General features: G+C 36.1%; 45 protein-coding genes and 2 pseudogenes (2 of these 47 cut by a window edge). 19 read left to right on the top strand and 28 right to left on the bottom strand.

Translation table 11 applies throughout. The annotated features are described in order from the left end of the window. Window positions 1-543 carry the 5' portion of an OmpA family protein gene (locus IPM92_09640; GenBank protein MBK9108609.1) on the bottom strand. 99 nt of this gene lie to the left of the window's left edge, so the window shows 543 of its 642 coding nt (coding positions 1-543); it begins with the start codon at window positions 541-543; the stop codon falls past the left edge of the window. A 618-nt stretch (window positions 544-1161) separates the two neighbouring features. Between IPM92_09640 and IPM92_09635 the strand changes: the two genes are divergently transcribed. The 4 genes from IPM92_09635 to IPM92_09620 all read left to right on the top strand — a co-directional run bounded on the left by IPM92_09635 (window position 1162) and on the right by IPM92_09620 (window position 8044). After that, entirely contained in the window at window positions 1162-3354 is a 2193-nt protein-coding gene (locus IPM92_09635; protein ID MBK9108608.1) for a T9SS type A sorting domain-containing protein, read from the top strand. 136 nt (window positions 3355-3490) lie between these two features. Further along, a complete protein-coding gene (locus tag IPM92_09630; protein ID MBK9108607.1) occupies window positions 3491-4318 on the top strand; it encodes a VCBS repeat-containing protein in 828 nt (275 codons plus the stop codon). Window positions 4319-4338: 20 nt separating this feature from the next. Continuing rightward, window positions 4339-7506, top strand: a complete 3168-nt coding sequence (locus IPM92_09625; GenBank protein MBK9108606.1) for a gliding motility-associated C-terminal domain-containing protein — start codon at window positions 4339-4341, stop codon at window positions 7504-7506. Between the two features lie 40 nt (window positions 7507-7546). Continuing rightward, window positions 7547-8044 (top strand): hypothetical protein, encoded by a 498-nt coding sequence (locus IPM92_09620; protein ID MBK9108605.1) that lies wholly within the window; start codon window positions 7547-7549, stop codon window positions 8042-8044. A gap of 108 nt (window positions 8045-8152) precedes the next feature. On the opposite strand, the pseudogene katG reads toward IPM92_09620, so the two are convergent. After that, a pseudogene (gene katG, locus IPM92_09615) lies at window positions 8153-10385 on the bottom strand (catalase/peroxidase HPI). Between the two features lie 328 nt (window positions 10386-10713). Between katG and IPM92_09610 the strand changes: the two are divergent. Genes IPM92_09610 through IPM92_09600 form a run of 3 tightly spaced genes read left to right on the top strand, consistent with a single transcriptional unit; the run spans window position 10714 to window position 12101 of the window. Further along, entirely contained in the window at window positions 10714-11142 is a 429-nt protein-coding gene (locus IPM92_09610; protein ID MBK9108604.1) for a transposase, read from the top strand. Between the two features lie 13 nt (window positions 11143-11155). Then, complete coding sequence (locus IPM92_09605; protein ID MBK9108603.1) at window positions 11156-11527, top strand: hypothetical protein; 372 nt, start codon at window positions 11156-11158, stop codon at window positions 11525-11527. Window positions 11528-11558: 31 nt separating this feature from the next. After that, window positions 11559-12101, top strand: a complete 543-nt coding sequence (locus IPM92_09600) for a transposase (protein ID MBK9108602.1) — start codon at window positions 11559-11561, stop codon at window positions 12099-12101. Window positions 12102-12257: 156 nt separating this feature from the next. Here the strand turns inward: IPM92_09600 and IPM92_09595 are convergent, their stop codons facing one another. The 20 genes from IPM92_09595 to IPM92_09500 all read right to left on the bottom strand — a co-directional run bounded on the left by IPM92_09595 (window position 12258) and on the right by IPM92_09500 (window position 34751). Continuing rightward, on the bottom strand, window positions 12258-12677 hold the full coding sequence (locus IPM92_09595) for a hypothetical protein (protein MBK9108601.1): 420 nt from the start codon (window positions 12675-12677) through the stop codon (window positions 12258-12260). Between the two features lie 43 nt (window positions 12678-12720). Next, window positions 12721-13971, bottom strand: a complete 1251-nt coding sequence (locus IPM92_09590; protein ID MBK9108600.1) for an ABC transporter permease — start codon at window positions 13969-13971, stop codon at window positions 12721-12723. Further along, on the bottom strand, window positions 13968-14600 hold the full coding sequence (locus tag IPM92_09585) for an ATP-binding cassette domain-containing protein (protein ID MBK9108599.1): 633 nt from the start codon (window positions 14598-14600) through the stop codon (window positions 13968-13970). The genes IPM92_09590 and IPM92_09585 overlap by 4 nt, the downstream gene beginning before the upstream one ends. A 104-nt stretch (window positions 14601-14704) precedes the next feature. Next, entirely contained in the window at window positions 14705-15694 is a 990-nt protein-coding gene (locus IPM92_09580; protein ID MBK9108598.1) for an Omp28-related outer membrane protein, read from the bottom strand. A gap of 83 nt (window positions 15695-15777) precedes the next feature. After that, entirely contained in the window at window positions 15778-16566 is a 789-nt protein-coding gene (locus IPM92_09575; GenBank protein MBK9108597.1) for a hypothetical protein, read from the bottom strand. Continuing rightward, window positions 16541-17305, bottom strand: coding sequence for a UDP-2,3-diacylglucosamine diphosphatase (locus IPM92_09570; GenBank protein MBK9108596.1), 765 nt, complete (start codon window positions 17303-17305; stop codon window positions 16541-16543). The genes IPM92_09575 and IPM92_09570 overlap by 26 nt, the downstream gene beginning before the upstream one ends. 5 nt (window positions 17306-17310) lie before the next feature. Next, entirely contained in the window at window positions 17311-17847 is a 537-nt protein-coding gene (locus IPM92_09565) for a 3-hydroxyanthranilate 3,4-dioxygenase (protein MBK9108595.1), read from the bottom strand. A 180-nt stretch (window positions 17848-18027) separates the two neighbouring features. Further along, a complete protein-coding gene (locus IPM92_09560; protein MBK9108594.1) occupies window positions 18028-18630 on the bottom strand; it encodes a hypothetical protein in 603 nt (200 codons plus the stop codon). Beyond that, on the bottom strand, window positions 18623-20080 hold the full coding sequence (locus tag IPM92_09555) for an ankyrin repeat domain-containing protein (GenBank protein MBK9108593.1): 1458 nt from the start codon (window positions 20078-20080) through the stop codon (window positions 18623-18625). Before IPM92_09555 ends, IPM92_09560 begins: the two co-directional genes overlap by 8 nt. 195 nt (window positions 20081-20275) lie before the next feature. After that, on the bottom strand, window positions 20276-20608 hold the full coding sequence (locus IPM92_09550) for a hypothetical protein (protein ID MBK9108592.1): 333 nt from the start codon (window positions 20606-20608) through the stop codon (window positions 20276-20278). Window positions 20609-20925: 317 nt separating this feature from the next. After that, the gene (locus IPM92_09545; protein MBK9108591.1) at window positions 20926-21789 is read right to left on the bottom strand and encodes a hypothetical protein; all 864 of its coding nucleotides are present in this window, start codon (window positions 21787-21789) and stop codon (window positions 20926-20928) included. A 14-nt stretch (window positions 21790-21803) separates the two neighbouring features. Further along, the gene (locus tag IPM92_09540; protein ID MBK9108590.1) at window positions 21804-22295 is read right to left on the bottom strand and encodes a hypothetical protein; all 492 of its coding nucleotides are present in this window, start codon (window positions 22293-22295) and stop codon (window positions 21804-21806) included. A gap of 72 nt (window positions 22296-22367) precedes the next feature. Beyond that, window positions 22368-24800, bottom strand: a complete 2433-nt coding sequence (locus IPM92_09535; protein ID MBK9108589.1) for a tetratricopeptide repeat protein — start codon at window positions 24798-24800, stop codon at window positions 22368-22370. A 110-nt stretch (window positions 24801-24910) separates the two neighbouring features. After that, window positions 24911-25675: a response regulator gene (locus IPM92_09530; GenBank protein MBK9108588.1), complete on the bottom strand. Its 765-nt coding sequence runs from the start codon at window positions 25673-25675 to the stop codon at window positions 24911-24913. Next, on the bottom strand, window positions 25672-26460 hold the full coding sequence (locus tag IPM92_09525) for a histidine kinase (GenBank protein MBK9108587.1): 789 nt from the start codon (window positions 26458-26460) through the stop codon (window positions 25672-25674). Before IPM92_09525 ends, IPM92_09530 begins: the two co-directional genes overlap by 4 nt. A 230-nt stretch (window positions 26461-26690) precedes the next feature. Then, entirely contained in the window at window positions 26691-27725 is a 1035-nt protein-coding gene (locus IPM92_09520; GenBank protein MBK9108586.1) for a hypothetical protein, read from the bottom strand. Next, window positions 27722-28543, bottom strand: coding sequence for a hypothetical protein (locus IPM92_09515; GenBank protein ID MBK9108585.1), 822 nt, complete (start codon window positions 28541-28543; stop codon window positions 27722-27724). The genes IPM92_09520 and IPM92_09515 overlap by 4 nt, the downstream gene beginning before the upstream one ends. Window positions 28544-28588: 45 nt before the next feature. Then, window positions 28589-30589: a gliding motility-associated C-terminal domain-containing protein gene (locus IPM92_09510; GenBank protein ID MBK9108584.1), complete on the bottom strand. Its 2001-nt coding sequence runs from the start codon at window positions 30587-30589 to the stop codon at window positions 28589-28591. A gap of 237 nt (window positions 30590-30826) precedes the next feature. Continuing rightward, the gene (locus tag IPM92_09505; protein ID MBK9108583.1) at window positions 30827-31273 is read right to left on the bottom strand and encodes a GxxExxY protein; all 447 of its coding nucleotides are present in this window, start codon (window positions 31271-31273) and stop codon (window positions 30827-30829) included. Between the two features lie 376 nt (window positions 31274-31649). Beyond that, window positions 31650-34751, bottom strand: coding sequence for a VCBS repeat-containing protein (locus tag IPM92_09500; protein MBK9108582.1), 3102 nt, complete (start codon window positions 34749-34751; stop codon window positions 31650-31652). 319 nt (window positions 34752-35070) lie between these two features. Between IPM92_09500 and IPM92_09495 the strand changes: the two genes are divergently transcribed. From IPM92_09495 to IPM92_09460, 8 genes are all read left to right on the top strand, one after another. Then, complete coding sequence (locus IPM92_09495; protein ID MBK9108581.1) at window positions 35071-36807, top strand: hypothetical protein; 1737 nt, start codon at window positions 35071-35073, stop codon at window positions 36805-36807. Window positions 36808-37181: 374 nt separating this feature from the next. Beyond that, window positions 37182-37892: a YebC/PmpR family DNA-binding transcriptional regulator gene (locus IPM92_09490; GenBank protein ID MBK9108580.1), complete on the top strand. Its 711-nt coding sequence runs from the start codon at window positions 37182-37184 to the stop codon at window positions 37890-37892. Between the two features lie 29 nt (window positions 37893-37921). After that, window positions 37922-39847 (top strand): glycosyltransferase family 39 protein, encoded by a 1926-nt coding sequence (locus IPM92_09485; protein ID MBK9108579.1) that lies wholly within the window; start codon window positions 37922-37924, stop codon window positions 39845-39847. 86 nt (window positions 39848-39933) lie between these two features. Further along, complete coding sequence (locus IPM92_09480) at window positions 39934-42795, top strand: serine hydrolase (protein ID MBK9108578.1); 2862 nt, start codon at window positions 39934-39936, stop codon at window positions 42793-42795. A gap of 24 nt (window positions 42796-42819) precedes the next feature. Then, window positions 42820-44037 carry an ABC transporter permease gene (locus tag IPM92_09475; protein ID MBK9108577.1) on the top strand — a complete coding sequence of 406 codons (1218 nt, stop codon included), beginning with the start codon at window positions 42820-42822 and terminating at the stop codon, window positions 44035-44037. 18 nt (window positions 44038-44055) lie between these two features. Beyond that, the gene (locus IPM92_09470; GenBank protein ID MBK9108576.1) at window positions 44056-44433 is read left to right on the top strand and encodes a hypothetical protein; all 378 of its coding nucleotides are present in this window, start codon (window positions 44056-44058) and stop codon (window positions 44431-44433) included. A gap of 24 nt (window positions 44434-44457) precedes the next feature. Next, window positions 44458-45117 carry a peptidylprolyl isomerase gene (locus IPM92_09465; GenBank protein MBK9108575.1) on the top strand — a complete coding sequence of 220 codons (660 nt, stop codon included), beginning with the start codon at window positions 44458-44460 and terminating at the stop codon, window positions 45115-45117. Window positions 45118-45140: 23 nt separating this feature from the next. Further along, on the top strand, window positions 45141-46037 hold the full coding sequence (locus IPM92_09460) for a peptidylprolyl isomerase (protein ID MBK9108574.1): 897 nt from the start codon (window positions 45141-45143) through the stop codon (window positions 46035-46037). A 358-nt stretch (window positions 46038-46395) separates the two neighbouring features. Here IPM92_09460 and IPM92_09455 read toward each other — a convergent pair whose 3' ends face one another. Together IPM92_09455 and IPM92_09450 are read right to left on the bottom strand one after the other, a co-directional pair. Further along, complete coding sequence (locus IPM92_09455; protein ID MBK9108573.1) at window positions 46396-47898, bottom strand: tetratricopeptide repeat protein; 1503 nt, start codon at window positions 47896-47898, stop codon at window positions 46396-46398. Between the two features lie 100 nt (window positions 47899-47998). Beyond that, window positions 47999-48904 (bottom strand): DMT family transporter, encoded by a 906-nt coding sequence (locus IPM92_09450; protein MBK9108572.1) that lies wholly within the window; start codon window positions 48902-48904, stop codon window positions 47999-48001. 264 nt (window positions 48905-49168) lie between these two features. Here IPM92_09450 and IPM92_09445 point away from each other — a divergent pair. After that, window positions 49169-51416: pseudogene (locus IPM92_09445) on the top strand (UvrD-helicase domain-containing protein). A 105-nt stretch (window positions 51417-51521) separates the two neighbouring features. Continuing rightward, window positions 51522-52094, top strand: coding sequence for a hypothetical protein (locus IPM92_09440; GenBank protein ID MBK9108571.1), 573 nt, complete (start codon window positions 51522-51524; stop codon window positions 52092-52094). 436 nt (window positions 52095-52530) lie between these two features. Here the strand turns inward: IPM92_09440 and IPM92_09435 are convergent, their stop codons facing one another. The 4 genes from IPM92_09435 to IPM92_09420 all read right to left on the bottom strand — a co-directional run bounded on the left by IPM92_09435 (window position 52531) and on the right by IPM92_09420 (window position 54607). Further along, window positions 52531-53430 carry a DUF1624 domain-containing protein gene (locus IPM92_09435; protein MBK9108570.1) on the bottom strand — a complete coding sequence of 300 codons (900 nt, stop codon included), beginning with the start codon at window positions 53428-53430 and terminating at the stop codon, window positions 52531-52533. Between the two features lies 1 nt (window position 53431). Continuing rightward, the gene (locus tag IPM92_09430) at window positions 53432-53740 is read right to left on the bottom strand and encodes an acyltransferase family protein (protein MBK9108569.1); all 309 of its coding nucleotides are present in this window, start codon (window positions 53738-53740) and stop codon (window positions 53432-53434) included. A 326-nt stretch (window positions 53741-54066) separates the two neighbouring features. After that, on the bottom strand, window positions 54067-54411 hold the full coding sequence (locus IPM92_09425; GenBank protein ID MBK9108568.1) for a type II toxin-antitoxin system PemK/MazF family toxin: 345 nt from the start codon (window positions 54409-54411) through the stop codon (window positions 54067-54069). Then, entirely contained in the window at window positions 54383-54607 is a 225-nt protein-coding gene (locus IPM92_09420; protein MBK9108567.1) for a hypothetical protein, read from the bottom strand. The genes IPM92_09425 and IPM92_09420 overlap by 29 nt, the downstream gene beginning before the upstream one ends. Before the next feature lie 504 nt (window positions 54608-55111). Between IPM92_09420 and IPM92_09415 the strand changes: the two genes are divergently transcribed. Both IPM92_09415 and pckA read left to right on the top strand, forming a co-directional pair. Further along, entirely contained in the window at window positions 55112-56257 is a 1146-nt protein-coding gene (locus IPM92_09415; protein ID MBK9108566.1) for a HAMP domain-containing histidine kinase, read from the top strand. An 86-nt stretch (window positions 56258-56343) separates the two neighbouring features. Then, a protein-coding gene (gene pckA / locus IPM92_09410) for a phosphoenolpyruvate carboxykinase (ATP) (protein MBK9108565.1) crosses the window boundary here: on the top strand, window positions 56344-57671 show its 5' portion. 289 nt of this gene lie beyond the right edge of the window; only the first 1328 of its 1617 coding nucleotides appear in the window; its start codon is at window positions 56344-56346; the stop codon falls past the right edge of the window.

Genomic DNA, 57671 nt, shown 5'->3' with positions numbered 1-57671 from the left:
AATGACGCTTAATCGACGACTGGTTACATTTTTGGTTATTAAATAGCTGGAAACGGCGCTCGCCCTTTGCACAGAAAGATTTTGGTTGTAGGATTTGCTCCCTTTGCTATCGGTGTGCCCCTGTATTTCGATATCCGTATCGGGATAGGTATTTAAAACGGTCACTAATTTATCCAGGTTGGATTTTGCATCATTTGATAAATTCGATTTGTCGAAAGCAAACAATACACTGCTTGAAAATTCTACAACGATGCCCTCACCAACGCGGATAACTTTTGCATCCGGAACGGCATCTTTGATTTGTTCAGCTTGTTTGTCCATTTTATTGCCAATAAGGGCTCCGGCAGTTCCGCCAACAGCCGCACCAATAATGGCACCTAGAGCAGTGTTTCCTGTTACCTTTCCAATCACGGCACCCATTCCAGCGCCTGCAGCGGTTCCTATGATGGCGCCTTTCTTGGTTTTATTTAAAGAGGCGCAACCTGCAAAAACCAGGATGCCACTTAATGCTATTAATAATAATTTCTTTTTTAATTGATACATATACGCTTTGATTTTAATGAAAAAACTTTTTCATTTCAATTGGAAAGGTAGTATATACGAAATGTTATAAGTTATACAATTATTTTTATTAATTGCATAAATCCTACATCTGATGGACTCTTGAAAATGGGCCTGTTGACGCGTATTCTCTTTTGGATCTGAATATTATTCCTTGCGCTTTGCGAAATAGAATATTCATTTTATACAGTTTAGGAGACCATACTTTGGTTTAAGCTTTTGGATATTGTGATTATGGATGAGATGCACCATCTTTGGTGAATTCAGAAGAAGAAGGAATGTTAAGGATGAAAAACTTGTCTGTTTAACGATTTATAATAAAAATTTTTATAAGGGTAAACCCTGATTTTTGACTTAAAATTATTAATTTAACACAAAAAATGATGCAGGTTATGTACAAATCCATATATTAGTGTCGGGATAAAAGTTAGCCCTGATTTAATTATCCGTTTTTGAGTATTCGAATCAAGCCAAAATGTCTTTATTTATTTACCAAAAACTCAATATCATGAGAAAGTTTTTTTTAAAGGGTAACACAATTACCCCCCCCATTCTACGAAATGCTTCGTAGGTATTATTAAACAAGCTGTATTCCTGCTTATGATTCTGTTGCCTGGAATATCGAAAGGTCAAGACACACTTATCTGCGATAATGGTGGATTTGAAAGTAATTTTACATATTACTTTGGTAAGACAGCCACCTATACAAGTGGAAGTGATGATTGCACGCCACTCTCTAGTGGTACTCCGGTTACTTGGAGCAATTCATCCTTGCCAACTTTTCGTAGATTTGAGATAGTAACGAGCGGAGTAGACACCTTGGTTGGTATAAATAGAACTAAATTTGGTTCCAAAGCTGCACTAATTAACAATCGGTATGGACATACAGATTCAATTTGTAATGGACATTTTGACGCTAACAAATTAATAAAGAGATTTAAAGTTACGAATGAAAACAGAGAATTTACAGTATGGTTTGCAGCCATATTGGAAAATCCTTCGTTGCACACAAACTCACAACCTTTTTTTAGTATTAAATGTGATCGGGCGCCAGTTAATGATTTATGTTTTGATGCTTCGATTTTGAGTTGTGAGGACAATTATGCAGATACTTTATGTGAGTATTCAGAAATTGATGCCATAGATTGGACCTGTCATAGAATTAAAATACCTAAAAACATGATTGACAGCATTGCGACATTGGAAATCATAGCTGCTGATTGTGGATGTGGCCTTCATTTTGGTTATGCATATGTAGATGGTATATGTGAGGAGTGTGATGGTAGTGCATTTGGTTCGGCGAAATTATATGATAATCATCCTCCTGACGGAAATGGTTTAGGAATCAGCTATAATGGTTGCTTGGATACGATCAGCTTTTGTGGCAGTTACGAATTGCCAACAGTATGTGGCACATGGGATTTGGACTCTATTAAAATTTTAAATTATTCGATCTATAATCTTGTAATAGATGATGTCAATCAACAATTTTGTTTTGATATTCCATTATCAGTTTTTGGAGATACATGTGTTGAGTTGTTTGCTGCTTTATACTTTAGCTCTGTTTATAATATTCTCGATCCTGTATTCACTAACGCTATTGAAATTTGCCCGGGGGAATACGAAAAATATGAGGTGGATGTGATTTCGGGTTCATGTCAGGATAATAATACAAGTACATTAATCTCCGATGATTATTATTATGTTCAGGTCGATCTGTCTAATTTACATGGTGATACCTTTACTATTGAAAGATGGCTGGATGATCCGTATCCAAATGAATCTGGGCATTATGTCATCAAGGCAGATACAGGAGATGGTACTTTCAATTTGGGTCCGTTTTTTATTCAAGAAGGGAGCTGGATGCTTACGATCAAATTCGCAAATTGTATTGACACGTTTATTATAACACCTCCTAACTTCTGTTCCGGTTGCAACAAATTCTATAGGACAACTATAAGTAATATTACTTGCGACGATAATGGATCATACAGCATTGCAGATGATACGTGGACATTTGATATTAAAGTTTTAGGTATGTCTGGAACATTTGACATTACTGGTATAGGTACTGGTTATAGTTATAATACTATTTATACAATTGATGTACCGGGATATATTGGACCTGAATGTGTGGAATTTACCCTTGTTGGTGGGGTTGGTTGCATTTCAACAATTCGGGTCTGCCCTCCTAAACCTTGTTCAAATAATGAAGACTGTGAACTTGAGGTATACCTAAAAGAAATATCTTGTGCCGAAGAAGGGACTGTATTTTATATTGAACTTGATTCAACATCTGGAAGCGGGCCGGGATATTTATGTTATGAATGTTTTGCATTTGGAGATCCAGGAAATACGGGAAATGATAATTATTTTCAGGGTAGCTTTGCCAATCCTTTCGGGCCATTTAATGACGATATATATATTACAGTTTATAAATGTAGTACTTCTGCTTGTGACTGTGATCCAAGCTGTTTCAAGGTTCTTTATTTTTCAGCGCCTGATTGTGATAACCTTGATTATCGAATTGAGAAAAAAAACAATTCATCGATTAAGCAATTAACAGAGCTTATTATTATTCCTAATCCTTTATCAGGACGAGAATTTCTAATTCGATCAAAATTAAAGGAGACAATTTTTGAACTGTATAATTTTTCATCGAAACTTATTTATTCTGGAAACTTTTCTGGTCCAGATTATACGGTTTCCATTGATTTGGCAGCAGGCTTGTATTTGATAAGGTACACGAACAGTGAAGGACTAAATAGTTATGTCCCATTAATTAAGTTATAGGATTTATTTATATAATACTCCATAAGAATCTAAATTTAGATTCTTATGGAGTATTATTAATTATTATTAAATATTTTTCAATCTTGATTGCGCTATTCATATATAAGCCTTTAATTGTATTTGCGAATTGACAGAAATGTTTAGAAAATGTATATTTTTCTTATTTGTAATTAAGCTTAGCTTAGGTTTTGGGCAAAAGAAGATTTGTTCAAAGACTGATACATCAAATTGTTTGGTAAATGAAAAATTTATCTCAACAAAATTTGAAATTGAAAAGAAATTCGAAAGTACGGATACTGTTTTTACAAGACAAACTCCTTTACTAGCCGATATGGATGGTGATTGTGTTCCTGAATTCATTGTCCAAGAAGGTAATAATCAAGGAATACTTATCGTAGATACTAAAACAGGATTAACAAAATGGAGAATTACTACTCCGTATATTGATCCTAAGCTAACGGGTATGGCTATTGCTGATGTTGATGAAGATGGTTCGCCTGAGATATTCATTGAGGCATTTTCTTCCTTTCCAAATCCAGGAAATATTCACGGAAAGTTGTTTAGTTATCATGCGGATGGAAGACTTTATTGGATTTCTGACAGTAGAGTTGACAGATATACTCATTCCAGAGACGAGATGGGTGGCACACCTGCCCTAGCTGATTTTAATCAAGATGGTGTTCCTGAGATTTATGTGAACAATAAAATATTTAATGCTAGAACCGGAATTAAATTAGCAGATGGAGGTGCTAATGGAATAGGGACAGAAATTGCTATAATTTCTGGTGGGGAAGCGTTAACTATAGCAGGGCATTTGGACAATGATTCTACAGATCTAGAATTGGCAGCGGGTTATACCATATATAAAGTAAAAATTACGAATTTAAATGGGATAACCGGAAATATTATGACTCCAAATAATATTCAGATAGATAATAGATATAGGGATGGGTATACTACCTAGCAGATTTAAATTTGGATGGAGTGCTTGATGTCATAGTGACTTCACCTGGTTTTAGTAATGAAGCACTCCTATATGCGTATACTTTATCTTCCGGCCTACCACAGCTTATAGCTAAAGCTTATCCTATTGGTATAAATTATTCTGAAATCGGGCCGCCATGTATTGGAGATATTAGGGGAACCGGCATTCCTTATGTTGTGATTACCAGGGAATCAACATTACAGGCATATTCTTTTAATGGCAATATTGCATTTCAAATGGAGTGGAGTATGAATACCAAGGATACAGCAGGTTTCAATGCAATATCTATGTTTGATTTCAATGATGATGGGAAACAAGAAATTGTATATCGGGATGAAACTTCACTTTATGTTATCGATGGTTCCTCAGCCATTCCAAAAGTAATTACTAATTTTGGTTGTTTTTCCTGGACCTGGAGTGAATATCCAATTGTGGGTGACATAGATGATACCGGTCATGCAAAGTTATGTGTTCCATGTTCCTTTGTAGAAGATGGTCAATTAGGCAAACTCATTATCTTTGGTCCTCCAGACTCGCTCCCAGGCTGGGCTCCCGCTAGAGGTATCTGGAATCAATATAATTACCATGCACTAAATATTAATGACGACCTAACTGTGCCACGTGTGCAAAAAAACAATGCCACCTATAAGAATGGAAAATACAATAACTTTTTTGTTCAGGAATCACTACTCGATAGCAATGGTATGTATCTAAAAAGAGCAGCAAGCCTCTCCGGAAAAATCAAATGCATCAATTATGATCCCATCAATGATGAATACACTGTGATTTTTGATATTTACAATCTCTCTAATGCTTCTGTTAAAGCGGACTCCAATCTGCCGGTTTCTTTTTATAAAGGTGATCCTGCAACGACTGGTTCACTGATTGATATTTATTACACTTTAAAAATATTAGAAAGCGGTGACAGCTTGTTGAATTTAGAATTTAAATTCTCTGTATCAAATCTAACCGATCTTTTTATGGTGATCAATACGACGAGGAATGGATCAGGACAATTTGATCCTAGACATTTTTTAATTGCGGAATGTGATTATACGGACAATATATCACGTACACTTGAATTGCCAAAGGTTGAGAAAATAAATGCAGCAATCTGTGAAGGCAACGGATATCAGTTTTACGATACCCTAGTATATGATGCAGGAATGTATTACCACAAAATAAATTCGGTAACAGGATGTGACAGCATCGTATATCTGCTGGAAGTAACAACCACGGATAGCATTCATATAAACCAAACTGTGACTACCTGTGATACCTACACCTGGAATGGGCAAACGTATTTCCAATCGGGTACCTTTGTACACGACACTACCAACAGCTTCGGTTGTGACAGTATTACAACATTGAATCTCGTCATCAACACTTCAAATACGATAAATATACCACAAACGGCATGTGACAGCTTTAACTGGAATGGAATGACGTATGATAAAAGCGGAACGTATCCCTATCAGTCCATAAATAGTGCAGGCTGCGATAGCACAATAACACTCGAACTCCTCATCAACAAATCGGATAATATTGATATTAATCATACAGCTTGTATTAATTATACCTGGAATGGACAATCGTACTCACAAAGTGGAACTTATAAATTGGACACTTTAAACAGATTTGGATGCGATAGTGCAGTTACCTTAAATCTAACTATCAATTCAATCATTAATGTAAATTTAGTAGATGCTGCCTGCGATAGTTATATCTGGAATGGCAATACCTATACACAAAGTGGTAGTTACCAATTTAAAACAATAAATCAGCAGGGCTGCGATAGCATTACCACATTGCAACTCACCATTAATAGTTCCAACAATTCAATGACGTCACTTGTCACTTGTGATAGTTTTACCTGGAACGGGCAAGCATACGACCAAAGTGGTATTTATCAGTTCAAAACACAAAATACTGTTGGATGTGATAGTACGGCAATACTACAACTTACTTTAAACAAATCAAATTATTCAATTACTGAGACTACAAGTTGCGATAGTTTTACCTGGAATGGAAATGCTTATGACAAGAGTGGTAGCTACCAGTATCACGCCTTGAATGCCGCTGGATGTGATAGTATCGCTACGCTTAACCTTGTTATCAATAATTCTGATCATTTAGATATCAAAGAAACTGCTTGTGATTCATTTACCTGGAATGGAAAAACATTTAACCAAAACGGAATCTATCAATACCAAACTGTAAATATATTGGGATGTGACAGTGTCATCAATTTGAATTTAATTATCAATAAGTCAAGTAAAGCAGATTTGGCATTATCCGCTTGTGATAGTTTGAATTTTCTCGGCAACATATTGAAGGCAAATGGAAAATATACATTTATGCTTCAAAATGCTGTGGGATGTGATTCTGTAATTAATCTAAGTCTGAGTATTAGGTCTGAATTTTATAATAATTCCGTTACAAACTGCGATACATTTACCTGGAATCTGAATGGACAATCCTACAATCAGTCTGGTATTTATTATCAAAAGTATGTCAATAGCTTCGGTTGTGATTCAATTTACAAACTCGATTTGACCATTAATAAAAACTACGATGAGTTACAACAAGCAGTCGCCTGTAAAGAATATTTATGGCAGATAAATAAAATATTATTCAAGCAATCAGGTGACTACATTTATCCATTAAAGACCATACATGGCTGTGATTCCATTCTAAGATTAAATCTAATAATAAATTACGATTTTGAGAAAACGGATACTGTTATCACTGATTCAACCTACACCTGGCCTGTAAATCATAAATCGTATCCAAGTTCTGGAATTTACCAGGAACAGTTTACCTCCGGCGGCGGCTGTGATTCCATTCGATATCTATTTCTCATCATAAAAAAGAATATAGGAATTTATTTTCCAAATGTCATTCGTCCCGGTGGACCAAACGCATGGTTTACTATTTTTGATAATGGTCATACCATTTCATCAATTGAAACTTTGACAGTTTATGACCGATGGGGAGATTTGGTTTGGCAAAAACATGGCATTCTCCCCAATGAACTTAAATCGGGATGGGATGGAACATTTAATGGGCAGAGTGTATTACCTGGTGTTTATGTATGGCATGCTCAACTTTTACTTCAGGATGGAAGTTTAAGAACGGAAAGAGGGGATGTTTCAGTAATTCGTTAAATGATTTGCAATTTATTTATATTTGGTGAAACTTTTAGTGATGAAAAACGTCATTTTGCTTTATTTGAAAACCTTTGTTATCTTTATCGGCTTTCTTGGTTTCTTTTATTTACTGATAGAGTTTGTTAATTCAGGTGTTTTTGGTTTGCAACAATCATCATTTGAAAGATTGGTAAGGTGGGCCCTTGGCTTGACTCTTTTGGTTGTTACATCGCATTTATTGGTGTTGAAATTTATGGGTATTTCTATTTTCTCCGGAGTGCATCTGGGTGATTTCCAGAAAGTGAGAATGAAAACGAGTAAGTCCTTAAAACAAATTTCTGAAATCTTGTTGACGCATTTGGATTCGGGCTACCTGTCTTTCAATGAAGAGAAAAGCGAAATCGCAATTTTATATGAAAAGAGCTGGAAATCCTGGGGCGAAAAAGTGATCATAAAAAAATGTGGTCAAAATGAAATGGATTCGGAAATTGAGATTATAAGTCAACCTAGTTTTAAACTAACAGTTGTGGACTATGGAAAAACTATCAGAATGTGAAGCAGATCTCCCATACCATTTCAAGCCTGAGTTGATCATAGGATCTTCTTCAATAAAAAAAGCTGAATTTATACAATCCAGCTTTTCTTTAATGAAAACATTCGTTTTTTATTTCAAATCAAATCGATCCAGATTCATCACCTTATTCCACGCGTTCACAAAATCATGGATGAAGTTATCATGACCATCTTCGCAGGCATAAACTTCTGCAAGTGCCCGAAGTTCTGAATTGGATCCGAAGATAAGATCCACGCGGGTTCCCGTCCATTTGAGTTCGCCTGATTTGCGATCACGCGCTTCAAATAAATCTTGTGCATCATTTCCAGACTTCCAACTGTTAGTTAAGTTGAGAAGATTTTGAAAATAATCATTACTCAAGGTTTCCGGTTGCTGGGTGAACACTCCATGTTTCGAACCATCGTAATTGGTATTCAGCACGCGCATGCCACCAATAAGTGCAGTCATTTCTGGGGCTGTCAAAGTCATCAATTGCGCTCTGTCTATAAGCATTTCTTCTGCAGTTACCGCATGTTTGGCTTTGAAATAATTTCTAAAGCCATCTGCTGCAGGTTCAAGAACGGCAAATGATTCCACATCTGTTTGCTCCTGTGTTGCATCTGTCCTGCCCGGAGTAAAAGGAACTATAACTTCGCGACCTGCATTTTTTGCCGCTTTTTCGATTCCAGCATTCCCAGCAAGTACAATCAAGTCTGCCATGGAAATCTGCTTTCCGCTTGTTTGAGCTGCATTAAATTCCTTTTGTATGGATTCCAATGTCTCGAGAACTTTTGAAAGTTGCGCCGGATTATTGACTTCCCAATCTTTTTGTGGCGCCAATCGAATACGGGCACCGTTGGCACCACCGCGTTTATCTGAACCTCTGAACGTGGAGGCAGAAGCCCATGCAGTGGATACCATTTGCGATACCGTTAATCCTGAATTCTGGATTTTTGATTTAAGCGCAACGGTATCATTTTCATCAATAAGTTTATGACTTGTAGGAGGTACCGGATCCTGCCAGATCAAAACTTCCTTAGGCACCTCAGGTCCCAAATAACGAGATATCGGACCCATATCGCGATGCGTTAGTTTGTACCAGGCGCGCGCAAATGCATCTGCAAAGTCATCGGGATTTTCGTGAAAACGCCTGGATATTTTTTCATAAGCCGGATCCATCCGCAATGCGAGATCCGTAGTAAGCATAACTGGAGTGTGGCGCAAATTTGGATCGTGTGCGTCGGGCACTGTACCGGCTCCCATGCCGTGTTTCGGGATCCATTGATGGGCCCCTGCCGGACTTTTACTCAACTCCCATTCGTAGCCAAAGAGATTCCAGAAAAAATTATTGCTCCATTTGGTGGGAGTTGTGGTCCATGCCCCTTCGAGTCCACTGGTGATAGTATGCACACCATGGCCACTGCCAAAACTGTTTTTCCAACCCAGTCCTTGATCTTCGATACTTGCAGCCGCTGGTTCGGGACCTACATATTTGCCCGGATCGGCAGCACCGTGTGTTTACCGAAAGTATGACCACCTGCGATCAGGGCAACGGTTTCTTCATCGTTCATGGCCATCCTACCGAAGGTCTCGCGGATATCGCGGGCAGCGAGCAGGGGATCGGGATTTCCATTGGGCCCTTCGGGGTTGACATAGATCAAACCCATTTGTACAGCAGCTAAGGGGTTTTCCAGTTCGCGATCCCCGGTATACCGCTGGTCATCCAGCCATTTGCGTTCAGAGCCCCAATACACATCTTGCTCGGGTTCCCAAACATCTTCGCGGCCTCCACCAAAGCCGAAGGTTTTAAATCCCATGGACTCCAAGGCACAATTTCCGGCGAGAATCATCAGATCAGCCCAGGATATTTTCTTGCCATATTTCTTTTTAATGGGCCACAAAAGCAAACGCGCTTTGTCTAGGTTGGCATTGTCGGGCCAACTGTTGAGGGGTGCAAATCGCTGCGTTCCTGAACCGGCGCCACCTCGTCCATCAGAGATGCGGTAAGTACCGGCACTATGCCAAGCCATTCGGATAAAAAAAGGACCGTAGTGGCCATAATCTGCAGGCCACCAATCTTGTGATTCGGTCATCAATGCGAAGATGTCCTTTTTACGGCTTCGAGATCTAAGGACTTAAAAGCCTCTGCATAATTAAAATTTTCATCCATCGGATTCGATAAAGATGAGTTCTGTCTGAGGATGTTTAATTTCAGTTGATTGGGCCACCAATCGCGGTTGCCCGGGCCGCTGCCTGCACTTTGCTTGAGAGCCCCGCCATGAAACGGGCATTTGCTTTCTCCGTTTACATTGTAGGAGGAGTTCGATGAATTGTTGTTTTCCATTTTTTATAAAATATTTATTTTTTGATAATGATAAATTCCTTCTCAACAAACATATTGCAAGCATTTAAAGAGTTTACAATTTTATTCGTTATTGAGATCATATACTCTCAATTATAAAACAAGGAAATTCTCGTATTGTTTGGCTATCTACTTTGAATCTCATGAAAAGCTAATGAAAGCCTAAAGCTAAATGCAAAAAGCTTATAGCTGCAACCCTAAAAGAATTTTATCATCCAGACATAATTATCACTTTCCAATTGAATAATTTCTTCAAGTCTGTCAGTGCCTGATATAGGTTGACCATTTTTTATCATTAAAAAACATAAAAATGGCAACAATTAGAAGGCAATTTAAAATGAGCATTGAGCAGCGTATGGCGAGGCATTTTTCAGAAAGTTTCAAACGATCGAAGGTTCTCGAGATAGAGCAAGGCAGGAGCAAAGTCAGTGAAATTTGTAAGGAATACGAGGTTAGCCCTACCAATGTATACAAATGGATGAGTAAATTTGGTGCAGCTAAAAGCCAAATTCGCATGATTGTTGAAACAAATTCCGACACTAAAAAAATAATAGAACTTAAGCAAAAAGTTGCAGAATTGGAACGAGTAATTGGTCAAAAACAGATCCTAATTGACTTTCAAACTAAGATGATTGAATTAGCAGAAGAAGCATACAAGATTGATATTAAAAAAAATATTCTTCAGCACAATCTGCTACTTCAGACAGGAGCGAAAGCGATATCCATTCTCATTAAATAAGTTGTACAGAGTAATGAATATCAGCAAACAATCTGTTCATCAAAGAATAGAAAGGAATCACCAGGATCTAGAAATAGAAGCACAACTTCTGTGGCTCATACACCAAATTCGTGAAGATCACCCTACGATGGGAGTGCGTGATCTGTTTTATAAAATTCGGCCAGAATCCATGGGCAGGGACCGTTTTGAAGCCTTTTGTAAAGAAAATAGTTTGATGTCCCTTAAGAAAGTATTTAGGCCAAGAACAACAGACAACACAGGGGTTATACGATTTGACAATTTGCTTATAGATCTCCAAATCAATCGAGTTGATCAAGTCTGGCAAAGCGACATAACCTATTTTGAATTAAACAATAGGTTTTATTATTTAACTTTTTATCCTTGATGCTTATTCTAGACGAATTGTTGGGCATAACGTGTCGGATAATTTAACGACCATTTGTACCACAATGCCAGCCTTAAAAATGGCTATAAAGTTGCGAGCCAAACAAAAGATGAGCGAATTAATATTCCATTCCGATGGTGGTGGACAATACTATGCAAAATCCTTTTTAGAGCTTACCGCAAAATATGAAATCAGAAACAGTATGTGTGAATATGCTTGGGAAAATGGTAAAGCTGAAAGGATTAATGGAATCATAAAGAATAACTATTTGATACACAGGGATATTAAAAATTATCATCAATTGACTATAGAGGTTGACCGAAGTGTACAACTTTATAACTTAGAAAAACCTCATAAAGAGTTACAAAGATTAAGTCCTGTTGAATTTGAAAATTTGGATATAACTTTACAATTGCAAAAAACACCGAGGATGAAAGAGTCATTTGATGCAAATAACAAAATATATGGGGTATCGAACCCCATATATTTTGAGCAAAAAACACCTCAGAATCTTGATGTATTCTCTGCAAATAATTCGAGTAAAAAGTTACACAAAACGGTCAACCCTATTTAGGCATTGACAATCTATACTCTATAATCCATACTCCATAATCTATACTTTTTGATCTATAATCACATTCACTTTAGCCTCCCGACATGATAATTATTTTTCTACCAATAGTATTTTTCATGTCGGGATCCCTTTAGCCTTTTCCCTTCTCCCCTTCCTTCATATTTTCTCCACCTCTTCCAACAGGAACATTAAGCGATTGATATCTTTAGAATTCAATATTAATTTTCCCTGAATATCTATAGGCTCGGAGGTATATGGGATTGGTTTTTTTGCTTTAATTTCTACAACGGTTTCTGGACCTGCTTTGCCGCAAAAAAAACAACTTGCATAGGGAAATGCAGAGAACACAAATTCCGTATGACTTTTAAATCCTTCCGTTGGAATAATATATCCTTTTAGTTTGATGGTTTTACCTTCAAGATCTTTTAAATCTTTACTGAATAAAGGTTTATCGACTTTTATTCCAAGTAATTCATCATACTCTTTTTTGTAAGTGACTTTTGCTAAAACTGGCCACATGCTTTGGGAATATAGGGATGTGGTTTTAACAATACAAACGAATGTTAGTATTGTAATCCAAAGTAGTTTTATGTAAATAACATTTATTTTCATAAGTATATTATTCAGAACTTAAGGTGTGATGTATATCTGTTTTCATAGCACGAACGGCAGGAATCAATGCCGCCAAAATGCCCAATAAACAAGCTGCAATCGGGATCAGCCACTCACCTGGAAACAAGACATCTGCACGGATTCCATATTTCATTTCGAGTTTGAGTAGTGGATTGACAATAGCAAGCAAAATATGTGCTAAGATCATTCCAATTGTAACACCTGAAAAACTAAGCAGCGCGGCTTCTGAAAGTGTCCATCGAATTATTTTAGAAGGGCTCGCTCCTGCAAATCTCAGCAAAGCCATTTCGTATTTGCGTTCCTCCATTGCTTGCCATAAGCTGATAAAAAGGCTTAACAGAGAGATCAAAACTAAGGCGATCAAAACAAAGGATAATAATTCAGTGGCTGTGCCTGTAAGTTCATACAATCTGTTTAATTCGATGGCTGGACTTGCTGCCATCATTTCTGTATTTTCATTGATGCTTCTGCCAAAATTTAAACTTTGAATATTCGTTCCTTTAAATTCCAATAGGACAGATGTAATTTCACCTTCAGTGTTTATGAGGTCCTGATTTGTCAGACAAGCTGGTCCGTGGTGATGTGCAGAATGGTCTTCTGCAACCTCGTCGTGGTGCAAAGCCCAATAAGAAGAAATAGAGATGAGGATGAGTTGATCGGTAATCGTTCCGGTAGGTTTTAAAATTCCGCAAACTTTGAACTGATGTTCATCGTGTTGATGTTCATTGACATTTTCGGTTTGGATACCATGACCTGAAATAAAAGTATCATTAATTTTCAATCCTGTTTTTATCGCGGCTTCTGATCCTATAACTGCATGAAAATCCTTGTCGAACCATTGTCCTGTTTCAAATTGAATTGGAGTCCAATGCCCGTAGGTATCTGTAGTGCCTACCAATCGGAATCCTGCGTATTGATCGCCAAGAGCAATAGGTAAAGCAGATTTGATGATGGGATGATTCTCCTTTAGAAAAACCTTACAATCTGAAAGAGGAATATTTCCCGTTGGAAAATCAATGTGAAATAAATTGCAGAGTACAGATTGTAAAGGACTCCCCTTTGCTGCTAAAATTAAATCCGTTTTACCTAAATTTTTATTGAAGTGATTTTCGAATTGGCTATTGACCAGCAAACCTAAAGTAATGAGTCCGCCTGCCAAAATCAGAAGCAATAGGTTGAACCCGGTGTTTAAAGGCCGGTGTTTTAAATTCTTCCACGCCAATAAAAAGGCATTCATGAAAACTGGATTTTTACATTGAATAAATCTTTGAGCCTTGAATCATGACTAACTACGACTAATGCAGCTCCGGTTTTTTGAGCCTGATCAATTAAAAGTTCTGCTACATTTTGAGTTCGAATATCGTCAAGTGAAGAACTGGGTTCATCTGCAAGAATTACTTTGGGTTGATTCATGACAGCTCTGGCCAAACTGAGTCGCTGCGCTTCTCCCTGGGAAAGTGCGTACGGCATTTGCATCATTTTATCTGCCAGATCCAAAGTCTCTAAAATATCAAAGATTGTTTTTTCGTCTTTTCGTCTGCCAGAAAGACTTTGAAACAGCAGTAGATTTTCAAGGACATTTAAGGCATTTAAAAAGTGAGGTTTTTGTAAAACCAAACCAATGTGTTTCGCCCGAAACTGATCCAATTCTTTAGGGCTTAAAGATTGAATTTCTTTCTGGCCAATGATAATATTTCCGGAAGATGGCTTGAGTAAGCCGGCAAGGAGGTGAAGAAAAGTAGATTTTCCGCAACCCGATGGTCCAAAAATCAACACAGCCTGACCAAATTCACAAGTTATATCTGGAAAAGTGAATTCAGCTTTTGTGGCATGAAACCGATACCGAAGTTGGTGGGTTGCTAACATTGGATTATAAATAAAAAAAAGCTGCATTTTTCATGCAGCTTAAATTTATAAAACGATTATTATTATCAAATAGATTTCCGCAAAGCAAACCAAGCAAGCTTGCATTATTGTTTTACCCATTTTTTAGTTAGACTTAAACCGCCACTTTCAATTTTTGCAAAATAAATTCCTTTTTCAAAATGCTGGACATTCATCTCGAAAGAATTGTTTTGCAGATTTAATTGGGTGCGAACGATTTCTCTTCCTAATAGATTGGTGATCACCAAACGAGCATTTTTATTAGTACTGTTTGGAAAATGAACATTGAGTTTTCCCTGAACCGGATTGGGTTGTATGCTGAAATTCAATTGTTTCAATTGATCTGTTGAACTAACTACATCAAATTTGGTACCGCTGTTTATTACTTCTTTGGTAGTTTCATCCTGAACCCAAGCAATGATATACATTTCTTTTTCATTCCAGCTTGGTTGTATCAAATATTGATATGATTTAACGATAGAACCGCCTTGATCTGCAAGATCGATTTCATCGCCATTCACGGCACTGGCAAAATCTCTGAATACATCATAATGAACTTTTTCACCATTCGGCGAAGCGTAATTTAATACGCGCTCGGTAATCGCAACGTAAAGACGATATTTTCCGCCGGGTTTTTGCCCAATTGTTTTTATTTCAATGATCGCATTTTTTGAATTACTTCCCGTTTCAGAAACCACAAGTTGTATAGCCGATTCCTTTTTAATTTCAGAGTCCAAAAATGAGGCATTCACACCACTGGCAGATTTTTTTGTCTGGCCATTGAATACAATAGTAGGAGTGCCCAGTATATTATAAAAATTGGAGCGTTGGCTTTGATCGTCTTTGTTGGCTTGATATAACAAACAAGCTGAGTAAGGGATAGGCGGGTGTATGGAAATGTGGTGGTAATGGCCTTTATAATTGTTCAATAAATTATAATAAGCCGGATTTGACCCGGCACAAACACCACAACGGCTGTTGGTGAAATGTTCCATAAAAACAAACCGTTTGGCCTGAGTATAGCCCTGAGCTAAGAAAATAAGCGAAAGTGCAGTTAAAAGTAATTTTCTGATCATAGTTATTATTTAATCGATTCCAAGTGCAATAATAACGATTGTACTGCGAAGATGTTGACGTGAATAGCTGATATGATATTGAATTAATACAAATACCACAATTTTAATCGATTCCCTTCAAGGATTAACATTTTTTGATTTGAGATGGCAAAAGCAGAGATTATATTTTTTGCAGTATATAATTCTGTTTCAGTATAGTTAATTTGATTAAATCCAAATATAGTATTGTTTTTTAATTTAAATATAAAATGTTCATTTACATCTGCCATTTCCATATCTGAGTCTGTCCATTTTTTTGCTTCAAAAAGTTGATTTGTATAAACCACAATGCTCAATTTTTTTTGAATGAAATAAATGTAATTTTTCAATTTCTTAAGAGACACGTCCTTGGCATCCATGGAAGAAAACAGGCCGCTGAATGTTGAGTTTTCAGTTTTTCCGGTTTTATAATTTTGGATCGCGAGATTGTTTCCATCATAAATGATGAATCGGTCGCTGTCGTAATGGCCAATCGCTGCTTTTTCATTGAGATCTGGCGCATTTATAGTTTGAAGCAAACTAAGTTGGGCATCCAGCAATTGGATTTTGTAATCTCCCGGATAGTAGAGAATGATTTTAAACGGATCGCTGACATCCAATCTTGCATTTTCCCAATTATTTTGAATGCTTATGGAAAATAAATGAACAAACTCCGGATTGAATTTTTGAAGCGTTTTGTCTGATTGATTTATAAGATAAATATTACCTAATGGATCCAATTGTACAAGGTCGGCTTCTACAAAAGTATCCAACAATAATTTCAATTCCTGTGCCTGGACAGGTGAATATAAAATACATAAGATCCAATTAAGAATAAGGAGTCGCTTTTTCATTCTTATAAAAATGTAATTGCACATTTCCCCCTTGCATTTTTCCATAAGAACGGAATGTGATCCAATCGCCCAAATTAAGGTATCTCGAATGTTGATTTGATAATAAGTAATTTATGGGCAAATGGCGGTGTCCAAAAATATAATAATCGCATGGATCTGTTAGCAATTGTTGTTCTGCAAACTGAATCAGCCATTCTTTTTCGGGGCCTAGAAATTCCTGAACCGCATCCTGAGCTTCCCTACTTTTCGAACTAAAATAATGCGCAAGACCAATGCCTACATCCGGATGCAACCAACGGAACATTTTTTGGGCTATGGGATTCGTAAATAATTTTTTAATCATTTTGTAACCATGATCTCCGGGTCCAAGGCCGTCACCGTGACCAATGTAAATCTTCTTTCCCTGAATTTCTTTGATGATGGGATTTTTATAAATGGGAATATCCAATTCCTTGGTAAAATAATCAAACATCCATAGATCGTGATTTCCGGTAAAAAAATAGACGGGAATATTGTTTTTTCGCAATTCAAATAAGCGAGAGAGGATTGGTGTAAATCCGCGAGGAATAACTTTTTTATAATCAAACCAAAAATCAAATACATCACCAACAAGATAGAGTTCTGCGATATCTGGTGAAATGCTATCGAGCCAATCGATGATATGCATTTCCCTTTGTCTGCTTTCAGCAGAATCAGTTTTCAGGTGAAAATCGGACGCAAAGTAAACGTTTGCCAAAATAGTTTTTAAGTAGGATCGGTAAATCTTTGATCGGCCTCCATGATGGTGCCACAATTAGGACAAGTTCGCATTTCAGTTGAGTTGTAATATTCCTTGAATCGGGGCAGAAAATCTTTTTCAATATTTTCCAGGTGAAAATAACTGTCATGCAATTTCGCATTACATTTCTCACAAAACCACATCAAACCATCCATATCCTGTTCGCGGCGTTTTGCTTCAATGACCAGGCCGATGGAACCTGCTGGCCTCATCGGCGAATGTGGCGTTTTGGCAGGCAATAGAAAAATCTCGCCTTCGCGAATGGGGATATCAACCGGCTGGCCATCTTCCTGAATTCTGACCGTGATATCGCCCTCTAATTGAAAAAACCATTCTTCCGTTTCGTTATAGTGATAATCTTTGCGGGCATTCGGACCAGCTACAACCATCACAATAAAATCTTCTGCGTCCTGATAAAGGTTTCGATTTGCTACCGGAGGTTTGAGCTCAGAGCGATGTTCTTCTACCCATTTTTGGATGTTAAAAGGTCTGCGTACGGACATAGTCTGTAAATTTTGCTTAAAGATAATTCATTAAGGGTAAAGACTAAAGGCTAAAGGGAAAAGGAAATGCCTAGGCGAAAGAAGATTTTGTATGTTCTTATATTATGATATTGTACGGCATTATACCACCCCTTTCCCAAGTGATACCAGGGTTTATGGGGCCTTAAAATGAATAGATAATTATTTAAAGTCCATTAATTTCGTTTCCAACATTTTTCTGGATTCTAAAAAGGCCATCTCCAAGGCTTTAGCAGCTCTTTCTCGCGCTTTTGATTTTCCGCTGAATGCATTACCTATTTTATTTTTATGCATACCTACTAATTTTTCTCGAAACATGACTTCTCCATCTTCTAGACGGGTTAGCTTCCAGGTCATTGTAATTTCCAGTGAAATTTTACTAAAAGCCGTTACAACTTTTCCTTCAGATTGTGATTCGAGTCGGCATTCCAGTTTATACTTTGCTTTTTCTCCGGATTCTTTCACACATTGAAAGGGCATATTTGTTTTTATTAAAGAAGCTAATAAAATTTTAAATTGCTTCAATGATTCATCATAATAATCATACGTAAACCCCATTCCATCCGGAGTATTCATTCCTTCGATAGAATATTCAGTATAAGGAGCACAGATAGATGCATCAAAGGATGAATTTGTTGGATAATTAATGGTGAAAGCTTCCACTTTGATGGAGGACTGTGCAGTGACTGTAAAGACATACATAAAAATAAAAAGTATGAAACATTTTTGAAAAATGCGCATGGCTCTGATGGTTAATTTATTCATGATTTAATAGATTTTTAATTTCTTCGTGGATTCCTTTTTGTTCTGGAATGGAATTTTTTATCTTTAAAAAATTCCTGAAATTTTGACAAATAGTTATTTGGCGATGAATGTGTTTTTTAATACTTGGCAGGTCACCACTTTCTATGATCGGGTAATTTATGCTTGAATAGCCAAAACCACTTGATGCAGCATCTATGCTTGCTTGATAACTGGCCGCAGCTACTGCAAGCGCAATAGTTCCGATTTGAAGTAATTTCTTTCCCAGGAGTTTATTATTTATTTTTTGAAGACTATATCTATATTTTGTTTCTGCTATTTCCCAATAATTAATTATTTTTTCTGTCTCCTGAACTTTTAATTCAATATGGGGATCGATCCAATGCATGGTATGATTTAATGCTGTAGCAAAACAATGTGCGGCATCATTTTGAACTACGACTGGATATTGTTTTTTAGATATAAAATAGGTACATAGCTCCAAATTTCTAAAATACGCAGCCCAATGAAGTGGGTTTGCACCTATTTGATCATGAATGCCAAGTTCCGGAACAAATGAATCAACGATCATTGCCGTTTTTAAATCACTGCCTTTTACATATATATAATCTTCAGGTTCTCCTTTTTTGTCGAGTTTGTAAACATCTTGTCTCGGGCCTTTTGCTGCGAAGTGTAAAATATTTTCTTTTTGTGAGTTTGTGACATTTGTTTTAGCTTCGGATTGGATCAATAGTGCCACGATTTCAGCTTGACCATTCATAGCTGCCAGCTGCAGTGCTGTTAGTCCTGAAAAACTTGCATAACCTTCCCTGGTGAGGCAATCAACATTAATTTTAGATTCGAGAATAGTTTTAAGGACCTGAGTATGACCGTTTATAGCAGCTAAATGAATAGGAGCAAAGCATTCTTTACCTGTAGCGCAAGGATCGAGTTTGTATTTTAATAATTGTTTACAAATGTTAGGGTAACCAAATGAAGCCGCGATGCGGAATAAGTCGTCCGAATCTTCTATAGTTGCGCCATTGGCGATGAAATAATCAACCAAGGTATCGAGCCGGAACAATGCAGCATAATACAGAGGACTTCTTCCTTTTTTGTCGAAGGAGTTTAATTTAATACCTGAGTCAATAAGGGTTTTACACATTTCAAGAAAAGACTCTTTATGACCGCGGTATGTGGGCAGTAAATTTTCTTTGTATTTTTTGTGAAGTTTGATATATGCACTCGAATCAATCCCGGCTTGAAAGATTGCAAAGTAGATTGGGGTCCAATTTAATTGTCCGGAAACTATATTGAGCCACCTGGAAGTGGTACATAATTCTTTGGATTTTTTAAAATGGCCTTTGGAGATCGCATCTGAAAGTTCATTGACTTGCGCATGAAGGCTGATGGAAAGGAAAAGAATAAAGGCAATAATTGGGAACAAACCATTTTTATATTTGCCAATACACATTCCTTTGTTTGATTTTAGGCAAATCTATAAAGATTTAACCAGATGACATAAGTTCTATATTCTCTAATAATTTCATTGTTACCAAAATTGATGTTTATAAAAAACAGCCTGTTTTGATGACAGGCTGTATATTTCCATGAATGGAATCAAGCAAAGGAAAGCTTGGTTATTTAGTCCATAAGTTGATGGAATAGGTCATAATTTCACTTTCTCAATCAATTCTTTTAAATCTGGGATCTTGCCTGGATAAGGCGGACAATTACAAACATCTTTGCAGCTTTTTGAATATTTTCCAATTCCTGTAGCTTTGCAACCCGATGGTGAATTTGCAACTTGACTGCATATAAATTCAAAATGATCAAAGCAATTTAAGGAAGTCATTATTTGATTAGTAGTAAGTTTTTTCTTTTTGCCTTCCTTTACTTTTGAAAGGCCTTTAGAATTTAATTTTGTATAACCTTTGTCTTTTTCATTCCATTTGTAATAATACATTGGAGGATTTAAAATTGGTTTTGAATTGATGTTCATAATTGTAAAACAACATAAAAAAATTGAAAGGACAAATAGAGTTAAATGTTTCATAAAAATAATTTTAAGTTAATAAACCTAAAATTATCGCATTGATTAGGTTTATTAAATTATTTATAAAATTCGGATTTATTATCAATTATTTGGTATTTCATAAGTGTATTAAAGGTAATTTTTTATTGCTCATTTCATCATAAAACTAAACCCAATGAAGAAACCATTTTCATATTTTTTTACGGTGGGTATTTCCCCTTGCCCAATGTCAATAGGTTCATTAGGTTTTAGTCCTTTTGATAATTTTTCAGTATTATAATATGTTAAACCTCCGCTAATCTGGAGCTGATTTTTTTCCCTATAATTGCGCCCAAACCTAATATGTAAATCAATCCATTTGTAGCTTCGTCATTTGAAAGTGAAGTCCCTATGCCAAGAGATAAGGAAGGCTTTATTAGTGATTTGGAATTCGTAGTAATATTCAGGGAAGAGTAAATGATGGGATTTAGTTTATTGAGTTGTTCAGATTTAATAACATCATTTTCAATATAGTATTTTTCAGGGATTTTTTGAAAGGTATTCAAAGCTAGACCAAAGGAGGTATTAAAATTAAATGCGCTAGAGGACTGAAATGTGATTTCTTTCGATTGAATGCTATTCTTATCTGTTGACGCAAATTGAAAGGATGTAATTGAATCGTTTTCAAAGAGAGCAATTTGGATTGAAATATTTTCTGATTCTACGTTTATAGGAATGGTCTTTTCAAATGAGTTAGATAACATCTCTAGATATTTAAGATACATTGAGGTCATATTGACAGGCTCTTTACTAATGACTAAATTTTTTACACTTTCTAGAAGCATGGAACTTTTATAAAGTTGCTTAAATGTTGAGCTTAATTCAGATTCAATTTCTAAATATGTAGGAGTGTAAATAATGTTTTTATCTTGCTGTATATTTTTGTAGGCAGCATTTATTAAATCTATTAATTTTAACGATTCAACTATTAATGTGTTTATGTTAGCTATTTCAAAATTTAAATGAAATAATTCACTGGTGTTTATGGGTTTATTTTTGGAATTAACGGCATTTTCAAATGTAGAGAGAAAGAGTTGCTTTAAAATGGTAGGTGGTAGTTGCCGATTATGATGAATTGAATGGTAGTAAATGGAGCATTGATCTAGCATTTGTAGTATAGAGATTAGCTGATTGATTTTAAAATATTATTATTTACAGTCCTACAATATTCTATTAATTCTAAAAAATTGATATTTGAATTGGGAGATCCTGTAATATTACCTCGGCTCCCATGATCTGAATTAGTATTTGTTAAACTTGATAATAAATCTCCAAATAGGTTATTAGCTGTAAAACTTAAAGTTGGCCAATTGTTTATTAAATTATTCTGGAGCTCTGAATTTTCATTGCTATTGAAATGGGATCGTAATAAAGGAGATTCTGTTGTTTGGGATTTTGTTGTGACGTTAATCTTGGCTTGATAAATATAGTTATTATATTCAATTAAATGAAGTTGGATTGTTTCTCCTATCTTGGTTTTTCTGGCAGTTGTTTCTTTACCATTTTTTTGCATCCAAATACTATCTTTAAATACATTATAATATATATGAAGATCTTGTGAGTATATTTTATTTAAATAGAATATTATTGTTAATAAAATAAAAGTTCGATGCATTTATATTGGATTAATGAAATAATTAATTGCGCTCTTGAAATTAGTTGGTTTTTTAATTATTCATTTTATGGTTTAATATTGAATATTTAGTTTAGCCCACCTTTTTTTATCTCTCCGTAAGTTCTCAAAATTAATATCTTCTTTAAGTTCAATTCTAGAATGTGATAATTCCTGAAGTCTCAATGCTTTTGTTAAATACTTAAAGGCTATGCGATTTTTTGACTGAAGACTATAGATGCTGGCAAGGTAGTAATTTGGCTCAAATATGTTGCTGTCTGATTTAATAACTTCGTTTAGAACAACTTTTGCTAATTCGTAATTTTTTATATAGAAATAGTAACTTCCTAAATTAGTAAGTGTATATAAACTATTTGGCCCTAATTCGAGGCACTTGTATAAATTATTTAAAGCTTCTTGCTTGCGATTTGATTTAAGATATAGTTTAAATAAGTCTGAGTAAGGCATAAAATTTGTGGGATTCAAATCGATGCACTTTTTAAGCATATATTCTGCATGAATGAAGTTTCCATTAAAGGAGTAAATAATTCCTAGATAGTGATAATTGGGCAGAAATGTACTATCAAGAGTTATGGATTTATTAAAATATTCAATGGCCTGAGTATATTGTTTTTCTAAAAATGAAATTAATCCTTGGTTATGGATGGTAATGTGCTGAGTTGAGTCTAATTTGATTATTTTTTCATAAATTTCTCTTGCTTTGGCATATTGCCGACTATCTAAGTAGGCATTTCCTAAGTTATGTAGTGCGTATATAAAATTTGAATCCTGTGAAAGGGCTTTAAGCAAATATTTTTGAGCTTCTTTAAAATTTCCTTTAAGGTGATAATATCTTCCCATTCGATTTAAAATAAATATGGAGTTAGAATCTGCTGAAAGCGATTGTATGAGAATTTGATATGCTTTGTCATAATCTTTAAATATTTCCATATAAATTTTTGAAATATCTGATGTGGCATACATCCAGGTAGGTTCAATTTCAATTAATTTATTTGCATAATATTCAAAAGAGTCTTTTTGGTAAAGTAGATTTCCATAAACTGAGGTTAATTGCCAATAGCTTTCTGAGGAATTGGGATCGTAATTTAATGCGGTTTTGAATAAGGAAACACATTTGGTAGCTAAATCTTTATTTGGATTTTGGGTAGTAAGTGATGATAAATAGCCTTCAAGAAAATATTTTCTGGAAAGAATTTTAGAATACATAAAGTAATTTTCACCTAGTAGATCTAGAGCTTTCTCTAAATATTTTAGATATTGGTTATAACTATGAAGTTTCCTTTTTTTTGAAAGTGTAATTTCTTCCGGATTGGAAGCCATTAAATTATTTATAGCAATTTGTACCGCATCGAGCAATGCTCTGGCATATTGTCTGCTAAGTTGTAAGCTATCACACAGAGTGGTATAATTTGATTTTATAAAATTGAAATAATATTCTGTGCAACTGTCTTTTGGATGGAAGAAATTTTTATTTATAATTGACTTATGAAAAAGTGATAGGATTAAGCTTGTTTGAGAATCTATATTTTCACTGCGTTGGGATCCTCTAGTATTATATCCAATTGATTGAGTTGCTTTTAAAGTTTCTTTTTTATTCTTGTTTAAAATTTCTTTGTTTAATTTAAATAGAGTTTCTTTTTTATCTCCAAATATATTGGGGTATTGACGATACCCTTCAATTGCAAATGGAACATTTTCTCCCAAATATTTTTCGATTTCAAATACGGATATGTTATTATCATTGTCAAGATCTGCGTTTCCATAGAAACCTTCTAACAAAAAGTAACTAAATACACCTCGCCCACCACCAAAACTAGAGTCTTCCTGACTTGTTTCATAATCCTGGCAACTAAGAATTCTTATTTCCTGAGCATTTCTATACAACTTTTTAGATAGAGGTGATAATTCCTGATTGGCGAGAGGAAAATTGAATTTTCCTGCGTGACACATATCCAAAATAATTATTACTCTTACTTTTTTATCAATAACTAGAGTTTTTGTGAAATTATCAAGTTCATACAATTTAATTGCGTTTCCACTTATGAAAACACCAGTTTTTGAAGAGTTATAACAAACAAGGAATCCTGGATTGGTGTGCAGTGCTTTTGAGTAATCTCCATGGCCTGCAAAATAAATAATTAATTCATCACCAATTTTAAGCTTTTCATTTAGATTTTGCAGTTGTATATTAATATTGTCGAAAGTAGCCTCACTATTTGTAAGCAAGAGGATATTTTCTTTAGGTACAAATGGGCCAATTTCTGAGGTAAGATATTCGTAAAAATACTGTGCATCTCTGTCAGCATACTTTAAATCTTTGTATTCCAAATAGTCTGAAATACCAATCACAATGGCATAAATTTTATTGCTTTGAGATGGTTTGTTGGGGTTATTAACAACTGAGTTGATTTGATTTTGACCAAAGGTATTGATGGACAGTATGAGTAATGAAGTAATTTGAAGAAAATAGAGTAAAATGGGATTCATAATTTAATTAAACCTCTTAACCAGGTTGATGTAAAGTAATAGTAAAGGGAGCAAAAATTAAATTTGAAATTGAAATCCGGTGAATTGTTAAAAAATTTGGAAAAATATACTCACTCTCCGCACAACCATCTTTTCAATTCTTCACCCCCACGCCTGGATGCTATGATTGCTTCAGGCCATTTATGCAGCTGAAGCGATTTAGTCTGATGGGTATATGATTTAAGATAGTTGAGATTGACCAGGAGGCTTTGACTTATTGAAAAAAAATATTTGTATTCAAAAAGTAATTCCTTAAAATAACCCAGATGTCTTGATGATAATATGGGAGTTGATTGTAGTGTATTAAATATTTTTGTTACTTGTCCTTCGTGTGATGATTGGAGGAATAAAATGTGTTCAAGATCGAGAATTTCAATTTCTCCGCGAATTTTTGGAATCCTCAGTTTGGTTTTTTGGAAGGTGCGAATTGGGATTTTATTTTCATCAATTTGCTGGATCAGATTAAATTGGTGGATAGCCTGATCAATGCTGACCTGAAGTTTTCGGCGATCTATAGGTTTAGTGATATAGCGGAGTGGATAATATTCAAAGGCTTTTAAAATTCTTTCCGAATCTACATAAGCTGAAATAAAAATGATAAGCTTGGGGCAAAACAATCCACTACTGTGCAATTGATCCAGTAGTTGGTAAGCATCGTGGCTTCCCAGGTTGATATCCAATAGTAATAGGTCTGGTTTAATAGCAGGGATTTGTTTCAATGCTCCAGAATAGGATTCCGAATATCCAGCCATTTTTAATCGTGGAAAATCTTCTGACAAATACATTTGAATCAATTCCCGGGGATCACATTGGTCTTCAACCATAAAATAGTTCATGTGCGAATTTTTGGATAACTAATACTAACATTTGTGCCGTTTTCATCGCTAAATAACTTGCAATCTAGTTCAATACCCATCGATTGTAATAAAGCAATTCGCTGTCTTACGATCTGAGCTCCGGACTCTTCCATTTTGCGTTCGCGATGAGGTCTTAAATTTTTAGCCTGCTCGATGCCGATGCCATCATCTTCAATATTAATAATTAAATTTTTATCCGTTTCAACAATTGTGATATCGATAAGTCCTTTTCTCGATTCTCGGCCGTCAATTCCCCATACGACAGCATTTTCAACATAGGGTTGTAGCATGAGAGGTGGCACCAGCCATTCTGTAGGATCAAATTCATTTGGCATGTTAAAATCCCATTTAAGGTATCCACTATGCAATACGTTTTGCATTTCTAAGAATAAACGTATGATTTCAAGTTCATCGCTCAAACGGATTAACCCTCCCTGTTCATTACTGTTGATGCTCCCTAAAAATTTGCGGAGGAAATCTGCTACCTGTAGCAATTTTTCATTGGCTTTTTCTGTATCCTGGAAGCTAACCGAATTCTGGATACTGGTTAAAAAATTGCTCATGAAATGTGGATTAATCTGTGCGGTGAGCATTCTTGCCTGATGATATTTAGTTTCCTGTTGCAGAAGGTTAATTTTTTTCTTACTCATTTGGAAACGGTAGAGGTAATAGGCTAGGCCAGTGATAAATATCAATAACAAACAGAATAATACCAAAGGAAACCAGGGCTCTTTCCATAATTTTTGATCCACCGTAAATTCCAAGATGGCATTTTCACCTGTGTGATTATTTTGAATGACATTCCAGTTTGCTTGCAGTTCTAATTTGTAATGACCTGATGCAAGTTCCGGTAAAAAGAAATATTGATATGAAAACCAATTTGACCAATCTGTTTTACCTTTTATCCGATATCTAAAACTACAATCTACAGGTCTGTTGTTACCAACTACATCAAATTCTACACTGATTCCTTTGCCGGTATGAATGATATTATTTATGTTCGAAAAGGAATGTAAGTACTATTCAATTTCGTGAATTGGATGCGAAGCGCTTCTCCTTCATGCCATAAGGAACTCAAGGGGATTACGCACAATCGATCAAATGCAGCTATCCAATAATTTCTACGGGAGTCTAAAAATGCTGCATTTTGATCCGGCATGATCCCGGGAAAGCCATTGTGGAAATTAAATTCCCGATATTGAGTTCTGTCTCTCAGATTCCAGGCAGTTATACCCTTGTTGTGGCTGATCAATAAGAGGCTGTCCTTGTAATTAATTAAACTGCTTATGATGTTATTTCGTAAAACAGGTAATGCTAAAGTGGATGTATGTGAAATTAAGCTGAATTCCCAAACACCATTGTATGCGCCAATGAAAATGCTTGTATCGCTTGCTTTGCATATCGATAAAATTCCTTTAGAAGGAGACTCTTCATTTGAAAAATATTGATATTTCTTTAGATGGATATCACACCTGATCAATCCTTTTCTGGAGCCTGCCCAAATTATACCATTGAGATCCTCATATAAACAAAGCGTATGAAAACTCGAAAAATCTTTATGGCCCCACTTTACAAATTCCAGCTCTTGAGTGTTGGGTTCATAGATAAAGAAACCACCTCTTTGGGCCCCTAATAATTTTTGGAGTTGTCTAGACCAAGTCAAATAAAGGGATGCAGTAAAATCAGGGTTTTCTTTTGAAAGTTTGGGTAAGTATTGCAACTCATTTTGATACAAAGCGTAAATTTCATTTTCCCTATAAACAAAAGTGCGTCCAGTCGGATCCAAAGCCGGATGAAAATACCATCGATCTTTAGCGCTGATTTTTTGAATGTAACCATCGGGTTTGATCTTGTACAAGCCATTTAGAAAATCGCCCACAATCATATTTTGCTGGCTATCTTCTGATATTGCCCATGGAAAAGGAATGCTGTCTCTATTGTAAAATTGAAATCCTGCTTTAGGAATTTTTACTAAACCGCGTTCTGTGCCAAGCCAATAATTATAAGAATCTATCCAAAGGGAAGTCATGTCAGGTTTTCCTCTGACATTTTGAAAAAAGAGTGCAAATTAGAATTTTTGTTGTTCAATCCATATTGTGCACTCCAGTATAATGGTTCTCTATCATTATTTGGAGTATAAATATATTCTCCCTTGTCAAAGAGTACAGGTAATTGATCAATGAGACTATCTTTCAAATCATAAATAAAGGCCCTTTCATCTTTAAAAACTCGATATACAAATGTTCTTAATCTTGAATAAGCTCCTAGTTCGTCGGCTTGGAAAGTTTTATGAATTCTAACGGTGTCATTTTCATAAATTCCGATGGAGAAACTGTTGACCAGTACAGTATAAAATTTTCGGGAAAAGGGATCGTAAAAAATATTACGCAAAGGATTTCCACAAAGATTTACGAGTTTTCTTTTATAAAATTTACCATGGAAGAAAATGTTCAGTTCGCTGTAACTGTCAATATAGTAAAAGCTATCCCTGTAAAATGCCGAACCACTCGCATCGTGAAGCGCGGCTTCAAATTTGAATGCTTCCCATTCTGCACCATTGTATATGGCAAGTCCATCTTTCGCTATGGCCCAAATACAATGGCTGCTATCTTCATAAAACTGTTGGACATCACCATATATTCCCAACTGCGCTACATCAAAATTTTCAAAAGTTTTTCCATTGAATCTGGAAATGCCACCTTTGGTTCCAATCCACAAATAATTGCGTGTGTCTTTGAAGAGGGTAGTTATTTGAGGATGTATGAGGCCTTCGTGGGTGGAGTAGGTTTTGGAATAGGGGATTGGGCGCAGAGTATATTGTATAATACACTTATAAGGATTGTCCAGATGATGTTATTGGACCTCATGATTTTTTCGGACAATGCAAATGAATCATCGAATTAATGTTATTGAGCCCTTTTTTATTTTTGGAGCTCCTGTTATACATTCGTATTCAATGAGGTAAATATAAGTCTCAGGATTTGCATTTTGTCCATTGAAAGTTCCATCCCAACCTTCTCCTGACTGAGTGGATTGAAAAACAAGATTGCCCCACCGGTTGAATATTTTCATGCTACTCAAGCTGGAATTTATCTCAGGATAGATAAACTCATCGTTGACGCCATCACCATTGGGTGTAAAAACATTTGGAATTTGAATCTCACAAATGCTATCGCATTGATTTGAATGATCACGGGTGATGGTTACATTTAAAATACTGTCGCATCCATTTGTACTTTCCAAAACAATTGAATATCTCCCCTCTGTTTTGAGGACGGTATTTCCCAATTGGAAGCTATCCTTCCCACAAAGGACTTTGCTTAATTCTGCGGTGATAGTTTCGTTTATTAACAGATTTGTCAAGATTATACTATCACAACCAAATCTTGTTTTAATAGTATCTAAGTAATTTCCTGAGACATTATATAAATTATGACCAATGGTTATGGATTCGCCATCACACAAAATAAAACTATCTTGATGAAAAGAGGGGTCTCTTTGGTCCATAACTGAAAAATAATAATCTATATTCTTACACTTTAAGCTATCTGTAATATGGATATGATTTTCACCCTTGGTAAGTTGCATAAAGTATCCATGACTTTGGACGATTGAGTCATTCAGTATAAAAATGTAAGGAGGAATCGAACCAATTGCATTTAAATGAATGAATACAGTTGAATCCAGGCAGCTTAAGAAGAGCTTACTGCTATCAACTATAAATTGAAGTGGTGTAACTTTTTCCAGGATGGTCAAATTAACTTGAACCTGACAGTGGGAAGAATCCAAAATGGTAAAGACGTAGCTACCTGCCGACAGAGAATCAAAAACATTGTGAGTTTGAAAAGTTCCTCCATTTCTATTATATTGGTAGGGTGGAGTTCCATCCAGACCTGTTAAAACAACTTGTCCCAATTCATTACAACCCACGTGATTGATTTGGATGAGGCTGTCGCGAAGTGGCTTAGGCACTCGAATGGAATATATGATTGTAGTATCTGGGCAATCTGAGGTGATATCTACTTGGTAATTACCAGGAGGCAAATTTTCAAAAAAAGTATCATTAGGACCTGTTTGATTGGGGTTTGGAGAAATCTGATATGTGAATTTTGATTTAAGCCCAGGGGCTGGAATCACGTTCAGACTTCCAGTCTGGCAATTAAAAGTTTGTTTAAAAGTAAAATGTGGTAAGAGTTCGAAACATGATTTGGGATTTGTTAGATTATTGCAATCATTAAAGTTTTCTTCATAAAGTGGTTGATTATCTAAGTTATTAATTTTGATCCAATCAATGGCACCTGAACCGCGAAAAGCCAAAACTAATTTATTGATATTGCAGATCGGGTCATCATGAGCAAAAGCAAAAAAGACGGAATCATTTGCAATAAAAGAAACACTATCGGCAGATATTCTTAATGTAATGATGTTCCAATCATTAAAATTCATTACGAATTCAGAGCGATTGCGATGAATAATATTTCCAGAGACAATGCTTGTTAAACTTTGTGCCCATTTATCACCCATAAGTGTTAAACTAATCGTTTTATTTTCTCCAATGATATTCATGCCAAAATCATATGCTGGTCGGCCTCCAATGGAAGCATTGTTAATAATTCGGGATTGGAAAATAAATTCATTTCCTGTGCAGATGGTATCGCATAGCTCGAATTGTGTCCAATAATCTGAAATGTTTGACAGAGATGGGTCAATTCGAAGTTCTCCATTTTTCACCATATCACAGGTAAGCTCCGGGGGTTCAATATACGAATTACCTCTGAGTACTACTCCCTGCCAGCCCGGAGTGCAATCTGCAGAGGTGTGTATGAATTGGCCATGTATGAATGCCCAATTGAATACGAGGAATATTAACAATACGTTTTTTTTAATTTTCATTTTAGAAATTATTTTTCAATAGGAGGCAGAGGATCTATCATCATCAATATCAGATGAATATTGTTGGATAGCCAATTATACTATTTTTATTTATTCAATAGGAAGACTCTGGCATAAATGGTTATTTTAACCAAAATCCGGTAAACCAGAGGTTATAATTGGTGAAAAGGGGTAGCGTTTCAAAAGTATTTTACTTAAGTCCGAACCAATTATTAGTTCAATATTTATACCTAAAATTTAGAATATAGTTTTATGACAATCATTGTGGTTCATATTCTTGTTAACGCTTTTGGTTATTGACTTGAACACTCTTTTATACTGCAGGGATGTACATCCAAAATTAAGCAACAGCCCAATCTTAAATCCAAAAGCTTCGATGTAGTTAATCGCTTGAGCCATGTGCGCAGGTTCCAGATGAGTGGTTGCCTTGATTTCAACAATAATGCGATCTTCAACCAGGAAATCAACTCTTCTTGTTCCGATGTTAAATCCTTTATAAAAGATATCAATTTCTTTTTCCCTTAAAAAGTTTAATCCTACTGCATCAAACTCAACAACCAACGCACGTTGGTAAATTACCTCCTGAAATCCATTACCCAGAGCTCTATGAACAGACATTGCGCAACCTATGATTTTGTATGTTAATTCAGAATCAAGTGTAAGTTCTTCAATGAGATGAGACATTGTATCAATTATTCCACAAGCAAATGTAATTTCTGGATTTTAAAGTGTTTTGCAATACTTATTTGAGCACTGTTGAAATTTATTTATGGTGGTATTTGACTGATTGAATAGAATTCATTGTAGCATCCAGTCAGTACAGGATTTAACGGATTATGGGATTAACAGGATTGTGGAAGAATTTAATGGAAATAGTGAATAACTAAATTGAAAACAATTTGTACCAATAATAAAATCTTGCCCATCCTAAAATCCGTTAAATCCTGTTCTGACTTTTTCCTCATGCAGAATTTATGGGTCAAATATGTTGATTTGGTAACAATAATCGAATTCGATTATAAAATGCTAACTAAAATTGGAATAAATGTTAAACTTATCTCTATTCCTTTAAAAATTTAAATACTTCCTTCATTTTTACACTCTCAAAAGTTATAAAGTAAGATCCTTTAGAAAGAGATTCTATTTGAATGTTTGCTTTGTCTTTGAATAAGCCATTTAACAATTCCCGACCATGAATATCTGTTATTTTGTAAGAAACAGTTTGGCTAGTGAAAGGAGAATTGACATTTAAATATTTGTTTGCAGGATTGGGCATTACCGTAAAAGCAGTTTGGTCTAAAATCCTGGTGTCACCGGAAACGATTACTTCGATTTTGTTAGAGGTATCTGAAGTACATTGATGGTCTGTTATAAGCGTGTAGTATGTTCCATTTAGAGATGGTATATAATCTTGTTGCGTAGCTCCGGAGATCGGCCCGTTTTGATTGTGCCATTGATTTCCGATAGCAAATGTTGAATGGAGTACATTTCCATTTAGGCTTATTACAGGGGTTGTTGGTTTGCCGTAAATGGTAAAGGATTGTTCCGGTGCCCAAGCACTTGCCGATTGTGCCTGATCAACGGCTTTGACACTCCAATAGTAGGTTCCGGGTTGTAAATTATTAAGTTCAAATGTATTGTTGCGGATTTTATAACTATTAACCTTTGAGAAAACATCACATTTGCCCGGTGCGGTTCCAACATAAATTTCATAAGTAATGCATTGGTTAGGTGTGTGATCGTCAGTTGCCTCAGTCCAATGTAAATTTGCCTTTTCACAGGTGGGAATGACTTCCAATTTGGAAGGTATATTGGGTGCTTTGTTTTCAACAGAGATGTTATTTTTATAAATAGTGGTATTCCATTTGGTTCCTTCTCTTATGAAATCTAATTTTCCATCAGCATTGTAATCTCCGAATGCAATGAATGATGCCGAGAATTCATGTTCTATGACTTCTGAGGTATGATTGTTTAGGGTGTTGCTTAAGGGAGCCGGAATGTCAAAAAATTGATTTGGAAAGGAATGATTTTTATTATTCCGCAATATTTTTGTAGTGGATGGATACCTTAATGGATTTAGTCCACCTCCTATTGAAACAGAAACATAGCTAAGTTTCGGCACTCCTGCTATTGCAATATCTATAAATCCATCATTGTCGTAATCTCCCCAATCTAGGGTGCTTATGGCATAATTTTCAAGAAAATCGAATCCTATTTTATAATTAAACGAGTCATTTTTTTCTTGTTTGTATATCCCAGTATAAACGGCATTGCCAAAATTAACTTGCAATGTATTTCCTCCATCAGAAGATTTAATTCCAATACTGTCCTTTGCACCTGAGATGGCAAAATCCAATAATCCATCATTATCATAATCCCCCCAAGCAACAGAACCATATTCTATATCAGTTATAGAAGATGGGATGCCGACAAAATTTCCATTTTCATTTTTATAAATGATTGTTCTTCGATCGACGCCATCATTGCCGATAAGTATCAGATCTATAAAACCATCTTTATTATAATCTGCAAAGGAACCGTTGCTATTTTTTAAGTTTACCAATTTTGATGGAACTTCCGAAATAATTCCTGAAGCAAAATTTGTATAAATTTTAGTAAGGGGTTTTTTCTCCGTATTTTCACCGGATATGAGAAGCTCAAGTTTTCCATCATTGTCTTTATCAAACCACTTTACAAATCCATTTTGGATTCCGGGGAATTCATAAAGAAGTTCAACAAAACTATCGTTTCTTACATTTTGAAATACTTTGGTAATTAAGGTGCTGTCATTTTCCAAAACACCAGCTATTGCAAAATCTAAAAAATTATCATTATTAAAGTCACCCCAATCCGCAGATGAATTTTTTAGTTTAGGTAGCTGTTGAGAAATTTCAACAAACGAATCATTGTTTTGATTTTTATAAATTTTCCCGTTTTCTGATCCGGTCATAAGAATATCCAACAATCCATCATTATTATAATCGCCCCAATCAAAACAACCCCGATATATTGGAGGAAATCCGGGTTTAATATCTTCAAATACTTGCTTGCGAAAATAATCAGAATAATATATGGCGGACATACATCCTTCATTAGTATTTATGACTGAGATTCTGTTGTATCCACCAAAGTTATAACTGATTTCAAACGGGCCTTTTCCTGTGCCAGTTACGATCGTACTATTCTTGCCGAAATCCCAGATGTAATTATCCGTTTCTTTCCCCTCTCCAACAAAAGATGCTAACACATTGTTAGATTTGTTTGGCAAATCTTGTACAATAATATCTCTTTGATCCACAAGATTAACAAGCATGAAATTTATTTTAAGCGTTCGATCCGTTTTTAAATTAAATTGCCTGACAGGGTGTACATAATTATATAGATGACTCTTGGGATGTTTATATGAAACACTATCAAAGAGTGCAAAATACCAGGCTTCTGACTTTGAAAACTCTGAGGATGACCAGTAATTGTAAGCATTAGGGGGTACTATACCGAGATGCCCCAAATTTTTTAGGAGTAATTCTAATTCCTCTTTAGAGGGCAAATACCAGTCTGCATAATTATTTATACTTAATGTGTCACAAAAATATGCAGCTATATTGGTTTCCTTACATTGGGAAACAATGTCTAAAGTGTTTTGCTTTCCATCTCCGATCCCTAATAAATCGCCGCCGTTTATTTCTTGACCGTAGCATCCCCAGGCCATTGATTTAGTGGGAACAGTAGCTGCAATTAAGGCGAAATCTTTTGTTGAATGATAGAAATACCCCCCTCTAAGCAGACTGCCATGAGGTAATTGAAGAAGGCTGCTGCGGATTTTGTACTTGAAAACATTACTGTATTGCGGACATGAATCCTGAAAATATATCAACTTAGCTCTGAGCTGTGCCAATCCTTCTAAACTATCCGGGACTGAAAATGCAAATGGATTTATCGTTGCACCCGGAATATTTCTCCAGCTGGAAAAAGAATCTCCACGAATTTGCCATTGTATTTTATAGCCACTGGTGTCTTTGAGCTCCAGAATTAAAGTGTCTCCTGTTATAATGAATTCGTCTTGGGTAAAGGCTGAATAGGAATGACAAAAGACTGCAAAACATGTCAAAATCAGGCAAACATATTTTCTGCTAAAACATTTTGTAAATACCGAAATTTTCATGGAGTATTTATTTGTGGTCCCAATGTTAGTTAAAACCATACTCACGTATGAAGATTCACATGGATATGGTCGTTTTTCGCAAAATCTGGCATTGCAAGCATAAATTTATTTTAAACAATAGTGTCCTTTCCAAAGTATGCAATGCTATAAGTATTCTCTGAGGTCAAGAGGAAAAGTAACAGAGGTAGAGAATGAAAGAGCCATATTTTGTTTTTCGAGTTAGGTTTCCATATCAATCACGAATCCCAAAAGATAATCTTTCATCATTTCCTCGTACTTTTGTTCCTCCAAGTCTTAAACATCCAATCAATTCACTATCATGCGTTTATATTTTATCTTTTTATGCTTTATCGCTCATTTGTTTGGTATTTCCGCACAATCTCTCAAAACTCCATTTGAAAAAAACAACAACCAAACTAGCACTTACGAAGAATGTATAAATTTTTATAAAGCTTTAGAAAAAAAATCGGGATTGGTAAAGGTTATCGAAGCGGGTGCTTCTGATGTGTCGCTGCCCATTTACACGGTTGTATTGAGCAGCAAAAAGCATTTTAGCCCGGAAAAATGCCGCAAAGCAGGAAAAGCCATATTATTGATCAACAATGGCATCCATCCCGGAGAACCTGATGGCATTGAAGCCTCCATGATGTTTGCACGTGATCTTGTGATGGATCCCAATCAGGCTAAAATACTCGATGAAATCAGTATAGTCATTATTCCAATTTATAATGTAGGTGGAAGTTTGTTGCGCAATAAATATTCTCGGGTCAACCAAATTGGGCCGGAAGAATATGGTTTCAGGGCTAATGCACAAAACCTGGATCTCAACCGCGATTTTATTAAATGCGATAGTCGCAATGCGCTCACTTTTACCGGTATTTTCAGGCATTGGGACCCCGATATGTTTTTAGAAACGCATACCACAGATGGTGCAGATTATCCTTATCTGATGACCCTCATTTCCAGTCAGAGACATAAACTGCAAATTGAATTGGGAAATTATATTTACAAACATTTCATCCCGCCTTTTCTAAAATCTATGTCTGAAAGGAATCTTGATGTCATTCCCTATGTAAATGCACATGGAGATCCTTCTAAAGGAATCTATGATTTTCTGGATTCGCCAAGATTTTCATCGGGTTATACTGCTTTGTTTCATTGTATGGGTTTTATTGCAGAATCACATATGTTGAAACCTTATGCAGCAAGAGTAAGTGCTCATAAATTGTTGATGCAACAATTGTCAGAACAAATCAAAATTCAGAAAAAAGAATTGCTCAATAGTCGTTTTGAAGCACGCACAGCAGCCATGAAAAGTAATACTCTTGATATTCGTTGGAAAATAGATCCTACCCGTTGTGATAGTATTTATTTTTCCGGTTACACCGTCGAAAAAAAAATAAGTGATGTAACAGGTTTGGAAAAAATTATTTACAACAAAAACAATCCCTATCTCAAAAAAATTCCTTATTTCAATGTATGTCAACCGGTCAAAACCGTTAAAAGACCCACTGCATATGTAATTCCTGCTGCCTATGAAGCAGTCATTGAACGCTTAAAATTAAATAAGGTTCAAATGGATAGATTGCAAAGGGACACGCTGATCCAGGCCAGTTTTTATAAGATCCAAAATTTAAAAAGTTCTACTAAGCCATACGAAAGCCATTTTATGCATTTAGAAGTGAATGTGGAAGCGCAAAAAGATAAACGCTTATACCTTAAAGGAGATTATATTATTTACACAAATCAACCGGCTGTGAAGTATATTGTTGAGACCCTCGAACCGGAAGCCCACGATGCATTTTTTGTATGGAATTTTTTCGATGCCGTTTTACAACGCAAAGAATATTTCAGTGAATATCTTTTTGATGATCTGGCGACAGCTATCCTAACAAATGATAGTAAGCTCAAAATGGAGTTTGAAGAGAAAAAAGCCAAGGATTCAATGTTTAGAGAAAATTCTAATGCCATGCTGGAGTTTATTTATGATCGTTCTATATATGCAGAACCCGGTTATCGGATTTACCCGATTGCTATACTTTTTAATGAAGAGTGATCGGGAGACTCGTCTGTTTATTTAAGTTCTCAATTTACATGAATGCCTGTTTAACCGCTCATAAATTTTGCTATAATGAAAAATTTATAAATCAATAAAATATTTTGTGAATAAGATATTTTAGATCAAAAGTAGTTGTCATAAAATATCAATGCAAGCGTTAAATTTTCAAAAGTAAAGCAGTCATTCTTTCAAGCACTCATCCTTCCAAGCAGTCATTCTTTAAAGCACGCATTCTTCCAAGCAGTCATCCTTCCAAGCAGTCAGACTTACTAGCCCTTATACAAGCTTTCAGCATGAATACATAATACTCCTCCATTCCCTTGTCATTTGGCTGGCAATTCCTATCTTTGCCGAACTTATAAAACATCATAATGGGTCGGATTTTTGAAGTCAGGAAGCATAAAATGTTTGCCCGTTTTGCCAAAATGAGCAAGCAGTTTGCCAGGATTAGTAAAGAAGTATTCATGGCGGTGAAGGCCTCCGGAACCAATCCCGACAACAATCCCAGGTTAAGGGCTGCTTTTCAGAATGCCCGTGCATGCAACATGCCTAAAGATCGTCTGGAAGCTGCTATTAAGAAAGCCACTTCCAAGGATGAAAAAGACCTTGAAATTCTAACTTATGAAGGTTATGCACCGCATGGCATTGCTGTTTTAGTAGAAACCGCTACTGACAACACGACTCGAACGGTTGCAAATATCCGTTCTTACTTTAATAAATACGGCGGAAGCCTTGGTACCTCAGGAAGTGTAGAATATCTCTTCGAACATAAGTGCATTTTTCGAATCAAAAGACAAGAAAACAAAGATCCAGAGTTGCTGGAACTGGAGCTGATTGATTCGGGTTGCGAAGAACTCAGCGAAGATGGTGATGAATTGGTAGTCTACGGCAATTTTGATAGCTTTGGCAGTCTTCAGGAGTATTTTGAAAAAAACGAAATAGAAATGATTTCATCGGGTTTTGACCGAATTCCAACGATGACTAAAAAACTGACTCAAGAACAGGAAGCGGAAGTCAACAAGCTGTTGGATAAAATTGAAGATGATGAGGATGTTCAGAATGTGTTTAGTACCATGGAATAAACTCCATTAAGCCTTAAATTAAATTAATAATGAGTGCATTCGTCGACGGCTTCATGTTTGATGTTCGGTTGCACCGGATCATACTTTTAGCATTGCCTTTCTTAATTTATGCAAATACTTTAAATCATGAATTCGTTCTTGATGATGGAATAGTCATTACAGAAAATAAATTTGTCAAACAAGGTGTATCCGGAATTCCGGAACTGTTGACCAAAGATTCATTTTATGGTTTTTTTCAAAAACAAGGCAAAGAAAAATTAGTCGCAGGAGGCCGATACAGACCCATGAGTTTGATGGTCTTTGCTTTTGTATTTGAAATATTTGGTCCGAGTTCATTTGTATTTCATTTGTTGTCAATTTTGGTGTATGCCTTGCTAAGTTTTGCTATTTACGTTTGTATTCGGAAATTATTTTTAATCAAATTTAACAAAGGCAGTGAAGCGTTTGCATTTCTAATAGCATTGTTGTTTTGTACACATCCCGTGCACACAGAATGTGTTGCAAATGTGAAAGGCATGGATGAAAGTTTGGCCCTGCTTTTCTGTATGGTTGCTTTTTACTATTTTTTAATTTATCTGGATGAAAGAAAGTATTGGCAATTGATGCTCACTGGAATAATGATGTTTTTTGGTTTGCTTTCCAAAGAAAATGCGATTTCTTATGTTGCTTTGATTCCCTTTGGCGCGGCCGTATTATATACTGATAAACTCAAGTCCTTAAAGTGGCCAAGCCTTATGTTGGTGCTTGCAGCATTGGTTTTTATACTTTTGCGGGCCAACACCCTGGGACTAAATCCCTTTACAAAGTTATCTACCGAACTGATGAATAATCCGTTCATGAAATTTGAAAATGGCCAAAAAGTCGCGATGGATATTTTTGAAAAGGCCGGAATTATTACTTATTGCTTATTTGAATACCTCCGTTTAATGGTATGGCCTTATCCACTTACACATGACTATTATCCTAAACAGATACCGATGCTGGGTATCGGTTCTATAAATTCGATTGCAGCCATCTGTATATATAGCTTTGCGATACTTTTTGTTTTGATAAAGATGAAAAGATATCCGGCATTTAGTTATTCAGTTGCTGCTTTCATATTGCCTTTGTTTTTAGTATCCAATATTTTATTCCCTATTGGTACTAATATGGGTGAACGATTTATATTTATGCCTTCACTTGGATTTATTATTGGTTTCGTTTTTCTGATTCAATATTTGAATAAACAAAATTGGTCAAAATCATTTTACATGATAGCTCCAGTTTGTATTTTGTTTTCAGTGCTGACCATTCTTAGAAATCCGGCCTGGACATCCAATCAAGTTTTATTCGATACAGATCTTAAAACCTCAGTAAAAAGTGCAAAAATTCACAATGCTGTGGCTGGCGTACTTTTGGAATCAGCTCCTGCTATCAAAGATTCTGCAGAATTAAGGAGGGTCACTGCAAAAGCAAAACTGGAATTAGAAAAAGCATTAAGTATACATCCTGTTTATATGGAAGCCCATTTGCAGATGGGAAATATTTATTATTTCGAAAAGGATTATGTAAAAGCAATTGAAAAGTACAATTACATTTTGAAACATTTACCGGATGATGAGGATGCTTTTAAAAATCTTCAAATGGCCCTTCGCGAACGAGGCCGGCAATTGGGTCAAGCAGGTCAGGTTAAGGAAGCCAGAGAATATATTAAAAATGCCTTGGGAATGAATCCTAATGATTCGGAGTCACTTATGTTGATGGGAATTGCTGAAGGTTCGTCGGGCAATAATAATTTGGCCATAGAATATTTCAGGAAAGCAGCACAAATGGATCCTAAAAATCCGCAAGTGTATATTAATCTTGGCATTGCTTTTAAAAATGATGGTGACCTGATCACTTCAGATTCTATGTTTGCGGCTGCTAAAGCGATAGACCCTGAAATATTAAAAAAGAACGGAATCCAAAGCAAATGAGAATTCTAATTTATCTTTTTAATCTTCTGCTTTTTCCTGGAATGCTTTTTTCTCAGGTGCTTCCGTCGTCGGATAAGCTTGATTCAATGGTGAACAGTATGAGCCTGGATGAAAAGATTGGCCAACTTTTTATTGTGCGTTCGTTTTCCAATGAAAATGAAATTCAGAAGGCAGAAGTTATCAATACCATTGTAAACTATGGTGTTGGTGGTGTTTGTTTATTTAAGGGCACTGTTCCTTCCTTGATCCAGCGATTAGATACTTACCAGCTTGTTTCCAAGTGGCCATTAATGATGAGTATGGATGCCGAATGGGGCCTGGGTATGCGAATGACAGATATTCATAAATTTCCAAAACAATTTTGTCTGGGTGCTCTGACTGAGAATTCGTTAATTTATCATATGGCTTATGAAATGGGCCGCCAAATGAAGACTCTGGGCATACATATGAATTTTGCCCCAGTAGCTGACATTAACAACAATCTGCTGAATCCCGTAATTAACGAACGTTCGTTCGGATCAAACAGAATTAGGGTTAGTGCGAAATCATTTGCCTATATGCAAGGTCTGCAAGATGCCGGTGTCATGGCTTGTTTGAAACATTTTCCGGGTCATGGTGATACTGAAGTGGATTCACACAAAGATCTTCCGGTTTTGCCTTTTTCAAAAACAAGGTTAGATAGTATAGAATTATTTCCGTTTAGCGTATTGAGCCATTTGAAGCCTGCAGCGATGATGGTTGGGCACTTGCATATTCCCCAATTGGATAGCCTTCAAAACATGTCTGCTACCCTTTCACCGAACATAACACAAAACATTCTTCGGAATGAGATGTCCTTTGACGGTTTGGTGATCACGGATGCACTTGAAATGGAAGGTGTCACAAAACATTTCTCAGATGGTGAAATTGCCCTTAGGGCCTTTAAAGCAGGAAATGATATGTTGTTGTTAAGTCGCAATATTTCAGAAGCTATCACTGCTTTAAAAAATGCCATTGTTACCGGTGAAATAAGTATCACCACTCTGGATGAAAAAGTGAAACGCATCCTCAAAGCAAAAATAAAATCAGGTTTATTTTTAAATAGAATTCCGAATCGACCAGCGGATCTATTGAAAACATTCAATAAAAATATTGAAGTCATCAATGAATCTATATACCGGAAGGCTATTTGCCTTGGAAAAGATCCGGAAAAATTAGTTCCCATTCGCAAGATACCTCCTAAGCTGCTCACGATAAAATTGGGAAATGGGCCGGCAGATGGATTTATAAATAGATTGAAGGATTATGCTTCAATAGTCAATTATACTTTGGAAGACACTGCTCAGTGGAATGATAGCCTTTTAAATGACATCGAAAATGCAGAACTCATCGTGATTCATGTTCATGGTTTGAATTTTAATGCACAAAAGGGCTATGGATTGAATTTATGGGCTTTGCAAAAACTGAATCCACATATTCGCTCTAAAAAGTGCATTGTAGTATTATTTGGTTGCCCGTATGTCAGTATGTATTTTCCAGGCAACTGCAGTGTGGTTTTAGCGCATGAAGAAAACGAGATGAGTCTGGATATTACGGCACAGATGTTGTTTGGCACAGATGCCTTTATAGGTGTATCTCCCATCAGTGTATCTACTGTGTTGCAAGAAGGCAAAGGGATTTTTCGTCCTTCCCTGATGCGGCTTGGATATTCAATACCTGAAGTTCAGGGAATGAATAGCGATAGCCTTCAATATATTGATACGATTGCTTATGAACTCATTGCTCAAAAAGCAGCACCCGGTTGCCAAATTGTAGTGGCAAGGAATAATAAAGTCATTTACGAAAAAGCTTTTGGTTATTTGGATTACGATTCCACAGTTTTGGTGAAATCAACCAGCCTGTATGATCTGGCATCACTTACAAAAGTAGTTTGTACAGCGCCCATCCTTTTTCAGTTGGAGGATAACAATGCGATAAAATCTTCGAGTAAATTTTCTGAATTTTTTGATTCTTTTAAAAATAGCAATAAGGAGCAACTCAATTTTAAGGATTTTATGTTGCATCAGGGAAGAATGCTTTCCTGGATTCCTTATTATAAATCGACGCTGCCCACTAACGACAGTAGCTTCATCTATAATCCACTTTACTACGATAGTTTACCTTCGAAGATTTTCAATATTCCCATATGCAAAAATTTGTATCTGCGAAACGATTACATAGATACTATATTGCAAACCATTATTGATTCAAGAGTACTTGATGAACGAAAATGTAATTATTCGGATTTAGGATTTTACTTTATTCCAAAGTTAGTTCATAAGCTTACAGGTAAAACTTTTGAGCGTTACTACCAAAAAGAAATTGCTGAGAAACTCGAACTCCGCAATTCCATTTTTAACCCATTGTCAAAAGGAATTGACCTTCACCAAATAGCGCCTACAGAAATAGATCAATATTGGCGAAAACAACGCATACAAGGATATGTGCATGATATGGGAGCTGCTATGATGGGTGGAGTAGCAGGACATGCAGGATTATTTTCGAATGCATTGGATGTTGTTAAAACAATGCAACTGTATTTGAATCGGGGCCAATATGCAGGAATCGAATTGCTGAAAGCTTCTGATATTGGCATTAAAATTTCCAGAGATCGTGAATTTTTGCGAAGAGCTCAGTTTTTTGATATGCCATCTATCACTGCCGACTCCATTAGACCTTATGTGTCAGCTTATTCTTCCAGGAGGAGTTATGGCCATCAGGGATTTACAGGAACTTGCGCCTGGGTGGATCCGGATGCCCAGATCAATTACGTATTTTTATCCAACAGAACATTTCCCAATGCCGAAATAAACAAGTTGCACAAAGAACGATATAGAACCAGGATTCAGGATATCATCTATAATGCAATTTTGCCTGATCAGAAACTACAGATCCAATCAACTGAGAAGAGAAGTCAGATAATAAATTAATCCTTAATCGTCATTACAAGATACATGCTCCTGAGTCTTAAAATTGCATATCGTTATTTAACTGGGAAGAAATCTTCTCAGGCCATTCATTGGATCACAGGTATTTCTATTTTCGGAATCGCTGTTGGCTCTGCAGCTTTATTGCTCGTTTTAACTGTGTTTAATGGGTTTGATGAATTGGTTTCAGGAATGTTCAGTAAGCACAATCCCGATATCAAAATTGTAGCCAGGCAATCTAAATATTTTAAGGAAGACACATTATTCATTCAAAAATTAGAAAAACAGGAATTTATTGAATCGTTTTCAAGAACGATTGAAGAAGTTTGTATGTTCCAATACGGCGACGCCCAAGAGTTTGGAATTATAAAGGGAGTAGATTCAAATTATGTTCAAGTGAGCAAAGTATCTGATGGCATCGTGGAGGGAAATTTTTTAATCCGCGAAGCAAATAGGCCTCTGGCTAATATCGGATCCGTATTGAGAAATAAACTTGGAGTTAGTGTTCGCGATTTTCAACAACCTGTCCGCATTTTTTTACCAGACCCCAAAGAGTCTCAATTTCAAAATGATGGATATCAAGATTTTTTATTACAAGTGCAATCTGTATTCAGCTTCCATCAGGAAAGTGATTACAATACTTTAATAACAGATCTCGACTATTTGAGAGCGCAATTAAATAATTCTATGCATTTAAGTTCGATTGATATCAAACTCAAATCAGGTACAGATGGAAGTATGAGCGTTCAGCAATTGGAAGCCTTGGCGGGCCCGGATTATATTATTAAAGACCGGTATCGTCAGGATGAAGCATTTTTAAAAATCATGAAACTTGAAAAATGGTTGTATTATTCTTTGTTTAGCCTGACCATGCTTTTGGTTTCTTTTACCATTATTGGTGCATTGTGGATGATCGTTCTAGACAAGAGATTTGATATTTCTATTTTAAAATCCTTGGGGATGGAAGATCGTGCAGCTCAAAATATATTTATTTTATTGGGATCTTTAATTTGTGTTTTGGGTTTGTTGATTGGTTTTACATTTGCAATTGGTTTTTATTGGCTGCAAAAGCAATATGGTTTGATAGGTGTTCCTTCTGAATTTGTGATTGATAGCTACCCCATGCAAATGAGATGGATTGATTTTGTTATCGTGATTGCAACGGTGATGGCCATTGGTTTGTTGGCTTCTATTATGCCCAGTCAAAAAGTGGCTTCGATTAAGCCAGTATTTCATGAAGAATAATTGATTAATTTTGCGGCGATGGAAGATTGGGAATTGGATTTTGAGTGGTTGCGAATAAGGCATTTTGTGAAAGAACGCCTGGGCTCAGACGGTTTACCCGATTTGAATGCAATTTTATTGTTAATCGGTATCCAGGAACTTGGAAAGTTGAAACTTGAAAAATTTACAAAAGAAGAAAAAACAGACTTAATGCACATTGCAAGTTGCCGCTTGTTGAGTTACGATGGGTATTATGCTTTGAAAGGAATGGATCAGGATGGATGGCCACATTATGAATTATTAAAACCATTTGGATTAAAAGGTGTTAATGCCCAGGAACGTTATCTAAAAGAGAAAGTAATTGACTACTTTAAAGAGAGTTTCGCAAAGGAGTTAACTTTAGAGAAATCAAATTAAGTTCATTTAAATACTTCAAAATTTATGAAAAATTATGTAATCATACTTTTATTGAGCTTGGGAACGACCATAGCTTGTAATGAAGGTAATAAATCTTCTACCAAGGGTACATTGGCTGTAATAGAAACGCCCCATGGGAATATTAAAATTAAGCTTTACGACAGTACCCCAAAGCATAAAGAGAATTTTATCAAATTGGTGAAGAGTGGCTTTTATGATGGCCTATTGTTTCATAGGGTTATTCAGGGATTCATGATGCAAGGGGGAGATCCCGTATCTAAAGATGCACCTCCGGGAATCATGCTTGGAAACGGCGGACCTGGATATACGATACCGGCAGAAATAGGTGCAAAACATTTTAAAGGAGCTTTAGCGGCTGCCCGACTGGGTGATTCTGCCAACCCTAAAAGAGAATCCTCAGGTTCGCAATTTTATATTGTTCAAGGCAGGCCAATGAGTGCCGATGAACTGAATATGATGAGCCGCGGAAAGAATGTTCAATACACAGAAGAGGAAAAGCAAAAGTATTCAACGATTGGAGGTTCGCCATTCCTGGATGGAGATTATACAGTATTTGGTGAAGTTGTAGATGGTCTGAAAGTTGTGGACGCAATCTGCAACCAACCCAGTAATGAAAACAGTCGCCCGCTTACAGATGTAAAAATGAAAATCAGATTGCTCTAAATTTATATTTAAATTTTTTTTTAATGAGAAGTCCTATAAGCCGTTTTGCAGCATGTGTATGTTTGGCTGTATTATTGAGTAACTGTTCAAAGCAAAATGTTTTGTTTCGGATACCCCAACAAGTAGTTAAAATGCCTTCCGGTGTTCAGTTTGAAAATCAAAATTTGGAAGGAGATCGATTTGAATGGGATTTTGGGGACGGTAAAAAATCAACTGAAAAAAACCCAAAACATTTTTATTTAAAATCGGGAATCTATAATGTTCAATTAAAAGTATACAAAGGGCAAAAAATGAATTCATCACAACAAAAAATAGAAATCCTTCCTCCGGATGGATGCGTTATCAGTATTGAGACACCATATGGTGTAATGCTTGCGAAATTATATGATCAAACGCCCTTGCATAGGGATAATTTTTTTAAGCATGCCGAAGAAGGATTTTATAATGATTTGTTGTTTCACCGCGTCATCAATGGATTTATGATTCAGGGCGGAGATCCAAACTCAAGAGGAGCAGCCCCTGGAAAAATGTTAGGCAGTGGTGGGCCTGGATATACAATTCCGGCTGAATTCAATCCCCTATACATTCATAAAAAAGGAGCATTAGCTGCAGCAAGAACCGGCGATCAGGTCAATCCTAAAAAGGAATCATCGGGTTCACAATTTTACATCGTACAAGGAGCCATACAGGCAGATCAAAATTTGAATATGCTTGAAGATCGCAAAGGAATCAAATACAGTGATGCGCAAAGAAATATTTACAAAACCTTAGGTGGAACGCCTTCCTTAGATATGGAATACACAGTTTTCGGAGAAATCATAGAAGGTTTGGAAATCATTGATAAAATTGCTGCGGTAAAAACAGAAAGAGGTGACAGACCTACTGCAGATGTGAAAATGGTAATAAAAGCATTGCATTAAGGGAAGTTTTTAGTCGGCCGGTAAGGGAAGTTTGATAGTCTTCTTGACTGCTTGACTGCTTGACTGCTTGACTGCTTGACTGCTTGACTGCTTGACTGAAAGGCCGTAAAGTTACGAATATTATACCATTAAAAGAGTTTCGTCCCTAGGAGACAGGTGATCTAGGCTCAAAGCAATATTTTATACTTATTAAGATTAGAAAATAATTTGAAAAAGCTTATAATTTTTTAAACTAACATACGTTAGTAGAGTGTTGTCTAACAGACTAACAGACTAACAGACTAACAGACTAACAGACTAACAGACTAACAGACTTCCCATCAATTTTGCCAAAACTCGCAGACAAATCCTGGTCTTATCAAATATTAAAATAGCGGATCATACTTTGAACATCTTTATCCTCCTTTAGCTCGGGTAAAATCTCATAAAGAATCGCGTAAAGGTTTGGGTTTTCAGATAAAGCTTCTTCGAGACATTCGATCGCATTTTCTCTGCTGCCTTCCATGAAATAAAATGCAGATTTGCAATAGAGAAGGTCGGCTCCAAAACTGTATTTATCGGCTCTGGCCAGAAATTTTTCAGCTTTTACTTTTTCGCCACGTTTTAATAAAAACGAGATGAGCATGGTCCAATATTGGCTTTGCTCCATGCCAAACGTAGCTGCTTTTTTGTAATGAGACTCTGCTTTTTTGAAATTGCCTAAATTTTCGTAGGCTTTTCCAATTCCAGCTTGAAATTCTTCGCGCTGTTCGTCGAGATCTATGGCGTTTAAATAATACTTAATCGCTTTTTGGTAGTTGCTTTCATAAGAAAAACATTCAGCCAGATAGAAAAAGATTTCTTCGTTGTATGGGTCGTGATAAATGGCTTTCTGCAATTTATGTTTAGCCTCTTTATGCCTGTTTAATTTGATCAGACATTCGGCAATGTAAACCACCAACTCTGCGTCCGGACCAAACATGTCGTTTGCATCCACATAACATTGAAGGGCTTTTTCGTACATATTGATCTGGAGGCATAATTCAGCACAATCCAGATATCCCTGCTCAAACTGTTGGTTGATTAAAAATGAATATTCAAGCGCATCAACTGCAGCCTCGTATTCGCCAATACAAGAATAAGCATGTCCTAAATTATACCAGGCAAGATAAGAATATGGATTCTTATCTATGATGTCCTGATGCAGACGAATACTTTCTTCATATTTTTTAGAAAATTCAACGCTTACCCAAATTTGCTCAAGTGCTTCGTGATTATTTGGATTGAGGATGAGTGCATCTCTCAGCGTATCGAACATTTTATTAAAGTCTTTCATGGTTTCGTAGATAAATGCTTCAACCAATAGTAATTCTGGAAGGTCGGTTTTTTGGATGTTGCATTTTAAATCCATGATGATCTTAAGACTGTCATCGAATTGTTGAATCAATGCACAGGCTCTTGCTTTGAGGAACTGAATTTCAGGATTCATCGGGGAGATGGCGTAAGCTTGATCCAGGACTTCAAGGGCAATTGATGCTTGTTGAGAAGCCATCAGTAATTTTGCCTTTAGTAAGTAAAAATCCTGCTTGTACTTGTATAAAAGTATAGCCTGATCAGTTAAATTTAAAGCCTTGTCAAATTGAAATTGTCTTTCATAGTGTTGTATAAGCCTTATGTAATAAGACTCTTCGCAGTACTCGCGATTAATGAGTTGACCTTGTTCTTCAAATTCAGTGATGAGTTTTGAAAGAAGGTGATCCGGCTTCGTCCTTTTCGGCATATCTTCCTCAGGGATTATTAAATGCGATGTAAAAGTAACATTATTATCCAAAAATGCTTCTCGAGTGGTCTCTTTTTTTGAATCGCAATAAACGTATAACAATTACTCATATTTAATGAAAGAGCAGAGCTACAATTTCTTACACTTTACCTATAATATGCATGTGTAATTTAGAGTTTTGTAACTCATTAATTATCACTCATTAATTAGCTTGTTGAAATTTTTTTGAAAATGCTAAGTTTTTTTTGTTGCTGAGAAATAATCCGGTAAAAATGAGCAAGCCAGACACCAAATAAGCCCAATTCCATTTGTCTTTTCCAGTAATAAGCGCAATCAGAGTGCCAATAAGGGGTTGTAAATAGATATAGACACTCACCAGACTTGGATCTGAATGTTTGAGTGCGTAAGCATTTAAAGCATAGGCTCCAAAAGTAGTCGCTATCAGTACAAAAGAAAATGTAAACCATTCTTCATTGCCGAATGATGTAAATTGAATATGGTCCAATTCATGATAAGCCAGGGCGCTAACAGGAAGTACTGAAATCGAAAATAATGCGGTCATAACATGAAAGGCACCATATTTGGTAATGAGAGCAGGAACTTTTACCAGGTAGTATCCATATAGTAAGGCGTTGGCAAAAACCATCAGATCACCCAGGATACCGGATTTTGTATGTTGCACATTCGCTCTTGCTAAAACGATGTAAACAGCTCCAGTTAATCCAATCAAACATCCCAGCCATTGTTTTTTGCTAAGGCTTTGACCTTGTAAAAATTTGATCAGTAAAACCAATATAGGTGTACAAACCATCAGCAGTGCCGCGTGCACGGGCGATGTATTTTTAAGGCCGTTGAAAAACAACAATTGGTTTCCTATAATTCCAGAAAAACCACATATAAACAAGAGTAGAATATCTTTTTTTTCATAAATAAAGAGACAACGGGTGATGCATAGGAAAATAAGGGCAGCAAAAAGGACTCGAAAAAACACAAATGCATTGGGCCCTATAAATCCCGGATCCAATAAAAGTTTTGCAATACTATAGTTGGCACCATATATCAATGCAACCACAAATAATGCCAGGTGACTATAAAAATGATGATTCAATCTTTGGCAAAGCTATTGATAAATATTTTATTCCAATCAACAGGCTTTTATATTGAAAGCCCAAAATTTGAATAAACAGTTATGTAAATAATAAGCCTTGTTGAAATACTATTGTCAATGTATATATATTCCGCATCAAAATCAGGATCCATTTAATATTTATAGTAATATCGCATCGCAACTTTTAGGATATTTTATACTTGTTTATTTCATGAAGCAGAGTGCTATGAATTCAATATCTTGCAGGCTGATTTTATAAAGCACATGACCACCTATTTAGACGAACTCAATGAAGTACAACGACAAGCCGTTACCCAAATTGATGGACCTGTCATGGTTATTGCAGGACCCGGATCTGGAAAAACAAGAGTACTAACTTTCAGGTTGGCATATTTAATAGAACAAGGAATAGCGCCGCATCAAATTCTTGCACTTACGTTTACAAATAAAGCTGCAAAAGAAATGACGGAACGCATCAGCCATTTATCCGGAGCTTCTGTGAGAAAAGTATGGTGTGGTACCTTTCACTCCATCTTTGCAAGGATCTTACGCGTGGAAGCACCTAAAATCGGATATCCTGCAAATTTTTCCATTTATGATACCGACGATACCAAAAGTGTGATTACAGAAATCATCAAAGAGTTGGACTTAAATCCGAAGAATTACAATGCCAATACGGTCCGTACCAGAATTTCTTCTGCCAAATCAAATCTCATCACTCCCATTATGTATGAGAAAAATGCAGAACTACGTGATCAAGATCTTGAAAATAAGATGCCGGAGACCTGGCTGATCTATCGAAAATATGTATTGAAATGCATACAGGGAGGTGCAATGGATTTTGATGATCTGCTGCTGCAGCTTTATCGTCTGTTTCAGGAAAACCCGGAGGGAGTTTTGGATAAATACCGAAAGTTTTTCAAATACGTTTTGGTCGACGAGTTTCAAGACACTAATTATTTGCAATATGCGATCATCAAAAAACTAGTGGTTTATGAAAACAGTCCCCGGAATATTTGCATCGTAGGAGATGATGCACAAAGCATTTATTCTTTCAGAGGCGCAACCATCAAAAATATACTCGACTTCCAGAAGGATTTTCCGGAAGCTAAAATTTACAAACTCGAGCAAAATTATAGAAGCACTCCGCACATTGTGCAAGCCGCCAATGATGTTATAACGAAGAATGCTAAACAGATTCGCAAAGAAATCTGGACTGATCGCGAAAGTGGAAATAAAATTAAACTTATAAAGTGTACTTCAGATGTAGAAGAAGGAAGAAAGGCTGCTGATTATATCCTTGAATTAAAAAACAGGTATCATTTAAAGAATAAAAATATTGCGATTTTGTATCGCACCAATGCGCAATCGCGCATTTTTGAGGAACAGCTCCGTAGATATAATCTGCCTTATAAGATTTTTGGAGGTATGTCATTTTACCAACGCAAAGAAATCAAGGACCTACTGGCTTATCTGCGATTGGTTGTAAACCCTTTGGATAATGAAGCTTTAAAAAGAGTAATCAATTATCCAAAAAGAGGTTTGGGAAATACGACTATTGATAAAATACTCCAGCAAGGAAATGAACGCGAGTGTCCTTTATGGGAAGTCATAGATGGCCTGGATGTATCTCCGAAGACTCAGCAAACTCTCAGGCAGTTTAAATTGCAAATTATGGAAGTTCAGAGTCAGGCACGAACTTCCGATGCCTATCAAACTGCACTCCAAATTTTTAAGTATTCTGGACTCTCCGCGGAGTTGAAATCAGATATCAGCAATGAAGGAATTCAACGCCTGGAAAATGTCATGTCATTGTTGGATGGGATCAAATCTTTTACGGAGCAGGATGAGCTGGAAGAACAAGTGGCGGAGAACCATTCACTCGCTGCTTTTTTACAATCTATTTCATTGATCTCGGATCTCGATGAACATACAGAAGATGGCGATTACATCACACTGATGTCGGTGCATTCTGCAAAAGGACTTGAATTTGATGCAGTACTTGTTGTTGGTTTGGAAGAAAATCTTTTTCCAAGTTATATGTCGATGCGAGATCCGGATCAGATCGATGAAGAGCGACGTTTATTTTATGTAGCCATCACCCGTGCCAAGCAACATTTGATATTGACCTATGCCCAAAGCAGGTATTTATTTGGCAATTTAAGGATGTGAACCAAGCAGATTTATCGAAGAAATTGATCCAACTAGGCTCGAATTTGATAAAACCATAAAGGCCGTCTTTGATCTTACAAACGAAACAAGTGCCAGCAGACAAAAATGGGTAGCCGCTAAACCAAAGTTTACACAGGAAAGTATTGGAAATTTTCTTGCAAGTCCATCCGATTCTATCCAATCGGGAATGGTGGTATTGCATCAAAAATTTGGAAGGGGTAAGGTCATCCTCATAGAGGGGAGTAGAGAAAATCGGGTTGCCACAATCCTATTCAATGAAATAGATAATCCGCAACGAAAAATAATTCTGAAGTATGCGAAGTTGCAAATCGTTCCTTAAAAGAGAAAGGTTTGGAATTAGGTGTTTTTACTTAGGTCCCTTTTTATAAAAATCAGAGCAATTATTTAAACTTGCGTCCATAATAAAATTAGACAATAGACAAGTATGTCCCCAAAAACAAAATTCTCTATCACGACAATTTGGATACTTTTCTCCAGATTTTATGATGCTTATTGTACATACAAATATACACCCAATCTAAGCAAAGAAGCCAACCCACTTGTCACAATGCTTGGCATGAGCTGGACCCCTTTAATAATAACAATAGGACTTTTGACGGTCTACACCATCTATGTATATTCTATTCGGGTTTTCAAACCAATAGATTTGTTTCCAAGTGAAAAAGAATACAGTTTTGGCTATTTCCTGGGATATACCTATTTAGGGCATAAGGAACCATGGACCTCTATATTTTATAAATTTCCTAAAGACATCCACAGATTCAATCAATGGATGGGACTGACCTTGCCACAATGTGTTGCTTTCGCAGGTATTGTTTCAACAGCCATGTGGTTGCTTATAAATTATACGCAAGCCTACAAAGAAATGCATAGTGCGACCTTGGTTTACAGCATTTTAATAGTCGGGTGTATTGTTATTAATTATCACTATAGCAAGAAAATGTATAGAACATATTTGAATAGCACAAATGTTATTTCAAAAGACCCCCATTGTTAAGTTGAATATTTTTAGTACTTAAATGAATTATTTTATTCAAAAAATGATTAATATAATTAGTATTCAATCAATATACTAACATTTGTTAGTATATTCACCTACATCCCTCCAAGCCAATAATCAATAATGAAGAGGACTAGGATTAAAGAGATTTATTACAGGATTTAACGAATTTTAGGATATATAGGATTGCATGGATGGAAGAGATTTATTACAGGATTTATTAGATTTTGTAACTCCAATAATTTTGAACTATAATCCATAAGAAAGCTCAACTAAATGAATTACAAATAATCATTATTAAATAAGACTATCTAACTAACAGATTGTTCCTCCAAGTCCACATTCCTGCAAGCCTCCTGGAATAGCAGACTCACAGACGAATCCTTCCCTCCATTCTTACAAGCCCAAAAGCCTACATGCCTAAATTCCTACATTACAAATATCGCAACCACCATTTAGCTTTATTTCTGGATTTGTAAACATCATACCATTTGCATATAGGGAACAGGATAAGTAATACCAAAAACCATATAACATAAACACCCCACAATTCGAAACCTTCTCCGGGAATGAGGAAAAGAAAAGGCAAATTTTTCGCAGATTCTATGGCCTCTGATAATTGATGGCCTCTGGCAAAAAACGCTATGGAGGCCAGTAAATGAATGAGATATAAATGTAAGATATAATAGAAAAAAGCAGTTCTTCCGAAAATGGAAATTTGTTTTGTAAATGCGTTTGAATATTTCTCCATTGCAATGAGAAGCAACATGGCAGGACCCAGGGTTATACATAGATACAGTAAGGAGGGTGGATATTTATCGACGTTGATAAAATTTAAAAAAGTTTTCCAATAGGTCGATTGACTTGTCCAGTCAATGGGGTCTCCATAGATATTGCTAAAGCGAAGGATTCCAAATACTAAAATCATTGCAAATCCGGAATACATTAATATCCTAAATCTTTGTTCTTGTGTTACTGCGGAACTGAATACCCTGCCTGCGCAGTATCCGGCTATCATGAGACCTGTCCATGGTACAAAAGGATAAATCAGCAAGACAAAATGATGAGGCGCAAATTCATATGGTTTGAAATAACCGGTGTGAAGGAGATCCCACCAAAAGTTTGGACTAAAACCCGGAGTAGTTTCTATAAAATCAAGAGCGTTATGTCCTAACAGGATGATGGCACTAATGGAGATCAAAGCGATCACGGGTAGTTTCCATCTGATGAGTATGCCAAGAATTACCATACTAATTCCGATGGCCCATATCACGCCTAAGGGAATGAGATTGTAAAATGGATTGAATGTCCATGCAAGTGCTATAATGAAGATTTCAGCGAAAAACGAGCCAGAGCCCTCTTTTCATGATAAATGAAGATAACTCATGATTGTTTTTTCTCTGGCTTTGCAAATAAATTGATACGCCGGAAAGAAAAACGAATACTGGAGCGCAAAAATGAGTGATCCATCTCGTGAAATACAAAGCGGTTGTCGTTGTTTGAACATCCAGTGGATCTCCAGTGAAGGCCTGCACATGAAAATAATCACGTACGTGGTCTAGTGCCATGAGAACCATAGCCAGGCCTCTTAGCATGTCTATTGAGTCTATTCGCGATGTGATGGGGTGAAGTTGTTGATTCATTTTGTTAGCAATCTTTTACTGGGTAATGAACACCAAAAATACTTCATTTAAGGACAACTTATAGCCCTTGAAAATGGCAATAGACTTAGAGTTTATACAATGGTTTTTATAAATATTCTTTTAGGAGTAAGAGATCAACCTTGATCACGTATTTGTTTTGTTCGAATAAACTACTTTTATTTCCTGTTTATCTAACGTGCCGATACTGCCGCCGTGCCAACATTCCGGATGTGATTCAAACGCTAAGATAAATATGTTTTTCTAAGCATGGAAGCTATATCTGCAAGTGGCAAGGAGAAATGATTATGTTAGAGGAGAATACATCCTTAATATCTAATGTTAAATACTAATGCTAATGCAATGCATATTTCTTTAAGTTGATCCTCATTTATGATCCCCAATTTCCTAATAATTCTTGATTCTGATACAGACCGCACTTGAAAGCAATCAGCTGCAGATACTTTTTGTAAAAAATTAAAATTATCAGGAATAAGCTTTACCATCCATGGAACATCTTCATAATGATTTTTCCAATCTGTAATCGGTATTATTACTTTTAATGGCAACTTTCCAAGTTGATCAACACTAACTATTATACAAGGTCTTGTTTTTTGAATCTCAGCACCTATTGCTGTGTCAAGGCTAAGAAGCCAAATTTCCCCTCGTTTCATAAAAGTTTTCCATATCTATTGAAGTAAGATCAGTTAGGTTTTGATCGTGCATATAGTCATCAAGCATTAAAAATGAAGCTTTTTCCAATTTATCTCCGTCAAATTCTTGAAGAGTTTTAATAACCATTTCAATAATTTTTAACCTGTCCTCTACAGGTAGCTTTGTAATATTTATTATTAACTCATTTGTTGACATATTACAAAGGTAATTATTTTTTAAAAGAAATGCAAATGATACGGTTCATTGTAGTCTCCTCTAGCTGAAATTTGAAGTTCCAGGAAAATAATTCCTGTGAAAGTAACACCATGAGAAAAATATTGTCGGTTCTTTAAAGTGTGAATTTTTGGAATGTACTTTGTTGCATATTTAGATGTTCTCATTTTTCAATGATGGTATTTTTTAGGACCGAAATAATTTCACATTAGGAAATGCTAAAAGTAATTGAAATGAGCTCAATTTATAAAATTGACATAAATGATGTTTTTAGAAACGTAAGGAGCATCGACCTCTTATTTTGGTTTGAATCGTTTCCCGGAATCATATAAAATCGTTTAAGTAAATTGAAATTGCATCTTAAATGGTGAATAGAGAATGATTAAGTATTGATATTTCTAGCAAAATTCAGGGCTGTTTAGCGGTTTTTAGTATAAAGTAAGCCTGGATTGCAATGATTCCTCTATCATTGCGTTAATTTTGATTGTGAATTTATATTCTAAATCGGGTCGGTGGAAAACGGTATTGATTATCGTGGGTTTGTTCTTTGTATTAATGCCCTTGTTCTATTCAAATTATTTAGGCATTAAATTATCTGAGCTCGAGCATAAAAAAATCGAATTATTCGAAAAAACTTTAGTGGAGATCACCAATACTTCCAATCTGGAGGCAGGTGAAGATGTAAGTTATGAACTCGAAATGTTGTACAGCATCATTGAAGATCTCCAGCTATTGGTCATCAATAGAAATCAGAATATAGATTTGTATAATTTTCCAACCAACACGGATACGCTTAAAGTGTTAAACTATTTGCGGGCAGACGGGCCAGCTCCTCTGATTTCTGATGATTATACAATTTATTACAGTTATCCGTTTACGCTGACTCTTTTGCGTTATTTTCCACTGGTCCAGTTTTTCTTATTGATGTTATACGCCGCGATTGGTTACGGCGTATTTAATGCTAGTCGCAGGGAAGAGCAAAACAGGGTTTGGGTCGGAATGGCGAAAGAAACAGCACACCAGTTAGGCACACCGATCTCTGGAATGATAGGCTGGTTGGAAGCATTGGATGTTCATTTAAAAGACGAAGAGTCAAAGAACATTGTTGCCGAAATGGGCAAAGACATTGATAAGCTGCAATTGGTTGCGGATCGTTTTTCCAAAATAGGATCTACACCTGAGTTGGTTGGCATAGATCTGCCACCATTGCTCCGTGAATGTATGGAATATATTCAGGCGAGAGCTTCAAAGAATATTCAGTTTTCTTTGACCTATGATCGAAATGAACAATTTCAAGCTGCGGTCAATGCGAATTTATTTTCTTGGGTACTCGAAAATATTTTAAGAAATGCACTGGATGCGATGGATCAATACGGAAAAATTGACATCCACCTATCCAAAGAAGCCAAAAACTTGAATATTGAAATTAGTGATACCGGAAAAGGAATAGCTCCTTCTAAGAGAAAAGAGATTTTTAAACCTGGTTATACTACTAAAAAAAGAGGTTGGGGTCTTGGCTTATCCTTATCGCGTAGAATTATTGAAAATTATCACAAGGGAAAAATATATGTAAAAGCCTCAGAACCAGGCAAAGGAACCATTTTTTTCATTCAATTGCCAAGAATTTCCTAACGGGGCTAACGATACGTTAATCAAAGCCATGAACAATTACATTTCGTCTTACATTTGCAGACCGTTTAATATTTAAACTGCTAATTATGGGTTTTTATGGGAGGATTTCTTCTAAGTGTCAATTAGAGCAATTTGGAATCCGGGAAAACAGCAATCAATATTGTAATTTGGCCCAATCAGAATTGATTGAAAAAAGTCTACAGGGCAATTTAGGTGTATTAAGTGATCAAGGCGCACTCTGTATTAAGACTGGTGCTTTTACGGGAAGAAGCCCTGATGATAAATTTACGGTTGATGATCAACTCAGCCACGATGCAGTAGATTGGAATAAATTTAATAAACCATTTCCAAAAGAAAATTTCAACAAACTTTTAGAAAAAGTATGTCGTTATTTCGATGGAAAAGATGTTTATGTTAAAGATGCATATGCATGTGCAGACGAAAGATATCGCATTTCAGTTCGAATATTTGCCGAATATCCATGGAGCGCGCAGTTTGCGGGGAATATGTTTATCAGACCCGAAATAGATGCTTTGGATGAATTTGAACCCGAGTGGTGCATTTATTGTGCACCCGGATTTCAAGCCGACCCTACTGTTGATGCCACCCGACAAGCTAATTTTTCAATCATTGACTTTGAAGCAAAACGCATACTGATCGGAGGTTCTGCATATACCGGCGAAATCAAAAAATCCATTTTCACAATCCTCAATTTTGTTTTGCCCTACCAAAAAAATGTGCTTTCCATGCATTGTTCTGCGAATATTGGCAAAGCAGGAGATACCTCCATATTTTTTGGATTATCGGGCACAGGTAAAACCACTTTGTCTGCAGATCCCGAGCGCTTCCTCATTGGGGATGACGAACATGCCTGGTCTGATGAAGGTGTTTTTAATTTTGAAGGTGGCTGTTATGCAAAATGCATAGATCTCACAGAAGAAAAAGAACCGGATATTTTTCGGGCCATTAAACCCGGGGCAATCCTCGAAAATATACAATTCTATGAGGGCACAAATATTCCCGATTATGCCAATGCTGCTATTACAGAAAATACACGGGTTTCATACCCCATCGAACATATCCGCAATGCCGTCATTCCATCTATAGGAGGCCATCCCAGGAACATCTTCTTTTTGACATGTGATGCATACGGCATTTTACCTCCCATCAGCAAGCTGAGCAAAGCGCAGGCGATGTATCATTTTATTTCGGGTTATACAGCTAAAGTCGCAGGAACTGAAACAGGCGTTACCGAGCCCAAAGCTACATTTTCAGCTTGCTTTGGAGCTCCCTTTTTGCCTTTGCATCCAACGTTTTATGCAGAAATGCTAGGGCAACGAATTGAAAAATTCAATCCGAATATTTGGTTAGTCAATACCGGCTGGACCGGAGGAGCCTTCGGCACGGGTTCCAG

Source organism: Saprospiraceae bacterium (genome assembly GCA_016719615.1).
GTDB lineage: Bacteria > Bacteroidota > Bacteroidia > Chitinophagales > Saprospiraceae > Vicinibacter.
Note: the sequence above shows the minus strand (reverse complement) of the source record. Positions and strands in the feature narration are given on the sequence as shown.

Coding starts and splice junctions, on each gene's coding strand:
- IPM92_09635 (MBK9108608.1), top strand. CDS start 1,162: ATGATTCTGTTGCCTGGAATATCGAAAGGTCAAGACACACTTATCTGC.
- IPM92_09630 (MBK9108607.1), top strand. CDS start 3,491: ATGTTTAGAAAATGTATATTTTTCTTATTTGTAATTAAGCTTAGCTTA.
- IPM92_09620 (MBK9108605.1), top strand. CDS start 7,547: ATGAAAAACGTCATTTTGCTTTATTTGAAAACCTTTGTTATCTTTATC.
- IPM92_09610 (MBK9108604.1), top strand. CDS start 10,714: ATGGCAACAATTAGAAGGCAATTTAAAATGAGCATTGAGCAGCGTATG.
- IPM92_09605 (MBK9108603.1), top strand. CDS start 11,156: ATGAATATCAGCAAACAATCTGTTCATCAAAGAATAGAAAGGAATCAC.
- IPM92_09590 (MBK9108600.1), bottom strand. CDS start 13,971: ATGAATGCCTTTTTATTGGCGTGGAAGAATTTAAAACACCGGCCTTTA.
- IPM92_09585 (MBK9108599.1), bottom strand. CDS start 14,600: ATGTTAGCAACCCACCAACTTCGGTATCGGTTTCATGCCACAAAAGCT.
- IPM92_09580 (MBK9108598.1), bottom strand. CDS start 15,694: ATGATCAGAAAATTACTTTTAACTGCACTTTCGCTTATTTTCTTAGCT.
- IPM92_09575 (MBK9108597.1), bottom strand. CDS start 16,566: ATGAAAAAGCGACTCCTTATTCTTAATTGGATCTTATGTATTTTATAT.
- IPM92_09565 (MBK9108595.1), bottom strand. CDS start 17,847: ATGTCCGTACGCAGACCTTTTAACATCCAAAAATGGGTAGAAGAACAT.
- IPM92_09560 (MBK9108594.1), bottom strand. CDS start 18,630: ATGAATAAATTAACCATCAGAGCCATGCGCATTTTTCAAAAATGTTTC.
- IPM92_09555 (MBK9108593.1), bottom strand. CDS start 20,080: ATGTGTATTGGCAAATATAAAAATGGTTTGTTCCCAATTATTGCCTTT.
- IPM92_09550 (MBK9108592.1), bottom strand. CDS start 20,608: ATGAACATCAATTCAAAACCAATTTTAAATCCTCCAATGTATTATTAC.
- IPM92_09545 (MBK9108591.1), bottom strand. CDS start 21,789: ATGCTAGATCAATGCTCCATTTACTACCATTCAATTCATCATAATCGG.
- IPM92_09540 (MBK9108590.1), bottom strand. CDS start 22,295: ATGCATCGAACTTTTATTTTATTAACAATAATATTCTATTTAAATAAA.
- IPM92_09535 (MBK9108589.1), bottom strand. CDS start 24,800: ATGAATCCCATTTTACTCTATTTTCTTCAAATTACTTCATTACTCATA.
- IPM92_09530 (MBK9108588.1), bottom strand. CDS start 25,675: ATGAACTATTTTATGGTTGAAGACCAATGTGATCCCCGGGAATTGATT.
- IPM92_09520 (MBK9108586.1), bottom strand. CDS start 27,725: ATGACTTCCCTTTGGATAGATTCTTATAATTATTGGCTTGGCACAGAA.
- IPM92_09510 (MBK9108584.1), bottom strand. CDS start 30,589: ATGAAAATTAAAAAAAACGTATTGTTAATATTCCTCGTATTCAATTGG.
- IPM92_09505 (MBK9108583.1), bottom strand. CDS start 31,273: ATGTCTCATCTCATTGAAGAACTTACACTTGATTCTGAATTAACATAC.
- IPM92_09500 (MBK9108582.1), bottom strand. CDS start 34,751: ATGAAAATTTCGGTATTTACAAAATGTTTTAGCAGAAAATATGTTTGC.
- IPM92_09495 (MBK9108581.1), top strand. CDS start 35,071: ATGCGTTTATATTTTATCTTTTTATGCTTTATCGCTCATTTGTTTGGT.
- IPM92_09490 (MBK9108580.1), top strand. CDS start 37,182: ATGGGTCGGATTTTTGAAGTCAGGAAGCATAAAATGTTTGCCCGTTTT.
- IPM92_09485 (MBK9108579.1), top strand. CDS start 37,922: ATGAGTGCATTCGTCGACGGCTTCATGTTTGATGTTCGGTTGCACCGG.
- IPM92_09480 (MBK9108578.1), top strand. CDS start 39,934: ATGGTGAACAGTATGAGCCTGGATGAAAAGATTGGCCAACTTTTTATT.
- IPM92_09475 (MBK9108577.1), top strand. CDS start 42,820: ATGCTCCTGAGTCTTAAAATTGCATATCGTTATTTAACTGGGAAGAAA.
- IPM92_09470 (MBK9108576.1), top strand. CDS start 44,056: ATGGAAGATTGGGAATTGGATTTTGAGTGGTTGCGAATAAGGCATTTT.
- IPM92_09465 (MBK9108575.1), top strand. CDS start 44,458: ATGAAAAATTATGTAATCATACTTTTATTGAGCTTGGGAACGACCATA.
- IPM92_09460 (MBK9108574.1), top strand. CDS start 45,141: ATGAGAAGTCCTATAAGCCGTTTTGCAGCATGTGTATGTTTGGCTGTA.
- IPM92_09440 (MBK9108571.1), top strand. CDS start 51,522: ATGTCCCCAAAAACAAAATTCTCTATCACGACAATTTGGATACTTTTC.
- IPM92_09430 (MBK9108569.1), bottom strand. CDS start 53,740: ATGAATCAACAACTTCACCCCATCACATCGCGAATAGACTCAATAGAC.
- IPM92_09425 (MBK9108568.1), bottom strand. CDS start 54,411: ATGAAACGAGGGGAAATTTGGCTTCTTAGCCTTGACACAGCAATAGGT.
- IPM92_09420 (MBK9108567.1), bottom strand. CDS start 54,607: ATGTCAACAAATGAGTTAATAATAAATATTACAAAGCTACCTGTAGAG.